General features: G+C 65.4%; 50 protein-coding genes and 1 pseudogene (2 of these 51 running past the window's edge). 26 read left to right on the top strand and 25 right to left on the bottom strand.

Annotated elements, in window-relative coordinates:
* The 3 genes from ACUCV0_RS02025 to xylB all read left to right on the top strand — a co-directional run.
* On the top strand, positions 1–273 hold the final stretch of the coding sequence (locus ACUCV0_RS02025; RefSeq protein ID WP_482211879.1) for an ABC transporter ATP-binding protein. Its footprint begins 825 nt before the window's first position; the window shows 273 of its 1,098 coding nt (coding positions 826–1,098); its start codon lies beyond the left edge, outside the window; its stop codon occupies positions 271–273.
* Between the two features lie 64 nt (positions 274–337).
* Complete coding sequence (locus ACUCV0_RS02020) at positions 338–1,813, top strand: mannitol dehydrogenase family protein (RefSeq protein ID WP_482211878.1); 1,476 nt, start codon at positions 338–340, stop codon at positions 1,811–1,813.
* A gap of 22 nt (positions 1,814–1,835) precedes the next feature.
* Complete coding sequence (gene xylB, locus ACUCV0_RS02015) at positions 1,836–3,332, top strand: xylulokinase (RefSeq protein ID WP_482211877.1); 1,497 nt, start codon at positions 1,836–1,838, stop codon at positions 3,330–3,332.
* A 146-nt stretch (positions 3,333–3,478) separates the two neighbouring features.
* Here the strand turns inward: xylB and ybaK are convergent, their stop codons facing one another.
* Positions 3,479–3,949, bottom strand: coding sequence for a Cys-tRNA(Pro) deacylase (ybaK, locus tag ACUCV0_RS02010; RefSeq protein ID WP_482211876.1), 471 nt, complete (start codon positions 3,947–3,949; stop codon positions 3,479–3,481).
* On the bottom strand, positions 3,946–5,010 hold the full coding sequence (locus ACUCV0_RS02005; protein ID WP_482211875.1) for a diguanylate cyclase: 1,065 nt from the start codon (positions 5,008–5,010) through the stop codon (positions 3,946–3,948). Before ACUCV0_RS02005 ends, ybaK begins: the two co-directional genes overlap by 4 nt.
* Positions 5,011–5,233: 223 nt before the next feature.
* Between ACUCV0_RS02005 and ACUCV0_RS02000 the strand changes: the two genes are divergently transcribed.
* Positions 5,234–5,671, top strand: a complete 438-nt coding sequence (locus tag ACUCV0_RS02000) for an HPF/RaiA family ribosome-associated protein (protein WP_017638924.1) — start codon at positions 5,234–5,236, stop codon at positions 5,669–5,671.
* Between the two features lie 82 nt (positions 5,672–5,753).
* Positions 5,754–6,812 (top strand): oxidoreductase, encoded by a 1,059-nt coding sequence (locus ACUCV0_RS01995; RefSeq protein WP_482211874.1) that lies wholly within the window; start codon positions 5,754–5,756, stop codon positions 6,810–6,812.
* On the opposite strand, the gene ACUCV0_RS01990 is transcribed toward ACUCV0_RS01995, so the two are convergent.
* Both ACUCV0_RS01990 and rlmKL read right to left on the bottom strand, forming a co-directional pair.
* Entirely contained in the window at positions 6,806–7,840 is a 1,035-nt protein-coding gene (locus ACUCV0_RS01990; RefSeq protein WP_313648830.1) for an acyltransferase family protein, read from the bottom strand. The genes ACUCV0_RS01995 and ACUCV0_RS01990 overlap by 7 nt on opposite strands.
* Before the next feature lie 167 nt (positions 7,841–8,007).
* Positions 8,008–10,179, bottom strand: coding sequence for a bifunctional 23S rRNA (guanine(2069)-N(7))-methyltransferase RlmK/23S rRNA (guanine(2445)-N(2))-methyltransferase RlmL (rlmKL, locus tag ACUCV0_RS01985; protein ID WP_059314164.1), 2,172 nt, complete (start codon positions 10,177–10,179; stop codon positions 8,008–8,010).
* 318 nt (positions 10,180–10,497) lie between these two features.
* On the opposite strand from rlmKL, the gene rmf reads away from it, so the two are divergent.
* Complete coding sequence (gene rmf / locus ACUCV0_RS01980; protein WP_007159291.1) at positions 10,498–10,713, top strand: ribosome modulation factor; 216 nt, start codon at positions 10,498–10,500, stop codon at positions 10,711–10,713.
* A 120-nt stretch (positions 10,714–10,833) separates the two neighbouring features.
* On the opposite strand, the gene ACUCV0_RS01975 is transcribed toward rmf, so the two are convergent.
* Positions 10,834–11,853 carry a quinone-dependent dihydroorotate dehydrogenase gene (locus tag ACUCV0_RS01975; RefSeq protein ID WP_482211873.1) on the bottom strand — a complete coding sequence of 340 codons (1,020 nt, stop codon included), beginning with the start codon at positions 11,851–11,853 and terminating at the stop codon, positions 10,834–10,836.
* Between the two features lie 184 nt (positions 11,854–12,037).
* Here ACUCV0_RS01975 and ACUCV0_RS01970 point away from each other — a divergent pair, with 184 nt between their 5' ends.
* On the top strand, positions 12,038–12,913 hold the full coding sequence (locus ACUCV0_RS01970) for a DUF6685 family protein (RefSeq protein WP_271654303.1): 876 nt from the start codon (positions 12,038–12,040) through the stop codon (positions 12,911–12,913).
* A gap of 7 nt (positions 12,914–12,920) precedes the next feature.
* On the opposite strand, the gene ACUCV0_RS01965 is transcribed toward ACUCV0_RS01970, so the two are convergent.
* The 4 genes from ACUCV0_RS01965 to ACUCV0_RS01950 all read right to left on the bottom strand — a co-directional run bounded on the left by ACUCV0_RS01965 (position 12,921) and on the right by ACUCV0_RS01950 (position 18,751).
* Positions 12,921–13,490 carry a biliverdin-producing heme oxygenase gene (locus tag ACUCV0_RS01965; protein ID WP_482211872.1) on the bottom strand — a complete coding sequence of 190 codons (570 nt, stop codon included), beginning with the start codon at positions 13,488–13,490 and terminating at the stop codon, positions 12,921–12,923.
* A 27-nt stretch (positions 13,491–13,517) separates the two neighbouring features.
* Positions 13,518–15,929 (bottom strand): response regulator, encoded by a 2,412-nt coding sequence (locus ACUCV0_RS01960; protein ID WP_059314160.1) that lies wholly within the window; start codon positions 15,927–15,929, stop codon positions 13,518–13,520.
* Positions 15,930–16,031: 102 nt separating this feature from the next.
* On the bottom strand, positions 16,032–16,493 hold the full coding sequence (locus ACUCV0_RS01955; RefSeq protein WP_059314159.1) for a response regulator: 462 nt from the start codon (positions 16,491–16,493) through the stop codon (positions 16,032–16,034).
* Between the two features lie 8 nt (positions 16,494–16,501).
* Complete coding sequence (locus ACUCV0_RS01950) at positions 16,502–18,751, bottom strand: ATP-binding protein (protein WP_482211871.1); 2,250 nt, start codon at positions 18,749–18,751, stop codon at positions 16,502–16,504.
* Between the two features lie 215 nt (positions 18,752–18,966).
* On the opposite strand from ACUCV0_RS01950, the gene ACUCV0_RS01945 reads away from it, so the two are divergent.
* Positions 18,967–19,992, top strand: a complete 1,026-nt coding sequence (locus ACUCV0_RS01945) for an alpha/beta fold hydrolase (protein WP_482211870.1) — start codon at positions 18,967–18,969, stop codon at positions 19,990–19,992.
* Positions 19,993–20,099: 107 nt separating this feature from the next.
* On the opposite strand, the gene ACUCV0_RS01940 is transcribed toward ACUCV0_RS01945, so the two are convergent.
* From ACUCV0_RS01940 to ACUCV0_RS01930, 3 genes are all read right to left on the bottom strand, one after another.
* The gene (locus ACUCV0_RS01940) at positions 20,100–24,947 is read right to left on the bottom strand and encodes an NAD-glutamate dehydrogenase (RefSeq protein ID WP_434776121.1); all 4,848 of its coding nucleotides are present in this window, start codon (positions 24,945–24,947) and stop codon (positions 20,100–20,102) included.
* Between the two features lie 192 nt (positions 24,948–25,139).
* Positions 25,140–25,349, bottom strand: coding sequence for a SlyX family protein (locus tag ACUCV0_RS01935; RefSeq protein ID WP_059314155.1), 210 nt, complete (start codon positions 25,347–25,349; stop codon positions 25,140–25,142).
* On the bottom strand, positions 25,346–25,762 hold the full coding sequence (locus ACUCV0_RS01930; RefSeq protein WP_323148586.1) for an HIT family protein: 417 nt from the start codon (positions 25,760–25,762) through the stop codon (positions 25,346–25,348). Before ACUCV0_RS01930 ends, ACUCV0_RS01935 begins: the two co-directional genes overlap by 4 nt.
* Positions 25,763–26,130: 368 nt before the next feature.
* Here ACUCV0_RS01930 and ACUCV0_RS01925 point away from each other — a divergent pair, with 368 nt between their 5' ends.
* Positions 26,131–27,444: an OprD family porin gene (locus ACUCV0_RS01925; protein WP_482211869.1), complete on the top strand. Its 1,314-nt coding sequence runs from the start codon at positions 26,131–26,133 to the stop codon at positions 27,442–27,444.
* A gap of 154 nt (positions 27,445–27,598) precedes the next feature.
* A complete protein-coding gene (locus ACUCV0_RS01920; RefSeq protein WP_482211868.1) occupies positions 27,599–29,305 on the top strand; it encodes a proline--tRNA ligase in 1,707 nt (568 codons plus the stop codon).
* Positions 29,306–29,321: 16 nt separating this feature from the next.
* On the opposite strand, the gene ACUCV0_RS01915 is transcribed toward ACUCV0_RS01920, so the two are convergent.
* Together ACUCV0_RS01915 and ACUCV0_RS01910 are read right to left on the bottom strand one after the other, a co-directional pair.
* Entirely contained in the window at positions 29,322–29,609 is a 288-nt protein-coding gene (locus tag ACUCV0_RS01915) for an acylphosphatase (RefSeq protein ID WP_156428994.1), read from the bottom strand.
* Positions 29,609–30,856: a YihY family inner membrane protein gene (locus ACUCV0_RS01910; protein WP_482211867.1), complete on the bottom strand. Its 1,248-nt coding sequence runs from the start codon at positions 30,854–30,856 to the stop codon at positions 29,609–29,611. Before ACUCV0_RS01910 ends, ACUCV0_RS01915 begins: the two co-directional genes overlap by 1 nt.
* Positions 30,857–30,947: 91 nt before the next feature.
* On the opposite strand from ACUCV0_RS01910, the gene arsC reads away from it, so the two are divergent.
* Both arsC and wrbA read left to right on the top strand, forming a co-directional pair.
* Positions 30,948–31,301, top strand: a complete 354-nt coding sequence (arsC, locus tag ACUCV0_RS01905; RefSeq protein ID WP_059314149.1) for an arsenate reductase (glutaredoxin) — start codon at positions 30,948–30,950, stop codon at positions 31,299–31,301.
* Positions 31,298–31,897, top strand: a complete 600-nt coding sequence (wrbA, locus tag ACUCV0_RS01900; RefSeq protein WP_017638944.1) for an NAD(P)H:quinone oxidoreductase — start codon at positions 31,298–31,300, stop codon at positions 31,895–31,897. Before arsC ends, wrbA begins: the two co-directional genes overlap by 4 nt.
* A 15-nt stretch (positions 31,898–31,912) precedes the next feature.
* On the opposite strand, the gene hda is transcribed toward wrbA, so the two are convergent.
* Together hda and ACUCV0_RS01890 are read right to left on the bottom strand one after the other, a co-directional pair.
* On the bottom strand, positions 31,913–32,617 hold the full coding sequence (gene hda / locus ACUCV0_RS01895; protein ID WP_017638945.1) for a DnaA regulatory inactivator Hda: 705 nt from the start codon (positions 32,615–32,617) through the stop codon (positions 31,913–31,915).
* Between the two features lie 97 nt (positions 32,618–32,714).
* Positions 32,715–33,803: a DUF2066 domain-containing protein gene (locus ACUCV0_RS01890; RefSeq protein ID WP_454252674.1), complete on the bottom strand. Its 1,089-nt coding sequence runs from the start codon at positions 33,801–33,803 to the stop codon at positions 32,715–32,717.
* A gap of 286 nt (positions 33,804–34,089) precedes the next feature.
* Between ACUCV0_RS01890 and purM the strand changes: the two genes are divergently transcribed.
* The 4 genes from purM to ACUCV0_RS01870 all read left to right on the top strand — a co-directional run bounded on the left by purM (position 34,090) and on the right by ACUCV0_RS01870 (position 37,190).
* Complete coding sequence (gene purM, locus ACUCV0_RS01885) at positions 34,090–35,151, top strand: phosphoribosylformylglycinamidine cyclo-ligase (protein WP_059314147.1); 1,062 nt, start codon at positions 34,090–34,092, stop codon at positions 35,149–35,151.
* The gene (purN, locus tag ACUCV0_RS01880) at positions 35,148–35,816 is read left to right on the top strand and encodes a phosphoribosylglycinamide formyltransferase (RefSeq protein WP_454252673.1); all 669 of its coding nucleotides are present in this window, start codon (positions 35,148–35,150) and stop codon (positions 35,814–35,816) included. The genes purM and purN overlap by 4 nt, the downstream gene beginning before the upstream one ends.
* A 15-nt stretch (positions 35,817–35,831) precedes the next feature.
* Positions 35,832–36,545 carry a DUF3108 domain-containing protein gene (locus ACUCV0_RS01875; RefSeq protein ID WP_059314145.1) on the top strand — a complete coding sequence of 238 codons (714 nt, stop codon included), beginning with the start codon at positions 35,832–35,834 and terminating at the stop codon, positions 36,543–36,545.
* 465 nt (positions 36,546–37,010) lie between these two features.
* On the top strand, positions 37,011–37,190 hold the full coding sequence (locus ACUCV0_RS01870) for a hypothetical protein (protein ID WP_017638952.1): 180 nt from the start codon (positions 37,011–37,013) through the stop codon (positions 37,188–37,190).
* A 320-nt stretch (positions 37,191–37,510) separates the two neighbouring features.
* Here ACUCV0_RS01870 and ACUCV0_RS01865 read toward each other — a convergent pair whose 3' ends face one another.
* The 3 genes from ACUCV0_RS01865 to ACUCV0_RS01855 are packed head-to-tail and all read right to left on the bottom strand — an operon-like array spanning position 37,511 to position 41,246.
* Positions 37,511–39,736 (bottom strand): xanthine dehydrogenase family protein molybdopterin-binding subunit, encoded by a 2,226-nt coding sequence (locus ACUCV0_RS01865; protein WP_323149625.1) that lies wholly within the window; start codon positions 39,734–39,736, stop codon positions 37,511–37,513.
* A complete protein-coding gene (locus ACUCV0_RS01860) occupies positions 39,733–40,719 on the bottom strand; it encodes an FAD binding domain-containing protein (RefSeq protein ID WP_059314143.1) in 987 nt (328 codons plus the stop codon). Before ACUCV0_RS01860 ends, ACUCV0_RS01865 begins: the two co-directional genes overlap by 4 nt.
* Entirely contained in the window at positions 40,716–41,246 is a 531-nt protein-coding gene (locus ACUCV0_RS01855; RefSeq protein WP_059314142.1) for a (2Fe-2S)-binding protein, read from the bottom strand. The genes ACUCV0_RS01860 and ACUCV0_RS01855 overlap by 4 nt, the downstream gene beginning before the upstream one ends.
* A gap of 316 nt (positions 41,247–41,562) precedes the next feature.
* On the opposite strand from ACUCV0_RS01855, the gene paoA reads away from it, so the two are divergent.
* The 3 genes from paoA to ACUCV0_RS01840 are packed head-to-tail and all read left to right on the top strand — an operon-like array spanning position 41,563 to position 45,441.
* The gene (gene paoA / locus ACUCV0_RS01850; RefSeq protein ID WP_323149626.1) at positions 41,563–42,231 is read left to right on the top strand and encodes an aldehyde dehydrogenase iron-sulfur subunit PaoA; all 669 of its coding nucleotides are present in this window, start codon (positions 41,563–41,565) and stop codon (positions 42,229–42,231) included.
* Positions 42,228–43,208, top strand: a complete 981-nt coding sequence (locus ACUCV0_RS01845; RefSeq protein WP_323149627.1) for an FAD binding domain-containing protein — start codon at positions 42,228–42,230, stop codon at positions 43,206–43,208. Before paoA ends, ACUCV0_RS01845 begins: the two co-directional genes overlap by 4 nt.
* A gap of 10 nt (positions 43,209–43,218) precedes the next feature.
* A complete protein-coding gene (locus ACUCV0_RS01840) occupies positions 43,219–45,441 on the top strand; it encodes a xanthine dehydrogenase family protein molybdopterin-binding subunit (protein WP_482211866.1) in 2,223 nt (740 codons plus the stop codon).
* An 18-nt stretch (positions 45,442–45,459) separates the two neighbouring features.
* On the opposite strand, the gene ACUCV0_RS01835 is transcribed toward ACUCV0_RS01840, so the two are convergent.
* Positions 45,460–46,356, bottom strand: a complete 897-nt coding sequence (locus ACUCV0_RS01835) for a DMT family transporter (protein ID WP_059314138.1) — start codon at positions 46,354–46,356, stop codon at positions 45,460–45,462.
* A gap of 22 nt (positions 46,357–46,378) precedes the next feature.
* Entirely contained in the window at positions 46,379–47,281 is a 903-nt protein-coding gene (locus tag ACUCV0_RS01830; RefSeq protein WP_482211865.1) for a DMT family transporter, read from the bottom strand.
* Positions 47,282–47,384: 103 nt separating this feature from the next.
* On the opposite strand from ACUCV0_RS01830, the gene ACUCV0_RS01825 reads away from it, so the two are divergent.
* The 5 genes from ACUCV0_RS01825 (at position 47,385) to ACUCV0_RS01805 (ending at position 50,377) form a co-directional block, all read left to right on the top strand.
* The gene (locus tag ACUCV0_RS01825; protein ID WP_482211864.1) at positions 47,385–48,341 is read left to right on the top strand and encodes a LysR substrate-binding domain-containing protein; all 957 of its coding nucleotides are present in this window, start codon (positions 47,385–47,387) and stop codon (positions 48,339–48,341) included.
* Positions 48,342–48,395: 54 nt separating this feature from the next.
* A complete protein-coding gene (locus tag ACUCV0_RS01820; RefSeq protein ID WP_482211863.1) occupies positions 48,396–48,776 on the top strand; it encodes a lysozyme inhibitor LprI family protein in 381 nt (126 codons plus the stop codon).
* A 70-nt stretch (positions 48,777–48,846) separates the two neighbouring features.
* Positions 48,847–49,503: a DUF2726 domain-containing protein gene (locus tag ACUCV0_RS01815; protein WP_434776102.1), complete on the top strand. Its 657-nt coding sequence runs from the start codon at positions 48,847–48,849 to the stop codon at positions 49,501–49,503.
* 15 nt (positions 49,504–49,518) lie between these two features.
* A complete protein-coding gene (locus ACUCV0_RS01810; protein ID WP_482211862.1) occupies positions 49,519–49,851 on the top strand; it encodes a hypothetical protein in 333 nt (110 codons plus the stop codon).
* Between the two features lie 52 nt (positions 49,852–49,903).
* On the top strand, positions 49,904–50,377 hold the full coding sequence (locus ACUCV0_RS01805; protein ID WP_482211861.1) for an N-acetyltransferase family protein: 474 nt from the start codon (positions 49,904–49,906) through the stop codon (positions 50,375–50,377).
* A gap of 386 nt (positions 50,378–50,763) precedes the next feature.
* Here ACUCV0_RS01805 and gntR read toward each other — a convergent pair whose 3' ends face one another.
* A complete protein-coding gene (gntR, locus tag ACUCV0_RS01800; protein WP_313649308.1) occupies positions 50,764–51,780 on the bottom strand; it encodes an HTH-type transcriptional regulator GntR in 1,017 nt (338 codons plus the stop codon).
* Between the two features lie 186 nt (positions 51,781–51,966).
* On the opposite strand from gntR, the gene ACUCV0_RS01795 reads away from it, so the two are divergent.
* The gene (locus ACUCV0_RS01795) at positions 51,967–52,500 is read left to right on the top strand and encodes a gluconokinase (protein WP_482211860.1); all 534 of its coding nucleotides are present in this window, start codon (positions 51,967–51,969) and stop codon (positions 52,498–52,500) included.
* A gap of 61 nt (positions 52,501–52,561) precedes the next feature.
* Positions 52,562–53,914: a GntP family permease gene (locus ACUCV0_RS01790; RefSeq protein WP_059314129.1), complete on the top strand. Its 1,353-nt coding sequence runs from the start codon at positions 52,562–52,564 to the stop codon at positions 53,912–53,914.
* A 177-nt stretch (positions 53,915–54,091) separates the two neighbouring features.
* Here the strand turns inward: ACUCV0_RS01790 and ACUCV0_RS01785 are convergent.
* The 3 genes and pseudogenes from ACUCV0_RS01785 to ACUCV0_RS01775 all read right to left on the bottom strand — a co-directional run.
* Positions 54,092–55,635, bottom strand: a pseudogene (locus ACUCV0_RS01785) (alkaline phosphatase D family protein).
* Between the two features lie 62 nt (positions 55,636–55,697).
* On the bottom strand, positions 55,698–56,000 hold the full coding sequence (locus ACUCV0_RS01780) for a putative quinol monooxygenase (protein WP_482211859.1): 303 nt from the start codon (positions 55,998–56,000) through the stop codon (positions 55,698–55,700).
* A gap of 89 nt (positions 56,001–56,089) precedes the next feature.
* On the bottom strand, positions 56,090–56,165 hold the final stretch of the coding sequence (locus ACUCV0_RS01775) for an RcnB family protein (RefSeq protein ID WP_059314126.1). The gene runs 329 nt beyond the window's last position; only the last 76 of its 405 coding nucleotides appear in the window; its start codon lies beyond the right edge, outside the window; the stop codon is at positions 56,090–56,092.

Raw genomic sequence — 56,165 nt, 5'->3', positions numbered from 1 at the left:
GGCAGTCCGGTGACCCTGGGCATTCGTCCGGAACACCTGCGGCTGGCCGCCGACGGCCAGCTGCCGGTGATCACCGACGTGGCCGAGCGACTGGGCAGCGACACCTATTGCCACATGGTCACCGAGGCCGAAGAGCCACTGACCGTGCGGGTACCCGGCGACTGCGCCGTGGCCTATGGCGAACGGCAGCGCCTGGCGCTGGACGTCGAGTTCTGCCACCTGTTCGACGAACAGGGCCGCGCCGTGGCGCCACTGCTGCGCCAGGCCGCCTGATCTCCCCTTCTCTCCTGGTCATGGCCGACCATGACCAGGGGCGCCTTCTGCCAGGATCCCTCTCATGAAACTCAATCGCCAGAATCTCGACCAGCTTCCCGCACACATCGCCAAGCCCGCCTACGCCGCCTGCCAGCTGCGCCAGGGCATCGTCCATATCGGTGTCGGTGGCTTCCACCGGGCGCACCAGGCCATCTACACCGAAGCCCTGCTCAACCAGGGCCGCAACCTGGACTGGAGCATCTGCGGCGTCGGGCTGCGCGCCGAAGACCGTGCCATGCGCGACGCCCTGGCCGGCCAGGACTATCTCTACACCCAGGTGGTGCTGGCCGACGAACCGGACACCGAGGTGCGCGTCGTCGGCGCCATCAGCGGCATGCTGCTGGCCGAGGAAGGGACCCAGACCCTGATCGACAAGCTGGCCCATCCCAGTACCCGCATCGTCTCCCTCACCATTACCGAGGGCGGCTACTGCATGGATGACAGCACCGGCGAATTCAACTTCAAGCTGCCGCTGATCCAGCACGACCTGCAGCATCCCGGTGATCCGCGCAGCGTCTTCGGCTTCCTGCTGGCGGCCCTGGCCAAGCGCCGCGCCGAGGGCACCGGCCCCTTCACCGTGATGTCCTGTGACAACCTTCCGCACAACGGCCAGGTCACCCGCAAGGCCCTGCTGGCCTATGCCGCGCTGGTGGACGAAGACCTGCACGGCTGGATCGCCGAGCAGGTCAGCTTCCCCAATGCCATGGTCGATCGCATCACCCCCATGACCAGTGCCGCCCATCGCGAGGCCCTGCTGGCCGAACACGGCGTCGAGGACGCCTGGCCCGTGGTCTGCGAGCCCTTCCTGCAGTGGGTGCTGGAAGACAGCTTCGTCGCCGGTCGTCCGGCCTGGGAGGACGTCGGCGTGCAGTTCACCGATGACGTCACCCCCTATGAAGAGATGAAGATCAAGTTGCTCAACGGCAGCCATCTGGCGCTGACCTACCTGGGCTTCCTCAAGGGCTATCGCTTCGTCCACGAGACCATGGCCGATCCGCTGTTCGTACGCTACATCCGCACCTACATGGACGAGGACGTGACGCCCCAGCTGGCACCGGTACCCGGCATCGACCTGGACCAGTACAAGGACACCCTGATCGAGCGCTTCTCCAACCGCGCCATCGCCGACCAGCTGGAGCGGGTCTGCTCCGATGGTTCCTCGAAGTTTCCCAAGTTCACCGTGCCGACCATCAATCGCCTGATCGAGGACGACCAAGCCATGGATCGCGCGGCGTTGGTGGTAGCTGCCTGGGCGGTCTATCTGCGCGGTGTGGACGAGACCGGCGCGACCTATCGCATCCCCGATCCACGGGCCAACTACTGCGAGGAGCTGGTGCAGGATCAGAAGAATCTCACCGAACGCCTGCTGGGCGCCGAGGAAATCTTCGGCAAGCACATCCCGAAATCCGCCGCCTTCGTTGCCGCCTTCGAACGACAGCTGTACAACTTGCGGACCCATGGGGTCAGCGCCACCCTGCAGACCCTGCTCGGCGACTAATAACGACAAGGAGCGGCCAGGCATGAAGTTTCTCGGGATCGACTGCGGCACCCAGGGCACCAAGGCGGTGATCCTGGATGTCGAGCGCGGGGTAGTACTGGGCGAAGGCAGTGCGCCTCACCCCTTGACCGAAGGCGCCAATGGCCGCCGCGAACAGAATCCGGCGGACTGGATCCGGGCACTGGTGGCCGCCACCCGCGCGGCCCTGGCTCAAGCCGGCAGCGATGGCCAGGACATTCTTGGCGTCGGTGTGTCCGGCCAGCAGCATGGTCTGGTGCTGCTCGACGACAGCGGCAAGGTGCTGCGTCCGGCCAAACTCTGGTGCGACACCGAGTCCACCCCGGAAAACGAGCGGCTGCTGGAACACCTCGGCGGCGTGGAAGGGTCCATCGAGCGCCTGGGCCTGGCCATCGCGCCGGGCTATACCGTCTCCAAGCTGCTCTGGACCCAGGAGCAGCACCCGGAGGTGTTCGACCAGATCGCCCGGGTGCTGCTGCCCCACGATTACCTGAACTTCTGGCTGACCGGTCGCGCCGTGGCGGAATACGGCGATGCCTCGGGCACCGGCTATTTCAACGTACGAACGCGCCAATACGACCTGGAACTGCTGCGCCATATCGACCCCAGCGGTCGTCTGGAACGTGCCCTGCCGGAGCTGATCGAGGCCGACCAGCCGGTCGGTCGCCTACGGCCGGAGGTCGCCAGCCAGCTGGGCATCAATTCCCAGGCGCTGGTCTCCAGTGGCGGCGGCGACAACATGATGGGCGCCCTGGGCACCGGCAACAGCCGTGCCGGCCAGATCACCCTGAGCCTGGGTACCTCGGGCACCCTCTATGGCTACTCCGACGAACCGCGTATCAGCGATCATCCGGCGGTGGCGGGCTTCTGCTCGTCCAACGGCGGCTGGCTGCCGCTGATCTGCACCATGAACCTGACCAATGCCAGCGGCCAGATCCGCGAACTGCTCGGGCTGGATCTGGCCGAATTCACTCGCCTGGTGGCGGAATCGCCCATCGGGGCCGAGGGGGTGCTGATGCTGCCCTTCCTCAATGGCGAACGGGTACCGGCGCTACCGACGGCGACCGCCAGCCTGCACGGCCTCACCGCCACCAACCTGACCCGCGCCAACCTGTGCCGGGCGGTGGTCGAGGGTGTCAGCTTCGCCCTGAGATATGGCTTCGATCTGCTACGCGACCTGGGTATGCCCGGTGACACCCTGAGACTCATCGGCGGTGGTGCCAAGAGCCCGGTGTGGCGGCAGCTGATCGCCGACCTGATGAACACCCCGGTGGTCTGCCCGGTCCACGGCGAAGCCGCGGCCCTGGGCGGCGCCCTGCAGGCCGCCTGGTGCTGGAGTCGGGAACAGGGCCGCCCGGAGTCGCTGGACAGCCTTACCGAGCGCTGCGTGCACCTGGACCCGGCCAGCCGCGCCGAACCGGATCCTGCCCGGGTCGCCGAGTACGAAGCGGCCTACCAGCGCTATCGGCAGCAGTTACGTGAGAGCTACGGGATAGCCTAGCGGACGAATGGGGTGAGAAACGCCAGGCGATTTTTCACCCCATCGAGACTCAGGGCGTAGGTTGGGCTGAGCACAGTGAAGCCCAACAAAACACAGCTGACCCTTTACATCGTTGGGCTTCGCTGCGCTCAGCACCAACCTACGTCTCAGGCCTTGCCGATCGGCACGAAGGGGGCGTCCAGCAGTCGAGCGAGGTCCGCCGGTGCCAGGGCAACTTCCAACCCGCGACGCCCTGCGCTGACATGAATGTTGGCCAATTCCGCCGCGGACTCGTCGATGAAGGTACGCAGCCGCTTCTTTTGCCCCAGCGGGCTGATCCCGCCCACCAGGTAGCCGGTGCTGCGCTGGGCCTGATCAGGCTTGGCCATCTCCAGCTTCTTCACCCCCGCGGCCTGGGCCAGGGCCTTGAGGTCCAGGGTACCGGCGACCGGCACGATGGCCACCAGCAGCTCGTGCTTTTCGCTCACGGTCAACAGGGTCTTGAATACCGTTGCCGCCGCCAGGCCGAGCTTCTCGACGGCTTCCAGACCATAGGACGCGGCCTTGGGGTCATGGTGGTAGCTCAGCACCTCGTGAGGCACCTGGCTTTTCTTGAGCAGTTCTATCGCTGGGGTCATGCCAGCACTCCTTGGGGGTCGGCCACCTCCGCCCGACCGCGACCCTGGGCCTTGGCCCGATAGAGGGCGAAGTCGGCCGCCTGCAGCCAGTGGGCCACGTCATCGTAGGCCCGGTCGAAGCCGGCGATGCCGCAGCTCATGCCGACGCGTACGTGCTGGCGCTCACCGGGGCCACCCGCCTGCATCTCCTGCAAACGCTCCTGCAGGCGGCGAATTAGATCCAAGGCTCGCTCGGGCGAGGTATCGGGCAACAGGATACCGAATTCATCGCCGCCGAAACGACCGGCGAGATCACTGGTGCGGATCGTCCGCGCCAGCAGACTGGAAAACTGACGGAGCACCTCGTCGCCCGCCTGATGGCCAAAGCGGTCGTTGACCAGCTTGAAGTTGTCCAGGTCGATCATCACCAGGCTGGCATCGGCGCCACTGCGCTTGCAGCGGGCGAATTCACGCTGCAGCAGCTGATCCCAATGCGTTCGGTTGTGCAGGCCGGTCATGCCGTCCTGCTTGCTGATCAGCTCCAGCTCCTGCTTGCGCCGCGACAGCTGCTGCGCCAGGCGAAAGCTCACCAGCCCCAGGGCCCAGGGATAGGCAATGATCATCGGCAGGCAGGCATAGATCTGCGCTGTCGAGGTCTGGATGGCGACCGGGTGGCGCAGCACGACCAGGCCGATGAGGATGCCGGCCAACTGCGCGAGCAGGCCGCGGCGCCAGAACACCAGGCCACCGGCGCCCAGCATGTTGAGGCTGGTCATGGCGAGCAGGGTCACGCTGGGCAGGAGGTTGAAGCCCATGCTCGCCACCCAGAAGCCCGCCGAGCCACAATCCAGCAACAGGTTGCTCAACTCGGCGCGATAGGGATCCTGGGCGCGGACGGCGCGCAGATAGGCCAGCGGCGACCACAGCAGCGCATTGGCCAGCAGCAGGATCCACAGGCCGACGGATACCGGCTGGGTGATCTGGACCGAGACGATGCAGCTCAGGCTGAGCAACAGGCCAACCGCCCGGGGCAGCCAAAGCCGCCGGGCGAAACTATGGCCACGCGTGAGCGCATCTGGCATTGGCGATCCCCACTGCGACGGACGATGAAAGATCGCGCATTATCAGTGGATGAGGGCAAAACGCCAGCGACCCGCGACCTGAACGTCGTTTACCGATAGCTACGACGCGCCTAGACACTGCCAGAAGGAAACATCGGGTGACACGAGCACCAGACGAACAGCCTTGAACCTCGGCCTGACCGGCCTCATCCAATGGTCAGGCCCGTCAAAAAGAGGAAGCCGCATGCAAGTTCAAGTCAACAGTGACCACAACATCGAAGGCAGCGCCGGTTTGCAGAATTGGGTGACGTCCGTGGTGGAAGATCGCCTGGATCGTTTCGACGAACTCCTGACCCGCGTCGAGGTGCACCTCAACGACGAAAACGCCGGCAAGTCCGGTGCCCAGGACAAGCGCTGCCAGATGGAAGCGCGCATCAAGGGCCATCAACCCCTCTCGGTCACCCACAAGGCCGAGTCCCTCGACCTGGCAGTGGATGGCGCAGCGGACAAGTTGCTGCGAGCCATCACCCACCTGTCTGGCAAATTGGAGAAGAAGCGCCTTTCCGGCGGCGAACTCAATGACCCCCTTGCCCTGGAGGATTCCGAAGAGTTTAAGGATTCCTTGCGGCAGGACGAATTCCTTGAACGGGAGCAACTGGCTCACGATCACGAGTTGAAGTAAGACAACCTCTGGCTTCAGCATACAACCGGGGCCGCTCATCGAGCGGCCCCGGTCTTTTTCAGCCCGGCAAAAAGGATGCTCCATGCCTTCTCCTCTTCGCGTCGCCCTGATCGGCTATGGTTTCGTCGGTCAGACCTTCCACGGCCCACTGCTGCGTTCGATCCCAGGCCTTGCGCTGGAACTGGTGGCCTCGCGGGACGCCGAGCGTGTGCACGCCGACCTGCCCGAGGTACGGGTGACGGCGGATTACCTGGCCGCCGTGCAGGATCCGGCCATCGACCTGGTGGTCATCGCCTCCCCCAACCAGACCCATGCGCCCCTCGCCAGCGCCGCTTTGGCGGCGGGCAAGCACGTGGTGGTCGACAAGCCCTTTACCGTCACCCTCGCCGAAGCGCGGCAGCTGTCCCAGGAAGCCGACCAGGCCGGGCGGTTGCTGTCGGTGTTCCAGAATCGGCGCTGGGACAGTGATTTCCTCGGATTGCAGGAGGTACTCGCCAGTGGAGCTCTGGGTGAATTGACCAGCCTGGAGTCCCGGATCGAACGCTTTCGTCCCGAGGTGCGAAACCGCTGGCGAGAGGCGGATCTGCCCGGCAGTGGCCTCTGGTTCGACCTAGGTCCCCACCTGCTGGATCAGGCACTCTGCCTGTTCGGTCTGCCGCAGCGCCTGCAGGCGAATCTGGTACAGCAACGACCCGGCGCCCTTACCGATGACTGGTTCCAGGTGCAACTGGACTACGGCGCCCGCCAAGTGACCCTGAGAGCCGGCATGCTGGCCGCCGGTGGCGTACCCCGTTTCCTTGCCCAGGGCACTGGGGGCAGCTGGATCAAGGCAGGCGCGGATCGCCAGGAAGATGCCCTCAAGGCAGGCGTTCGTCCGGGTGGACCCGAGTGGGGTCAGGATCCCGATCCAGGTTGGCTGATCGGCGCCGACGGCGTGCGCCGGGCGCTGCCCACGCCTGCCGGCGATCATCGGCGCTATTACCTGGCGCTGGTCGAGGCCCTTGCCGGGCGTGCGGCCAATCCCGTATCACCCGCTCAGGCCTGCGCCCTCATGGCCTTGCTGGAGACCGCGCAACGCTCCGCGGCGGAAGGCCGGGCCCTGGAACCCGAACTGACCGCGCCCGAACGCACCGCCTACTGACTGGCCACCCATTGTGGACGCCGTCCCGCCAGGCGCTCACCCAGCTGGCGCAGGGTGCGGGACAGGCGACGCTCGATCCACTCATAGCTGGCCCAGGCCAGCAGCAGGATCACCGGCAGGCAGACCGCCAGGGTCTGGTAGGGGTTGAAGCCCCACTGCTGGTGCAGCCAGTAGTCGCCCAGCCAGAGCACGATGACGTGTACCAGGTAGACCGAATAGGACCAATCCCCCAGCGCCTTGCACAGGCGTGAACCGGCAAACCAGGGCTCCAGGATCACGCAGGCGCCAACCAGCACCGCGCTGGGCACGCCCCAGGTGAGCAGGCGCCAGGGGTGGTCGGCCGGGAAGCTCACCAGGCAGGTGAGAGCCGCCAGTGCAGCCAGCAGCGCCAGTGGCTTGGGCCCTTGCAAGGCACCGCGCCGATAGAGCGCGGCCAGGCCCACGCCGAGCAGAAATTCGAAGATGATCGGATTGCGATAGAAGCTGCTGACGAAAGACTCACGGGCCAGCACCAGGCTGACCAGGATCACCAGCAGGCTGACCACGCCGATGCGCCAGCGCTCGGCCACGCCAAAGGACAGCGCGAAGAGCAGATAGAACAGCATCTCGAAATTGAGCGTCCAGCCTACCGGCAGGATCGGATAGTGGCCGAAACCGGCCGGATTCTCGCTTGGGATGAAGAACAACGAGAGCAGCAGTTCACGCGCGGCGACCCCGTAGATCGGCATGACGTCGCTGGCCAGGTAGAGGATCAGCGCGGTCACCGCGGTGTACAGCCAGTAGGCCGGGACGATGCGGGCGATGCGATGCCAGAGGAAGGTGCTGCGCTTGAGCGGTCGTCCTGCGGTGGACAGGTAGATCACGAAGCCGCTGAGCACGAAGAAGATGTCGACTCCGACCTGCCCACGCGTGGAAAGCAAGTGGCCGCCAAGACTGTCGGCGTGGAAATCGAAGAACACCTGCATGAAGTGATGAAAGACCACCAGCCAGGCAGCCAGGGCCCTGAGAGCCTGCAATGAAACCAGCATTGTAAAACCTGTCCCTCCTCGTCCCGCCAGGCACGACCCAGCGCCGCGCCGTCATTGTGGACGGCATGGGCTGGCCGGGCGTTCCCGGGAGAAGGCTGGATTGCGCCGGATCACAGGCTGAACGGCTCGATGCCGGGTCCGTTCAGCGACAGTTCAGCCGCTGGGCGTCACTGCAGGGTCAGACGCCAGGCCCGGTGGATCTTGGGATTGCGTGCGAAATCCGGATCCAGGGTGCTGGCGGTGATCTCCTCGACGCGATAGCGCTCGCTGAGGCTTTCGTCCAACTCGAACTTGCGGAAGTTGTTGGAGAAGTACAGCGCTCCATTGCGGCTCAGGTGGGCCATGGCCGAATCGATGAGGCCGACATGATCGCGCTGCACATCGAATACGCCTTCCAACCGCTTGGAGTTGGAGAAGGTTGGCGGGTCGACGAAGATCAGATCGTATTCGCCGCGATCGTTCTCCAGCCAGTGCAGCACATCGCCCTGCTCCAGGCGGTGGCGCTCGGAGAAACCATTGAGCGCCAGGTTGCGCCGGGCCCAGTCCAGGTAGGTCCGCGAAAGGTCGACGCTGGTGGTGCTGCGCGCCCCGCCTACCGCAGCCTGCACGGTAGCGGCGCCGGTGTAGCAGAACAGGTTGAGGAATCTCTTGCCCTGGGCTTCCTGGCGCAGGCGCAACCGCAGCGGGCGGTGATCCAGGAACAGGCCGGTGTCCAGGTAGTCGGTGAGGTTGACCAGCAGCTTGGCGCCCGCCTCCTCCACCTGCAGGAATTCACCCTGGGCGGCCTGACGCTCGTACTGCTTGGTGCCACTCTGCCGCTCGCGCCGCTTGACCACCACCAGCGACGGATCGATGTTCAAGGCCTGGGGAATGGCTGCCAGGGCATCGAGCAGCCGCGCCTGGGCCTTTTCCGGATCGATGGAGCGTGGCGGCGCGTACTCCTGCACGTGCACCCGGTCACCATAGAGATCCACGGCCACCGCGTACTCGGGCATGTCGGCATCATAAAGCCGATAGCACTGCACGCCCTGATTGCGTGCCCATTTGCCGAGCTGCTTGAGGTTCTTCTGCAGGCGGTTGGCGAACATCTGCCCGCCTTCGCTCAGCTTGGGCGGCTCCGCCGCCTGGGCCGTGGCCGAACGCTCGCCGCTGCGGCTGCCGGTCACGAACTGACGGGTCTCGACCTCGAACATCAGCAGCTTGCAGGGCAAGGCGCCGTTCCAGAAGGCGTATTGCTTGTGACTGCGGATGCCCATGCGCTTGCCCAGTTCGGGCGCACCGGTGAAGACCCCCGCGCGCCAGCCGAGGCAGGCCTGCCGCAGGCGCTCGCCGAGATTCTGGTAGAGGTACAGCAGGCTAGCCTCATCGCCCAGGCGCTCGCCATAGGGCGGGTTGCAGATCACCAGACCGGTCTGGGCCTTGTCGGGACGCGGCTCGAAGCTGGCCACCTCGCCCTGATAGACCTTGATCCAGTCGGACAGACCGGCCCGCTCGATATTGTTGCGCGCCGGCTGGATCAGCCGCGGATCGGCTTCGTAGCCACGGATCCACAGCGGCGTCTTGGCCAGGCCGGCGGCCGCACGTGCCTCGGCTTCCTGATGCAGCTGTTGCCACAGAGCGGGCACATGCCCCAGCCAGGCGGAAAAGCCCCAACGCTCGCGACGCAGGTTCGGCGCTATGTCCGCCGCCATCAGGCCGGCCTCGACCAGGAAGGTGCCCACCCCGCACATGGGGTCGGCGAGCGCTCCGCCAGCCGCCGCCAGAGCCGGCCAGCCGGCACGGATGAGGACCGCGGCCGCCAGGTTCTCCTTGAGCGGCGCCGCACCCTGCTGCAGGCGATAGCCACGCTGGTGCAGACTCTGGCCGGACAGATCCAGCGACAGGATGGCCTGACCACGCTCCAGGTGCAGATGCACCCGCAGGTCTGGCGCGAGCTTGTCGATGGTAGGACGCTGCCCGGTGCGCTCACGCAGGCGATCGACGATGGCGTCCTTGACCTTGAGCGCGCCGAAATGGGTGTTGTCGATGCCGGCGCCCTGACCGCTGAAGCCTACCGCCAGGGTGCCGGTGGGCGTCAGGTGCTCTTCCCACTCCACGCCATGCACGCCCAGGTACAGCGCCTGGGGATCTTCCACCGGGAAACGGGCCAGTACCAGCAGTACCCGGTTGGCCAGGCGCGACCAGAGGCACAGGCGATAGGCATCCGCGAGGCTCGCCTCGCCGCGCACCGCCGCGGTCTGGCTGCGGGCTTCCTGCAGGCCGAGGCCCTGGGCCTCTTCCAGCAGCAGGGTCTCGAGACCCTTGGGACAGGTGAGGATGAGTTGTTGCATCGCGGACATCGTTGAATCCATTGGCTAGCGGAAGGAAGTTGCCTGCCTTTGGTCGGATTGACCAGCAGCACGACCCCCTCCGAATAAAGTTTGACTGCGTCTCAACAAGCCGCAGTGACGGCATTGCAGCGGCGGTTTATCGCCATTTCATTTCGATTAGGTTACGGCTTATAGCTAAAAGGTCATTCCCAGCCAGCGCACCTTTGGTTAGTAATTGACCACCCGCAGCGCGAAGGTGCGGGGCGGATGCCAGGACGCCGGCTCTGGCATCCAGGCCTGCAACGGGCCATGGACAATCTGCAAGTCAACCTACGAGGGCACTACCCTATGAGAAGACTCAAGCGTGATCCAATGGAACGAGCTTTCCAGCGTGGTTATCAGCACGGCATTGTGGGCAAATCGCGGGACCTCTGCCCCTTCACCCAGGACGCCGTTCGGCAGGCCTGGCTCAATGGCTGGCGTGAAGGCCGTAGCGACCAATGGGACGGCTACGTAGGCACCGCGGGTCTTCAACGCATGAATCAACTTCAAGCCGTAGGCTAATTCGATTTCACTAGCGGAAGCCCCGGGCTTCCACAGCGTTCTGGTTGTGTTCCAGTCAGATCCTCTTCCGGGATCGGGGACCAGAGGTCCCACGGGGGCTCCCAGCGAGCCCCCTTCCCCTCAGGGGCGCGCCGCGGCGATCGCATCCACCGCTTCACGGATCAGGGCCGGCCCGCGATAGATGAAGCCGCTGTACAGCTGTACGACGCTGGCGCCCGCGGCGATCTTTTCCGCCGCATCTTCCCCCGACAGAATCCCGCCCGCCGCAATGATCGGCAAACGGCCACCCAGCTCGCCCGCCAGGACCCGTACCACATGGGTGCTCTTTTCCCGTACCGGCGCGCCTGACAGGCCACCGGCCTCGGCGGCATAGGGCAGATTCTCCACCCCTTCGCGCCCCAGGGTGGTGTTGGTGGCGATGATGGCATCCATCCCGGCATCACGAATCGCCTGGGCGGTGAGCACGATTTCCTCGTCGCTCAGGTCCGGGGCGATCTTTATCGCGATGGGCACCCGGCGGCCATGCACCACCGCCAGATCTTCCTGACGCTGTCGCAAGGCCTCCAGCAGACGCTTGAGCGCATCGCCGAATTGCAGGCTGCGCAGGCCGGGGGTGTTGGGCGAACTCACGTTCACCGTGACGTAACTGGCATGGGCATAGACTCGCTCCAGACCGATCAGGTAGTCATCCACCGCCCGCTCGACCGGGGTCACGGCGTTCTTGCCGATGTTGATCCCTAGCACACCCTTGAACCGCGCTGCCTTGACTCGCTCGATCAGCGCCTCCACACCCGCGTTGTTGAAACCCATGCGATTGATGATGGCGTTGGCCTCTTCCAGGCGGAACAGACGCGGCTTGGGATTGCCCGGCTGCGGGAGGGGCGTCACGGTACCGATCTCGAGAAAGCCGAAGCCCAGGCCGGCCAAGCCGTCGATGGCGGCGCCATTCTTGTCGAGTCCGGCGGCCAGGCCGACCGGATTGGGAAACTCCAGCCCCATGACCTGGACCGGTAGGCGGCCCGGTTGCCGGCCTAGACCGGTCAGGCCCAGACGCCCGGCAGCACCGATCAGATCCAGTGCCAGGTCGTGAGACCCCTCGGGAGACATCTTGAAAAGCAAAGGACGGAGCGCGTCGTACATGGCGGACTCACAGGTAATTCGGAAAGCGCGCATTATACAGGCTTGCCCGCTGCCATACGTCGCTGCCGCTCGGGTCGACCGGTCGGTCGTACAAAAGATCCTACCTTTCGGGAATCATTCGGCGATGGCGCGGTCTTTGCCACGCTAGAATCGGCTGCGCAGTTCCTATCCGCCCGGAGACCTCATGAGCAACGGTGCCAACCTCCTGGGCAGTCCCTGGTCTTCACTGGCCCTCCATCTGCATCCCTCGCTGGCCAGTCGCCGCATCCAGCGCTGCCTGGAGCGTTTGGCCGATGCCTTCGTCCCCTTGCCCAGTCCCGCTGACAGTCTATGGTGGGATGACGGTCATCCGCTGCATCTGCTTTTTGGCCTGCCCCGGGCGGCGCTGTCCGGTCCGACCCAGGAAATCAAGAGCAAGGCCCATACCCTCCTGAGTCAGCTGGTGGTCGCCGATACCCTGCAGCTGACCGCTCTGGACCTGCGCAAGCTGGATGGTCTCTGTCACCGGCTCAGCGACCCGACCCTGGATTCGGTAGTGCAGCTCGAAGAGCTGGCCGCCCTTCCCGCCGCGCGTGATCAGGTGCGAATCATCGGTTATCGGGATTTTCAGGCCGCGCTCTATCGAACGCTACCCAATCTGTCCACTGAGCAGCCGTTGCGCCTGCGCCAGGCCAGTTGGCGAGGCGCCCGACTGTTCCTGGAAAACGATGCGACCACCACCTTGGCCTTCGCCAGTATCGTCGCCTATGCCCGCATTCGCGGCGTCGCCGTGGACGTTCCGGCGCAGATCCAGCGCCTGCGCCTGGACCTGCCGGCCATCGAGCGCCTGCAGCAGGCGTTCGCCCTCTACGCCCTGCCCAACGCCGTCTGGAATCATCCGGATTTCATTCAGGTGCTGCTGGGCCTCAAGCTCGACTATGCCCGCCTGCCACTAACGGCACCGGGCCAGGACCTGGAATGGCTGCTGCTGCCCCAGGAGGTCGCCAACGCGCGGGTACTCGCCGAGACCCTCGACCGCCTGGGCGCGGCCGAGGTGATTGGCTACCTGAAGGCGCTCTAGCGCCGACTCAGCCAGCGGCGGTAGCGGGCGCGTGCCGCTGTCCCGCCGCCAGAAAGACCTCGAAGGCCAGTCGCTGCCCCGCCAACATCGCCGGATGCAGGGCAGCATCGCCACCGGCCGCGTCCAGTCGCTCCAGAAACGCCGGCCATGCCCCCTTAGGCGGTACATGCCCAAGATAGGCACGAGCATCACGCACCGCCGCATCGGGGCTCTCGCCCGCATGACGATCCAGCAGGCGAGACCCCAGACGCGAGCCCTCCAGGACATAGGCCACGCCCCAGCATTCACCTTCATCGAGCAGACGCTCGAGAACGACGGGCTCGGGTTGCACGGCTTCCAGACGCTGGAGGTCTTCGCCCAATACCGTCGCGCGCCGGCGTTCCGCCCAATCGGGCAACAGCTGCTGGATACCGGAGCGCTCCAGGAGCTCTTCGAGTCCGATCAGCGCCTGGGCATGGGCCTGCAGAAACGCGGTGTAGTGGGGCCGGGTCTGCAGCGCATAGCGGCCGAAGGTCGTATCGACCTGCTCGTGCAGGGCTCCGCCCTCGGCGCGCAACATTTCACGGATGGTGGACACGCAAATACCTCGTCTGGACGGCTGCTTTCAAAGCGGCGAAGGCTGGGGCTTCTCGCCGCGCAGGGCCGCCTGCAGCCGAGCTGCCAGGTCCGCCTCGCGAAAGGGCTTGGGCACGATGAAAGATTGTTCGGGATCGAGTTCGCCCAGCTCGGCGTACCCGGTGATGAAGACCACCGGCAGCTGCGGCAACCGTTTGCGCGCCTGGCGGGCCAGTTCGGCGCCGTTCATGCCGGGCATGGCGAAGTCGGCCAGCAGGAGATCGATCTGCGGATCGCGCTCCAGGGCGCTGAGGGCGGCGAAGCCATTGCTGGCCTCCACCACCTGATAGCCGAGATCGGCCAGCAGGGCTGCCGTCACGTTGCGCACCGCATGGTCGTCGTCGACCAGCAGGATGCGTCGCTCGGCGGCCTGTTCGTCACGACCCAGCGCGGGCAGCCCCACGGGCTCCAGGGCGTCTTCCGCTTCGGTGCGCGGCAGGTAGACAAGCACCGTGGTGCCGCTGCCCATCTGCGTCTCGATGCGCACGCCACCACCGGACTGCTTGGCGAAGCCGAACACCTGGGCCAGGCCCAGACCGGAACCCTTGCCCACCTCCTTGGTGGTGAAGAAGGGCTCGAAGGCCTTGGCCAGCACCTCTTCGCTCATCCCCGTGCCGGAATCCTGCACCGCCAGCAGCACGTATTCGCCGGGCTCCGGCTCTTCGGGACGCTGGGGGGCCTGACTGATGGTCTGGTTGGAGGTGCTCAGTCGCAGGGTGCCACCGACCGCCATGGCATCCCGGGCATTGATCGCCAAGTTGAGGATGATGAGTTCGATCTGGGTCGGATCGACCAGCGCATGCCAGCAATCGGCGCGCAGATGAGTCTCGATCCAGACGCTGCCACCCATGGTGCTGCGCAGCAGTTCGAGCATCCCCTCGACGGTTTCGTTGAGCTTGACCGGCTTGGGCGCCAGACGCTGGCGGCGGGAAAAGGCCAGCAGCTGGGCGGTCAGCTTGGCGCCACGCTCACCCGCTTCGCGGATGTTCTGTACCCGGCCCTGGGTCTTGTCGTTGGCAGCCAGCCGGGTCAGATCGCGCTCCAGGAAACTGGCACTGCTGAGGATCACGGTCAGCAGGTTGTTGAAATCGTGGGCCACGCCCGCGGTCAGCTGACCCACGGCTTCCAGCCGCTGCATCTGCTGCAGGGTCGCTTCCACGCGCTCACGTTCGTCGATCTGTTCGCGCAGCTGGCGGTTGGCCGCCGCCAGCTCTTCCATCGCCAGGACCTCCGAGGAGATGTCGCGGCCGGAGCAATAGGTCATGCCGGCATCCGGCACCGCGGTCCAAGAAATCCAGCGATAGCTGCCATCGCGGTGGCGGATGCGATTGACGAAGCGCTGGCTGGCGGCCCGGGTGGCCAACTGCTCGAGTTCGTTTTCGGTGATGAAGCGCTCGTCGGGATGGACCAAGGCCAGCAGCGAAGAACCAAGCAGCTCCACCCGCGACCAGCCCAGATTTTCTTCCCAGGCCGGATTGAGCGCTACCAGAATGCCGTCCGGCTGGCACACCAGCAGCAGATCGCGGGTGAGATCCCAGGTACGGTCGCGCTCGCGGGTCCGTTCCTCGACGCGCTCGCCGAGGCTGACGTTGAGGCGTTCGAGCTTTTCCGCGGCATCACGTTGCTGGGTGATGTCGAGCATCACGCCCAGGAAACGGGTGCAGACGCCGGCATCGAAGAAGGGTTGACCGCGAGTCTCGACCCAGCGCTGTGCGCCGTTGTCCAGGCGGATGCGGTACTCGCTGCGGTAGTCGTCGTCGCGCTCGTCGGCACCCGCCTGGCGGACCGTATCGAGAAAGCGTTCGAGGCCGTCAGCGCCGCACAGTCGCTCGAACACCGCCAGGTCGACCACCGTATCGGCCGGCAGGCCGAACATGGCCTTGCAGCGCTCATCCCAGATCAGGGTGCCACTGGCCGGAAGGTATTCCCACATGCCCAGGCGCGAGGCATCCATGGCCAGCCGCGACCTGACCTCGAGACTGTGCAGGGCTTCTTCGGCACGCCGCCGCTCGCGACGCTCGTGCACCACCAGCAGCGCCCGCTCGACCGCCTTGGCCAGCAACTCCATGCTCTGCTTGAGCACATAGTCGTTGGCGCCCAGGCGCATCATCTCCACCGCATGGACTTCACCGAAGATGCCCGAGACGAAGATGAAGGGGGTTTCCGGGGCCAACGCCCGTGCCACGCGCAAGGCCTCGGCCCCAGAGAAGCCCGGCAGGATGATATCGGACAGGATGATGTCGTAGGTCTGCTGGCTCAGGGCCAGGGTAAGACCGGTACGCTCATAGACGATTTTGGATTGCAGCTCGAATCCATGTCTTTCCAGCTCGATCAGGATCAGCTCGGCGTCGAGCTTGCTGTCTTCTACCAGCAGGATCTTGATCTGTTTCGAGAGAGGCATAAACGGACGTCGGCCTTGGATCTGTTCACTCAGGGGACCCGGGGCGCGCATCTCTGCCGGTCGCGGATTACTGGATACAGAGGGACTGATTCTGCTCACTCGCTAGCGGCCAGTCCGCCGTGTCACCCGTCGCGATCCCGGCGGCGGCTCATTGAGCACGGCCCAGAATACGCCGAGATCACTGATCGCGGCGACGAAATCACGAAACTCGACCGGCTTGACCACGTAAGCGTTCACTCCCAGCTCGTAGGCTTTCTCGAGATCAGGCTCTTCCCGTGACGAAGTCAACATAACGACAGGGATGCTGCACAGTTCGGGAGTACCCCGCACCACCTCGAGGACTTCGAGGCCATCGACCTTGGGCAGCTTGAGATCCAGCAACATCACCGCGGGATTGCCGGTCTCGCGATCGGCATAGGGCTCGCGCCTGAGCAGATAGCTGACCGCTTCGGCGCCGTCACGCAGGACCACGACATCGTTGGCCAGCTGACTGCGCTCCAGAGCCACCAGGGTGAGTTCCAGATCGTGCGGATTGTCTTCGACCAGCACAATGGGTTTGAGCATGAAGAGAACTACCTTTTGTGTACCGGTGAAGGGCGTTGTTTGGGCAGAGCGAAATAGAAGGTAGCGCCCTCGCCTATGGCACCTTCTGCCCAGACGCGACCGTCATGGCGCTCGATGATGCGTCTGACGCTGGCCAGACCGATACCGACCCCTTCGAATTCATCGGCGTGGTGCAAACGCTGGAAGACCCCGAACAGTTTGCCCACGTAATCCATGTTGAAGCCGACGCCATTGTCCCGGACGAAGATGATGTCTTCGGAATCGCTCGGCAGGGTGCCGATCTCGATCACCGCAGGCTCTTCATAACGGCTGTACTTGATGGCGTTGGCCAGGAGATTGCGCAAGGCGAGATGAACGAAGGCGGCGTCGGCGATGACCACGGGAAGCGGACCGACACGCCATTCGACCTCCCGCTCCTCGTAGTCCGGCGCCATCTCTTCGCGGATGGCCTCCACCAGCGCGGTGAGGTTGACGTCGGAGTAGCGGATCGCCGCTCGTCCCATCTGCGAGAAGCTCAGCAGATTGTCGACCAGGCTGCCGGCGAAGCGCGCCGAGGACCCGATGTTTTCCAGGAATCGGCGCCCGCGATCCGACAGCTTGCCACCTTCGATGTCGCCCAGCAGCTCGGCATAGCCGGCGATATGCCGCAACGGTGCGCGCAGGTCGTGAGACACGCTGTAGGAGAAGGCGGCCAATTCCTTGTTACTGCGCTGCAGTTCTTCGGCCAGTTCGGCCATTTCCTCGGCCTTGCGCAGCACGATGCCGCGGACCGCGTTGCGCAGCTCGATGGCGCTTTCCAGCTCCAGCGCGGACCAGGGTAGCGACAGCCCCCGTACCGTTTCCTGCCAGAGCACGAAACTTTGCCGCGGCGACAATCGTCCGTCGCTGCCTTCCTGCTTGGTCGGCCGCCCTGCCCAGTTGACTACCTGAACCAGCTCGCTGCGGAACCAGATCAGATAGTGGGAATGCAGCTCGGAAATGGGCACGGCCAACACCCCAGCGGCATGCTGGGCGAGCTGCGGCAGCTCGGCGATGTCCTTGGCGACGTTATCGGTGATGTAGTGGTCCTTGACGTTGACCGACAGCCATTCGACCAGGCCGTCCACCACCTCGCGCGGCGGAGTCTGGCCGATCAGTTCGGTGCCTTCGGAAGAGACGATGGCGGCGCCCTGCGCCCGCGCGAAGTCCAGATAGACCTGCGGCAACTCCAGCAGACCCTGGCAGACGCTGTCGCGGTCGGCCATGGTCGAGAGCATCTGTACCATGGACTGGCGCAGCGCAAGGCGGCGATCGGATTGCGCGTGGGTCTCGGCCGCATCGATCTGCAACGACAGCACGCGACCGAACAGCTCGCAGGCCGTGCGCGTCTGGAAGGAGACGCGCTGCGGCTGGCGGTCGTGGCAGAGCACCAGGCCCCAGAGACGGCCGCCAACCACGATGGAAATGGACATGGACGCCAGGGTGCCCATGTTCCTCATGTACTGCAGGTGCACCGGCGAGACGCTGCGCAGTTGCGCGAAGCTGAGATCGAGCGGCTGCCCAGTGACAGGGTTGGTCTGTGGTTGCAGGGGCGACGGCTCATAGTTGGCGTTGCCGATCACCCGAATGCGATTTTCCAGATACAGCCGACGCGCCTGGGCGGGAATGTCCGAAGCAGGAAACCTCAGCCCCAGATAGCTGGGTACGCCCGGGTCGAGTTCCTCTGCCAGCACCTGGCCATGACCGTCTTCGTCGAAGCGATAGATCATGGTGTGATCGAAACCGGAAATGCGCTTGGCCTCGCGCACCGCCAGGGTCGCGATGGCCTCGACGGTTTCGGCCTGATGCAGCTGTTCGATGAATACCCGCACCATGGGATAGAGGGTATTGAGACCGAGCCGGCTGTCCACCGGCGCTTCGAACTCGACGATCAGCACGCCACCGAAGCGATGCATGAACAGAGCGAACGTCTGCTGCTGCGGGCCCAGGGTCACGTCGCCCTGGTAGATGGGATTCTGCTCTTCCTGCGTAAGTGCGCCGAGCATGGCGGGCAGGTCCCGTTCCGGCAGCAGTTCGCCCAGGGTTCGGCCAAGCACCTCTTCCACGGCCAGGCCAAGGTATTCGCGGACATTGGCACTGGCCTGCACGATGCGCAGATCCGGTTCTTCTACAGCGAACAGGAAGCCATGTTCCTGAATGCTGCCGGGAATCTGGATCGGCTCGTTGGCGCAGTCGGCCAGAGCATCGGGCTGGGTCTTGGAAGATGACTCGAGCGCCAAACCGGGAACCTCACGTGATCGGAAGAAAGCGCAGGGAGAGAGGTGCGCAGAAACGTGGACAAGGGTCTCTCAGACTATCAGACCCTAAGCTTGACGCGAAGCGAAACGGCATGGACGGTAGGTATCGACATGAATTGCGACAGCCGTTGCCCGGCGCTCCGGAATCTTCCCTGCAGCTTGCCAGTCGGAGCAGGTTTGACCCTCCGGATCGCCTTATGTCCCTGCGTCTTGCCCTTCCCTTGGCCACCCTATTCCTCAGTTCGCCTGCCCTGGCCGACACCGTCTATGGAGAACGTCTCGAAGGCTTCGACTACGACTTCCCGGTACGGACCTTTGCCTTCGACTCCCAGCGGCAGCATCTCGAGATGGCTTACCTGGATGTCGCGCCAAGCGGAAAATCCAAAGGACGGACCCTGGTGCTCTTGCACGGCAAGAACTTTTGCGCCGGCACCTGGGCAGACAGCATCCGGATATTGAGCGCTGCCGGCTATCGGGTCGTGGCGCCGGATCAGATCGGCTTCTGCAAGTCCAGCAAGCCGGCCCACTACCAGTACAGCTTCCAGCAGCTGGCGGCCAACACCCGGGCCCTGCTCGACCATCTGGGCATCGCCCAGGCGACCCTGATCGGGCATTCGACAGGTGGCATGCTGGCGACCCGCTACGCCCTCCTCTACCCCCAGGCCACCGAGCAACTGGCCCTGGTCAATCCGATCGGACTGGAAGACTGGAAGGCCCTGGGCGTGCCCTATCGTAGCGTCGACCAATGGTACGCCCGGGAGCTCAACACCTCGGCCGACGCCATCCGCGACTACGAACGGGCCACCTATTACGCCGGTCAGTGGTCGCCCCGTTACGAGCGCTGGGTAACCATGCTGGCTGGGCTTAATGACGGCCCGGGCAAGGAGAGGGTCGCGTGGAATTCGGCGCTGATCTACGACATGATCTACAGCCAGCCGGTGGTCTATGAATTCGGGCAGCTGCGCATGCCGACCCTGCTGTTGATAGGCCAGCGCGATACCACCGCCATAGGCAAGGATGCGGCCCCGGCCGAGATCAAGGCGCGACTGGGTCACTATCCCGAATTGGGCAAGGCAGCGGCCAAGCGCATTCCCCAGGCGACGCTGGTGGAATTCGACGATCTGGGTCATGCGCCCCAGATGCAGGCGCCAGAACGCTTCCACCAGGCGCTACTGCAAGGCCTGGATGCCCTGAGGACGCCGAGCGACCCGGCCAGTCACTGATCGGCCCCCAGACAGCAAAAAAGGCGGCGCACCCGGGGGTACGCCGCCTTTTCATTGCCCTCTGGACTCAGGGTGTCCTTGAGCCTCGCTCAAGGACACCCTGCACCTCAGACGCTGCTGCTGGCCAGATCCGCCAGTTCACGACTGGCGACGCTGTACATCGCGTAGTCCTGTCCGGTGGCATTACGCAGATCCACCAGCAGCCCGCGCCAGCGCTCCACCGCTGCCCGGTGCCGCTCCAGCCACAGCGAGAGCCGTGCCTCCGGATCACTGGGCGCCTCGCTCAAGTTGAGCATGCCGATAGTGATGGTGCGTTGCTGGAGATCCACCTCGTCGCGGAACGCCTCGCGCGCCAAGGCCTGCCAGGCATTGGCCACCGGCAGCTGGTTGAGCTGCTGCTGATACCAGGCCAGATCCAGCACATCGCCCGCAGCGAACCAGGTGGCCGCCACTTCCAGGGGATCCTGGGCAGTGACCTCCGCGGCCTGGATGACCGGCAGCAGCGTATAGATGTGATTGGTCCCGGCCACGACCCGTGCCAGCAATTCGGGAACGCCCGCCTCGGTATAGGCGCGGAAGCGTTCCTCCCAGTCCTGGCGCGGCTCGCCTTGCAGCAGTTCGTCGAGGCGTACGCCCAGTGCGGCGATACGCGGTCCGAAGAAGGCCGCCACGGCCCCGGCATCCAGGCCACTGCGATGGCTGCGCAGGAACCAGCGGGTGGCCCGGCGCCCCAGGCGCATCAGCTCGCTCATCAGGCGCAGCTGCAGTTCGGCCGGCACCTGATGATCCAGGGCTTCCACCTGACGCCACCAGTGCGGCAGATGCAGCACGTCGCGCATCACCACATAGGCCCGGGCGACATCGGCCGCGCTCATGCCGGTGGATTCGCACAGGCGCTGCACGAAGGTGATGCCCATGTGGTTGATCAGGTCGTTGGCGATCTGGTTGGCAACGATCTCGCGCTTGAGGCGATGGCGCGCCATCGCCTCGGGGAATTGCTCGGTCAGGCGTTGCGGGAAGGCCCCCTGCATGTCCCGGGCAAGGTAGTCGTCGTCCGGCATCGAAGAGGCCAGCAACTGCTCCTTGAGGTCGATCTTGCTGTAGGAGATCAGTACCGACAGCTCGGAACGGGTCAGCCCCTGCCCCTTGGCGGCGCGCTCGGCCAGCACTTCGTCACTGGGCAGGAATTCGAGGGTGCGATCCAGCTTGCCACGCCCCTCGAGATCCACGATCAGCCGCTGGTATTCGGCTAGGTGGGTCCGCGCCCGGTATTCGGCGAGGGACAGGGCACCGGTCTGCATGTAGTTGTTGGCAACCACCAGCTCGCCGACCTCGTCGGTCATCTCGCCCATCAGGGTGTTACGCTGCTTGACCGTCATGTCGCCAGCGGAAACCACATCGCCCAGCAGGATCTTGATATTGACCTCGTGGTCGGAGCAGTCCACGCCACCGGCGTTGTCGATGAAGTCGGTGTTGCAGGCGCCGCCGTGCAGGCCGAATTCCACCCGCGCCAGCTGGCTCATGCCCAGGTTGCCACCCTCGCCGATCACCTTGGCGCGCAGGTCGCAACCGTCCACGCGCAGGCCATCGTTGGCCTTGTCGCCGATATCGGCATGGGTTTCGAAGCTGGCCTTGACGTAGGTGCCGATGCCGCCGTTCCAGATCAGATCGACCGGGGCCTTGAGCAGGGCATTGATCAGCTCGTTGGGCGTCAGGTGATCGGCCCGCAGATCGAAGCGCGCCTTCATTTCGGGGCTGATGGCGATGCGCTTGGCACTGCGCGGGAAGATCCCGCCGCCCTGGGAGATCAGGCTGGCATCGTAGTCGGTCCAGCTCGACCGTGGCAGGTTGAACAGCCGCTCGCGCTCGACATAGCTGCGTTCGGCGTCCGGATTGGGATCGATGAAGATGTGCAGGTGGTTGAAGGCCGCCACCAGCTCCAGGCTGCGCGAACGCAAGAGACCGTTGCCGAAGACATCGCCGGCCATGTCGCCGATGCCCACCACGGTGACCGGATCGGTCTGGACGTCGATGCCGCGTTCACGGAAGTGGCGCTGCACGCTGACCCAGGCGCCCCGGGAGGTGATGCCCATCTTCTTGTGGTCGTAACCCGCCGAGCCGCCGGAGGCGAAGGCGTCGTCGAGCCAGAAACCGTAGTCCTGGGCGATGCCGTTGGCGATATCGGAGAAGGTCGCGGTGCCCTTGTCGGCCGCCACCACCAGATAGGGGTCGTCGCCGTCGTAGCGCACCACCGCGGCAGGCGGAACCACCTCGCCATCCTTGAGGTTGTCGGTGATGTCCAGCAGCCCGCTGATGAAAATGCGGTAGCAGGCGATGGCCTCGGCCTGGATGTCGTCACGGGAGCCACCGGTGGGCAGTCGCCGCGGCACGAAGCCGCCCTTGGCACCCACGGGCACGATCACCGAGTTCTTGACCTGCTGCGCCTTGACCAGGCCCAGCACCTCGGTGCGGTAGTCCTCCTCACGATCCGACCAGCGCAGGCCGCCACGAGCGACGTTGCCGAAGCGGAGGTGCACGCCTTCCACACGCGGGCTGTAGACGAAGATCTCGTAGCGCGGCACCGGGCGCGGCAGCTCGGGAATGGCCTTGGGATCGAGCTTGAAGCTGAAGTAGGCCTTGGGCTTGCCGGCGGCATCAGTCTGGAAGACGTTGGTGCGCAAGGTCGCCTTGATCAGGTCCAGGTAGCGCCGCAGGATGCGGTCCTCGTTGAGCACCGCGACGTCGTCCAGGGCGCTGAGGATGGCCTGCTCCAGGCGCTGCTGCTTGTCGTCCAGGTCTTCGCTGGTCATGCGCCGCGCCAGGTAGAACTTCATGCGGAACAGCCGCACCAGTTCCCGGGCGATGTCGACATGGGCGTTGAGGGTGGCGGCGATATAACCGATGTCGAAGCCGATGCGGATCTGCTTGAGATAGCGCGCATAGGCCCGCAGCACCGCGACATCACGCCAGGGCAGCCCGGCGGTCAGTACCAGCCGGTTGAAGCTGTCGTTTTCCGCCTGGCCGTCCACCACCTGGACGAAGGCGTCCTGGAAGGTGTCGTTGAGTTGCTGCAGGTCCAGCTCCAGGCCGGCCACGGTGGTGAAGGCGAAATCATGGATCCAGTAGCGGCGCCCATTGCGATGACGCAGCTCGTAGGGGAATTCACCCAGTACCCGCAAACCGAGGTTTTCCAGGATCGGCAGGACGTCCGACAGCGCCAGGGGCGTATCGGCGTGATAGAGCTTGCAGTGCAGGATGTTGTCGCCGGTCTGGGTCAGCGGCTGGTAGAAGCCCATGGCCAGACGACGCTCGTCATTCAGGGCCAACAGGTGACGCATGTCCACCACGGCAAGGTGCGGTGCGAAGCGCTCGCGGTAACCGGCCGGGAAACCCAGCGGATAGTCGGCCAGGATGGAGGTGCCCTGGGCCTCGCCGAAGCTGTCCACCATCAGGCTGGCGAAGTCGTCCTTCCAGCTGCGGCAGGCCTGCACCATCTCCTGCTCCAGGCGCGCCGGATCGACGTCCTGCGGCTGCAGCGGATCGACGCGAAGGATGAACTGCACCCGCGCCAGCACGGACTCGGAGAAGAAGGTCCAGAACTCGCAATCGGTGCCATGCAGGCGATCCATGAGGATCTGCTGCATGCGCTGGCGGACTTCGGTGGAGTAGATGTCGCGTGGCACATAGGCCAGGCAATAGAAAAACTGACCATAGGGATCGCGGCGCAGGAAGACGCGGACCTTGCTGCGCTCCTGGATCTGCACGATGGCCATGGCGGTGCTGAAGAGATCGTCTACCGGGGTCTGGAACAGATCGTCCCGTGGCAACCCTTCGAGGACCTGCGCCAGCTCCTTGCCCAAGTGGGCGCTGCTGTCGAAATCGGCACGCCGCCGCACCTCGTCGACCTTGCGGCGGATGTAGGGGATCTCGCGCACGCTGTCGTTGTAGACGCTGGAGGTATAGAGCCCCATGAAACGATGCTCGCGCACCACCCGGCCATTGGTGTCCACTTCACGCAGGGAGACGAAATCCGGATAGGCCGGACGGTGCACGCGACTTGGATCGGCGGCCTTGGCGAAGGACAGCAGCACCGGCTCGCGCAGATAGCGCAGCGGATCGCCGGAAAGGCTGATCTCGGCGGTTTCCGGTCGGCCGCGCAGACGCCGCGACAGTCCCAGCAGGGAGTCAGGCACATAGTGTTGTACCGCGGTATCACCATCGCCCTCGACGGTGAATTCCTCGTAGCCAAGAAAGGTGAATCTGTCGTTGCGCAGCCAGTCCAGGAAGGCCTTGACCTCGGCTAGCTCGCCGTCGTCCACCCCGGCCGGACGCTGATCCAGCCAGCCCAGCAGGTCGGCGACCTTGGCCTTCATGGCAGCGAAGTCACCGACCGTCAGCCGCACCTCGCCGAGGATTTCCTGTAGCGCGGCTTCCAGGGTGCGCAACTCGGTGGCTGCCGCGCAGCGATCGATCTCGAGGAACATCAGTGCCTCGCGGCTTACCCCTTCGCCCTGCTGTCCCTTGGGCAGCAGTTCGATCAGGCGGCCCTGGGCATCCCGGCGCACGCTGAGGACGCTGTTCTGCAGGGTATGGACGCTGTAACCCTGGCGATTGAGTTCCATGCGCACCGAGTCCACCAGGAACGGCGAATCGACATGCAGCACCTCGACCACGGTATGGCTCGATTGCCAGCCGTGTCGCTCGTAATCCGGGTTGAAGACCTGAACCCGCGGTTCGGCGGGATCGAAGACATCCAGCAGCCGCCAGGCAGAGAGCACGCAGCCGACCAGATCGGACAGCCGGCGTTGAGTGAGTTCTTCCAGCGGGACGATGCCGAAGAACTGGGCGGTAAAGCGCTCCAGTTGCTCAAGGGTTTCCCCTTCGACATGGGCCGCGAGGGCATTTTTGAGTTGTTGTTGGAAATCCGCTTGGCTGGCAGCGGTGAAAAACGCCATAACCGTACTCCGTCCTGAAGGTGCTGTGGGCTTCGCTCCGCAGAGGACAGGCCTCTCCCGGAGCGAGTTCCACAAGGGACGAGGCCGGACTGCACCAAAAAAGTGCAAAGATGCAGTGCCGCTAGAGTAGCCGGCAAAGACAGTCGCGCACGTACGTCAGGGCGACAACAAGATTCAGCTGCGGAACGGATCTCAATAGTGGGGCGGCGGCGCCTCGTCCGGCATCCCCCCGCCACCGCCGCTTTGCAACTCGGCCTGGCGCTCGGCCAGCAGGCGGATCTGCGCCGCACAGCGATCCAGGGCGCGTTGCTGCTCGACGATGATGTCATTGAGGGTCTGGATGGTGTCGTCCTGAAACGCCTGGCGCATTTCCAGATCGGCGATACGTTCTTCGAGGGTCATGCCTGTACCTCCTGCTCCAACTGCGCCCGCCAGCGGGCAACGACCGCCTGTCCGGCTTCTTCGCTGTAGGGCTCGCGAGGCGAATGCCCCCAAACCGGGCCAGGCCAGGCGGGATCACCTTCCCGCCGCAGTAGGATATGCAGATGAAGTTGCCGGACAATGTTACCCAGGGCACCAATGTTCAATTTGCAATCCGGCTGCGCCTCACGCAACACCCCAGCGACAAGTGTCACTTCTCGCCACAGTTGCGCCTGGTCCAGCGGTGACAGATCGAGCACCTCGGTAACACTTTCACGTCGCGGTACCAGAACCAGCCAGTCATAGCGTTGATCGTTCAGCAACAGCACCTGGCAAAGCGTCAAGGACGCCACCTCCAGGGTGTCGCCGGCCAACCGTGAGTCGATTTGGAACATCTCATCTCCTGCTAACACCGGTCAGCACTAAAAGTGTGCATGACCTCGGGTAAGTGAAACCTTTGGTGTCACAAAGGTGCAATCAGCGCTCTGGAAACTGCCCAGGGCCCAGGGAATGGGCCCGCGAAAGACAGGCGGGCACTGGAATTTAAGATTTGTGCATGCTTTTTGCTATCACGATCCGGGTACGACGATCAGAGGGGAACTCTTAAAGAGATTTCTTAAGAGTCTTGGCTAATCCGCTCATCACACACAAAATTTTGATGAAACCTATCGCCTCTCCAAGAGAGGTGCTATATGTGCCGCTATTAGAACAAACAGCCACGGCTGACACGATGGCTGACTTTCAACCCAAAGGAGCATTTCTGATGCAAGCGATGAAGTGGAGCATTCTCGCCCTGGCAGTAGCCGCAGGGACCACTCAACTGGCTTTCGCCGACCAGCAGTCCGAGTCCAAGGGCTTTGTCGAAGACAGCAAGCTGACCCTGTTGAACCGCAACTACTACTTCAACCGGGACCTCAAGAACGGCGCCAACGATCGTAGAGACTGGAGCCATGGCTTCCTGCTGAACTACGCATCGGGCTTCACCCAAGGCACCGTGGGTGTCGGTGTGGACGCCTTTGGCTACCTGGGTCTGAAACTGGACGGCGGCCGCGGCCACGTTGGTTCCGGCAACCTGCAGATCGACAGCGACGGTCGCAACAAGGACGAGTACTCCACCGCTGGCGCCGCGGTCAAGCTGCGCATCTCCAACACCGTCCTGAAGTACGGCAACGTGCAGCCCACTTCCCCGGTCTTCGCCGTGGGTGGCAGCCGCCTGTTCCCGCAGACCGCCACCGGCTTCATGCTGACCAGCGAAGAAATCGACAACCTGTTCCTTGAAGCTGGCCACATCACCGCTGCGCGTGACCGCACCAACACCTACCATGACGGAAATCTGGGTTCGACGTATGCCTCCGGCTTCACGTCCAGCTCAGCTGATTACGTGGGCGGCAAATACAAGATCAACGATCAGCTGAATGCGTCGCTGTATTACGGCCGCATGGAAGATCTGTGGAACCAGTACTACGCCAACGTCAACTTTGTGCAGCCGCTGAGTGCCAACCAGGCGCTGACCTTCGATTTCAACTACTACTACACCAAGGATGCCGGCAGCGCCAAGCTGGGCGACTTCAGTAACAACGCCTACTCGCTGGCCGCCGCCTACAGCGTCGACGCCCACACCTTCACCCTGGCCTACCAAGGCGTGAGCAGCGATGCGCCATTCGACTACGTCGGCGTAGGTGGCAGAAATGGCAATACCGGTAATGGCGGCGACAGTATCTTCCTGGCCAACTCCATCCAGTACTCCGACTTCAACGCCTCTGGCGAGAAGTCCTGGCAGGCTCGCTACGACCTGAACATGGCCACCCTGGGCGTACCCGGCCTGAGCTTCATGGCCCGTTACATCTACGGCCATGATATCGACGCACCCAAGGGCGGCACCGCCTACGCTGGCCTGTATCAGGATGGCGACAAAGAGCGCGAGACCAACGTCGAAGCCAAATACGTCCTGCAAAGCGGCCCGGCCAAGGACCTGTCCTTCCGTGTCCGTCAAGCCTGGCACCGTGGCGACGCCAGCACCGGCGGCACCGTCAACGAGTTCCGCCTGATCACCGAGTACCCGCTGAACATCCTCTGATAGAGGCCAGCGCTTCTCGCACGATCCAGCAGCCCGGCCTTCGCCGGGCTGTTCTTTTCCGGCTTCTGGTCGGCTCTGCCCGCGTCCCTGTACGCCCTGCCCCACCCCACCGTACAATGCCGGTCCCGTCTCGATGCCGACAGACCGCCTAGCCATGCGTACCAGTCAGTTCCTGCTGTCCACCCTCAAAGAAACCCCTTCCGATGCCGTGGTGATCAGCCACCAGCTGCTGCTGCGCGCCGGCATGATCCGCAAGCTGGCCTCCGGTCTCTATACCTGGCTGCCGCTGGGCCTGCGCGTGCTGCGCAAGGTGGAGGCCGTGGTGCGCGAGGAAATGAACGCCACCGGCGCCCTGGAGGTGCTGATGCCGGCGATCCAGCCCGCCGAGCTGTGGCAGGAATCCGGTCGCTGGGAGCAGTACGGCCCCGAACTGCTGCGCCTGAAGGATCGCCATCAGCGTGATTTCTGCGTGGGCCCAACCCACGAGGAAGTCATTACTGACCTGATGCGCAACGAGCTGAACAGCTACAAGCAGCTGCCAATCAATCTCTATCAGATCCAGACCAAGTTCCGTGACGAGATTCGTCCGCGCTTCGGCCTGATGCGTGGTCGCGAGTTCGTGATGAAGGATGCCTACTCCTTCCACCTGAACCAGGCGTCGCTGCAGCAAACCTATGACGCCATGTACCAGGCGTACTGCAATGTCTTCAGCCGCCTGGGCCTGAATTTCCGCCCGGTGCAGGCCGACAACGGCTCCATCGGTGGCAGTGGTTCCCACGAATTCCATGTGCTGGCCGGCTCTGGTGAAGACGACATCGCCTTCAGCGACAGCTCCGACTACGCCGCCAACATCGAGAAGGCCGAGGCCCTGCCGCGGGAAACCGCGCGCGGCGCCGCCACCGAGGAGCTGCGTCTGGTAGACACCCCCGACACCAAGACCATCGCCGATCTGGTGGAGAAATTCGGTCTGGCCATCGAGAAGACCGTGAAGACCCTGGTGGTTCGCGGCGCCGAAGAAGGCAAGCTGGTCGCCCTGGTGGTGCGTGGCGATCACGAACTCAATGAAATCAAGGCAGCCAACCTGCCGGAGGTCGCCAGCCCCCTGGTGTTCGCCACCGAACCCGAGATCCGTGCCGCCATTGGCGCCAGTCCCGGCTCCCTGGGCCCGATGAATCTGTCGATTCCCTGCATCATCGATCGCTCGGTCGCCCTGATGAGCGACTTCGGCATCGGCGCCAACCAGGAAGACAAGCACTACTTCGGCGTCAACTGGGAGCGCGATCTGCCGCTGCCCCAGGTCGCCGACCTGCGCAACGTGGTGGCCGGCGATCCGAGCCCGGACGGCCAGGGCACCCTGGTGATCAAGCGTGGCATCGAAGTGGGCCACATCTTCCAGCTGGGCACCAAGTACAGCGAGGCCATGAAGTTGTCGGTACTGGGCGAAGAAGGCAAACCCGCCGTCCTGGCCATGGGCTGCTACGGTATTGGCGTGTCCCGCGTGGTCGCCGCCGCCATCGAGCAGAACCACGACGAGCGTGGCATCCGCTGGCCGGCCGCGCTGGCGCCCTTCCAGATCGCCCTGGTGCCGATGAAGTACGAGAACGCCGCGGTGAAGGAAGCGACCGATCGCCTCTATGCCGAACTGAAGGCCGCTGGCTTCGATGTGCTGCTGGACGACCGTGACAAGAAGACCAGCCCCGGTGTGAAGTTCGCCGACATGGAGCTGATCGGCATTCCCCATCGCCTGGTGGTCGGTGAGCGCGGCCTCAATGAAGGTCTGGTCGAATACAAGGGCCGTACCGACAGCGACAGCCAGAACATCGCCCTGGCCGAGATCGTCGACTTCCTCAAGGCCCGCTGAGGACTACCGCTTCAGGTCAGGCGTCCGTGCGCCTGACCTGGAAGTCGGTGAAGCCTTCACAGGCCACCTCCTCCAGCACCACCTCGGTCACCCGGGCCGCTGCCGGCCCCTGCCAGAGCCAGCGTTCCAGCTGGGCCAGTGCCTCGACCGAACCCTCCAGGTGGCACTCCACCCGGCCATCCGCCAGATTTCGCACCCAGCCGGTGACGCCCAGGCGCTGCGCCTCCTGCCGCGTGCTCTCGCGGTAGTAGACGCCCTGTACGCGGCCACTGATCAGGCCGTGACGCGCCGCTCCGTCTCTCATCATTGGGCGCCCCTTTCTTCCAGCACCGGCGCGACCTTGAGCCAGTGGGCCACGCTGCCGGCGAGCAGTTCATGACGCTGTGCCTGCAGCCGCGCGAAGGCTTCCCGCAGCTGCGGATACCAGTCACCGGGAAAACGTTCGGCGGGCGGCCAGCAGTCCGGTGCGGGAGGCGCCCAGGGCGCGCGATCCAGCAGGTCCAGTAGCGCATAGCCATGCAGATCGCGGCAGAGCACCCAGTGGCCGCTGTCGTTCTGGCAGACCAGACGCTCCTGTTGCAGGAACGCCAGCACTGCGTGCCATTCGTGCTCCGGCAGCTTCCAGCCGGCCTGGTGCAACCGCCCCAGGTGCAGACTGGAACCGCTTTGCTGCCGCTCCAGAAAGGCCCGCAGTACGGCGAGCAGGATGAAGAACGCCGGCAGCGGCGCGCGCCGCCAATGATGGGTGGTGGACAGGCTGCACACCACCTCCGCCCCCAGCAACACGATCAGCCAGCAGACATAGATCCAGACCAGGAACAGCGGCACCGTGGCGAAGGCACCATAGATCAGCTGGTAGCCGGGGAAATAGAAGACATAGAGACCGAACAGGCTCTTGGCCGCCTCGAACAGCACCCCGGTCAGGGCACCGCCGATCAGCGCGTGGCGTAGGGGTACCCGGGTATTGGGCACGGCCGCGTACATCAGGGTGAAGGCGGCAATGCTGAACAGCAGTGGCGTAACCTTGAGCAGCACCTGGGCGCCGGACATCCCGTAGGAGCCAAAGACCAGGGCCACCGAGGCCAGATAGGTGCTCATGGCGAAGCCGGCGCCCAGCAGCAGGGGGCCCAGGCTGAGCACCGCCCAGTAGAGCAGGAAGCTGGAGACCCCGCGCCGGGGGATACGTACGCGCCAAATGTCGTTGAAGGTCTTTTCCACCGTCACCAGCATGAAGAAGGACGTCACCGCCAGCAGGGCCACGCCCAGCCAGGTCAGGTGCCGCGCCTGCTCGATGAAGTTGCGCAGGTATTCTTCCAGGGTCGCCCCGGTGGAGGGCACGAAATTGCGGAAGATGAAGGCCTGGATCTGGACTTCGGTGCCCTGGAAGGCCGGAATCGCCGAGAGCATGGCGAAGGTCACGGTCATCACCGGGACCACGGCGAACAGCGTGGTGTAGGTCAGAGCCGCGGCATTGTTGGGCGCGCGGTCTTCGATGAAGCGGTCGGCGAGGTAGCGAACGAAGGACAGCAGTTCACGCAAGCGGGCCGGCATTGGCGGTTCCTCGAAAGGCACGGTCAAGGGCTGGCGCGGCAGTCCTCGCCAACCCGCTACAATGGGCATCTTACCTTCTATGGATCAGCCCATGAGTGAAATCGTCCTCTATCACAATCCGCGCTGCTCGAAATCGCGCGCAGCGCTGGACCTCCTGCAAAGCCGCGAGCTAGCCGTATCCGTGGTGCCCTACCTGGAGACGCCGCCGGACGCCGCCGAGTTACGCGGACTGCTTGCCAAGCTGGGCCTGAGCGCGCGCCAGCTGCTACGGACCGGCGAGGATGCCTATCGCGAGCTGAACCTCGCCGACCCGGCGCTGGACGACGACGCCCTGGTCGCCGCCATGGCCGCCCACCCCAAGCTGATCGAAAGACCCATCGCCATACGCGGCGACCGCGCCGTCGTCGGTCGTCCCCCCGAGCGTGTCCTGGAGATCCTGCAATGACCCCCGAAGCCTATGTTCTGGTGCTCTACTACAGCCGGCATGGCGCCACTGCCGAGATGGCGCGACAGGTCGCTCGCGGGGTGGAAATGGGTGGCATGGCCGCACGCCTGCGTACCGTGCCGGCGGTGTCCGCCGAGTGCGCCGCCGTCGCCCCGGCGGTACCCGAGCAGGGCGCGGTCTACGCGACCCTCGATGATCTGCGCGACTGCGCGGCGCTCGCCCTGGGCAGCCCGACGCGCTACGGCAACATGGCCGCCGCCATGAAGTACTTCCTGGATGGCACCAACAGCCTCTGGCTGACCGGCGCCCTGGTGGACAAGCCTGCGGGGGTCTTCACTTCCACGGCCAGCCTGCATGGCGGCCAGGAGAGCACCCTGCTGTCCATGGCCCTGCCGCTGCTGCACCATGGCATGCTCATCACCGGCCTGCCCTACAGCGAGAGTGCCCTGCTGGAAACCAAGGGCGGCGGCACGCCCTACGGTCCAAGCCATTTCGCCGGTGCCGATGGCAAGCGCGCGCTGGACGAGCAGGAAACGGCGCTGTGCCGGGCCCTGGGCAAGCGCCTGGCGACCCTGGCGGGACGCCTGCAAAAGTAGCGGTAGCCGGCACGGCTACCAGCCCATGATTTCCTTGACGAAGGGAATGGTGAGCTTGCGCCGCGCCTGCAGCGAGGCCTGATCCAGACGTTCGAGCATGTCGAACAGGGCGTCCATGCTGCGGGTGTTGCGCGAGAGGATGAAGCGGCCGACCTCGTCGGTCAGGTGCAGGCCGCGACGAGAGGCGCGCAGCTGCAAGGCGCGCAGCTTGTCTTCGTCGGACAGGGGTCGCAGCTGGAAGACCAGTGCCAGGGTCAGACGTGACTTGAGATCGGCCAGCTGTACCGGCAGTTGCCGCGGCGATGCGGTACTGGAGATGAGCAGGCGTTTGCCGGCATCGCGCAGACGGTTGAACAGATGGAAGAGCGCCTCTTCCCAGCGCCGTTGACCGGCCAGTGCATCGAGATCGTCGAGGCAGACCAGCTCGCACTGTTCGAGGTTGTCGAACAACTCCACGCCATAGTCGGCCAGTTCACCCATGGGCAGGTAGATGGCCCGCTCGCCCAGCTCTTCCAGGCGGTGACAGGCCGCCTGCATCAGATGACTGCGGCCGGCACCCGCGCCGCCCCATAGATAGATCAGACTTTCCGTCCAGCCGGCATCGGCGTCGCAGAGACGCTCGACATAGCCGAGCGCCGCAGCATTGGCGCCAGGGTAGTAATTGACGAAGGTGGCGTCGTCACGCAGACGAATACCCAGGGGCAGCTGTAAAGGCATCATGCCAGCTCGAACGGCTCTTGGCAGTTTCGCGAGGGCGCCAAGTCTAACCAAATCCTGGCCCCCTCGCAGCAGCCGCTTCAGTGTTGGCCGTCTACCCTCACGGCCAACGGAAATACAGGGTGGTACGCGCCGGTTGGGCGGACGGGGCTGGCTGGGCTGCCGGAGCGGTCGGCGTGACGGTGGCGTCCACCGGAGCACCCGGCGTCGCCGGTGCGGGGGACGCGGGGGCGGCCGGCGCGGAAGTCGGCTGCAGACCGGCCAGGCCAAGCTGTGCCTGGAGCTGGTCGGGATTGCCCGTCAAGTCATAGGTCAGCTGGGTACCCTCGACTTTCACCAGGCGGCTCGACAGGGGCTCCAGGACCTTCTGCAGCTGGGCATAGCGCTCGAAGTTGGAGTTGTCGGCGACCAGGGTCAGCGGCTGGGTGGTGCCAGGGCGGGAGACGAACTTCTTCGACAGGCGCCCGGCGACGTCCTGCAGGACGGCTGCGGCCAGGGCGTCCTGGTCGGCTGCCTGGCTGCTGCCCTGCTCGGCAGCGCCGTTGTTCCACAGGCGCCACTGGGCCTGCCAGCCATTACCCTGGGGCTTGGCATGTACCGCCAGCAGTGCATTGGCGCCATAGCGCTCGGAGGCCTGGCGCAAGGCGGTCGGATCGTTGGCGTCGATGTTGGCGGCGGTGCCAGCCAGCTGTTCGTTGAGATCGGCCAGCGGCAGGCGAATCGGCAGGCCGGCGCGCTGGGCACCGCGCTGCACACCGGTGCTGGCGGGTTGGCCGTCACCCAGCAGGGTCGCCCCGCTGTCGGCGTCGTTGAGCCACCAGATCATCACCACCGGACGATTGGCGCCCCACACCGACAGACCCGCCTGGCCCAGGGCGCGCTCGGTGGCGGCCGGGTCAAAGTTGGCCACCAGCACCTCCGGCGGACCGGCGTCATAGCTGTACTGGCTGATCAGGGATTCGGGCGCCGCCAGGGCACTGGCCAGACCCGGGGTCTGGCCAGCTTGGGGATTACCGGTCAGGCGTCCGGCCAGCACCTGCAGGGCGCGCTTGAGGGCGGCATTGCGCTCGTCCGGTTGTTGCGAGGCCACCGGCTCGCGGACCTGGTAGAGGTTGTCCACCACCTCGGCGCGGGCGAGCGGACTCAGGACCAGCAGCGAAGCGAGCAACGGAAGGACGAGACGGCGCATGGCGATTCCATAGAAAGGGCAAGGGGCATACCTTAAAAGCCGCCTGACCCGCGGGCAAGGGTGCGGGAACCCAGGCTGCGAAGAAGCCCGCAGCAGGCCGGCACCGAGCCGGCGAATTCGCAGGCGGTCAGGCTCAGACCACAGGGGGCTGGCCGGGTGCCATCGCCGCCCGGACCGGAGGCCGCGGCGGGCCGCGTGCTTTGGCACGGCTTCTGGTAAAATCGCCCGCCTCATTGCCGGCTGGCGCCAGCCGGCTCGTTTCGCCATTAGCCAAAGGCCAGGATTCATGAGCAAACAACCCCAGCTGAGCTACAAGGACGCCGGTGTAGACATCGACGCCGGTGAGGCTCTGGTAGAACGCATCAAGGGCGTCGCCAAGCGCACCGCCCGCCCGGAAGTCATGGGCGGCCTGGGGGGCTTTGGTGCCCTGTGCGAGATCCCGGCAGGCTATCGCCAGCCGGTACTGGTCTCCGGCACCGACGGCGTCGGCACCAAGCTGCGTCTGGCCATGAACCTGGCCAAGCACGACAGCATCGGCATCGACCTGGTGGCCATGTGCGTCAACGACCTGGTGGTCTGCGGTGCCGAACCGCTGTTCTTCCTCGACTACTACGCCACCGGCAAACTCAATGTCGACGTCGCCGCCCAGGTGGTGACCGGCATCGGCACCGGTTGCGAACAGGCTGGCTGCTCCCTCGTGGGTGGCGAGACCGCCGAGATGCCCGGCATGTACGAAGGCGAAGACTACGACCTGGCCGGCTTCTGCGTTGGCGTGGTGGAAAAGTCCGAGATCATCGACGGTTCCAAGGTCGCCACCGGCGACGCCCTGATCGCCCTGCCCTCCTCCGGCCCGCACTCCAACGGCTATTCGCTGATCCGCAAGATCATCGAGGTAGCCGGCGCCGACATCGAGAACATCCAGCTCGACGGCCAGCCGCTGACCGAACTGCTGATGGCGCCCACCCGCATCTATGTGAAGCCGCTGCTCAAGCTGATCAAGGAGACCGGTGCGGTCAAGGCCATGGCCCACATCACCGGCGGCGGTCTGCTGGACAACATCCCGCGCGTGCTGCCCGAGGGTGCCCAGGCGGTGGTGGACGTGGCCAGCTGGCAGCGTCCGGCGGTGTTCGACTGGCTGCAGCAGCAGGGCAACGTCGATGAGACCGAGATGCACCGTGTACTGAACTGCGGTGTCGGCATGGTCATCTGCGTGGCCCAGGATCAGGTAGAAGGCGCCCTGCAGGTGCTGCGTGCCGAGGGCGAGCAGCCCTGGGTGATCGGCCGTATCGAGCAGGCCGCCGAGGGCGCCGACCAGGTCGTACTGAACAATCTGAAACAGCACGGATGAGCCCTGCCGACTGCGCCGTGGTGGTGCTCATCTCCGGCCACGGCAGCAACCTGCAAGCTCTGATCGACGCCGCGACGCCGCCCGTGCGGATCGCGGCGGTGATCGCCAACCGCGCCGAGGCCTATGGCCTGGAGCGGGCTCGTCAGGCGGGGATCGCCACCCAGGTGATCGACCACCGCGAGCATGGCGATCGCGATAGCTTCGATGCGGCCCTGGCGGCCGCCATCGACGCCCAGGGCGCCGACTTGGTGGTCCTGGCCGGCTTCATGCGCATCCTCACGCCGACCTTCGTGCGGCGCTACCAGGGCCGCCTGCTCAATATCCATCCCTCGCTGCTGCCGCAGTACAAGGGGCTGCATACCCATCAACGGGCCCTCGACGCTGGAGATGCCTGGCATGGCTGCAGCGTGCACTTCGTCACCGAAGAACTGGATGGCGGTCCCGTCGTCCTGCAGTCACGGGTGCCGGTCCTGGCGGAAGATACGGCGGAGAGCCTGGCGACACGGGTACACGCCGCCGAGCACCTCCTTTATCCTGTGGCGGTGCGGTTGTTCGCCGAACGTCGTCTGCGGCTAGGTACCCTGGGTGCCGAGCTCGATGGCCAGGCGCTGCCGCCTACCGGGGCCACGCTGCCGTCGATGACGGTGGCGGCCTCCCTTTCCTGATCCAAGGAGAAACTGATGCGACGTCTGTTGTTCCTATTGGCCACCCTCTGCAGTGCCTCGGCCTTCGCCTTCGACCTGCAGCCCTTCACGGCCAGCTACACCGCCGACTGGAAGCAGATGCCGGTCAGCGGCTCCGCCGAACGCTCGCTGGAGAAAGAAGCCGATGGCCGCTGGGAGCTGAAGTTCGAAGCCTCCATGCTGGTCGCCGGCCTCAATGAGTCCAGCACCTTCCGCCGCGAGGGCGAAGCCTTCCTGCCTGATACCTACCAGTACAAGCGCAGCGGATTGGGCAAGAGCCGCGAGAGCGAACTGACCTTCGACTGGGCCGCCAAGAAGGTTACCGGCAAGGACAAGGACGATCCGGTCAGCCTGACCCTGGATCGTGGTCTGCTGGACAAGTCGACCTACCAGCTCAAGCTGCAGCAGGACGTCGCCGACGGCAAGAAGAGCATGAGCTACCAGATCGTCGACGGTGACAGCATCGACACCTATGACTTCCGCGTCATCGGTCCGGAGCGCATCCGCACCCCTCTGGGTCTGTTCGATGCCATCAAGGTGGAGCGCGTGCGTGATCCCACCAAGAGCAGCCGCAAGACCGAACTGTGGTTCGCCAAGGATTGGGACTACCTGCTGGTGCGTCTCTACCAGCAGGAGAGCGACGGCAAGGAATACCAGACCAGCCTCAAGGAAGGCTCGGTCAACGGACGCACGGTGAAAGGCGCCAACTGATCCTGGTCGCAATGATGACGCCCTCTTCGGAGGGCGTTTTCTTTTGTGGCGCGCTGGTGGGTGCGATAGTGCCTTACGTGCTGGGCGTGCGAACAGCTTGAGGGAGTTGCCCTTCCCCCTCAGATGACCTACGGGCTTTCGATAAGCTTCTATCGCGGCCATGGGCCACTCCTACAAAGCCGACGAGTCAGTAGGAGCGGCCCATGGTCGCGATCAAAAAGACGGCAGCGGCCGTGTGCAAGGGGCAGCCGTAGGAAGGATTGCGAGGTCTATAGCTTCAGGTCGATACACCATCGGCATGAGCGAATGCAGATGGTGTCCGTGCGCCAGACAGCCTCGGACGCGACAGATTGTCGCAGAAGTTGTAACGACTTGTTGCCGAGATACGCCTTGGTCCTGAAGCGAAACGCTCTAGTATGGGCTTCAAGCCCTGCCGTAGTGCGGGCTCGACCAAGGAGATACAACATGACCATTACCGTAACCGAACGTGACGAAGACCATATGTCCCGCGAAGCCCGTGGCCTGGGCATGCATCTGTGGGACGTGAAACAGGAAGGGGAATTGGTCGGTGTCTACCAGAGCGAAGCGGATGCCCTGGAGTACAAAGAGCAAATCGAACATGACGGCGCGTCGCACGCCGAGTGATCGAATAGCGGTTTACTGACTGCCTGAAAAAGGCCCGTCTCTTGGAGGCGGGCCTTTTTCGTTGCCGGAGCTTGGGTGTTGGGCTTCGCTGCGCTCAGCGCCAACCTACGGTAGCCTCCGTAGGTTGGGTTGAGACGGTCCCATCGTCGAAGCGCAACAGCATGGACACAGCACGACCTGTTGGGCTTCGCTGCGCTCAGCGCCAACCTACGGCAGCCTCCGTAGGTTGGGTTGAGACGGCTCCACCGTCGAAGCCCAACGCAGCGGACTCGACCGCAAAGCGTTGGGCTTCGTCATGCTCCACCCCTCTACAGCCGAGCCTAGTGCAGCAGCTCGTCGGCGAAGACCTTGTCCAGGGTGATCGGCAGATCCCGTACCCGCTTGCCGGTGGCGTGGAAGATGGCGTTGGCGATGGCCGGCGCTACGCCGACGATGCCGATCTCGCCGATGCCCTTGGCGCCCAGCGGATTGACGATCTCGTCGTGTTCCTCGACGAAGATCACGTCCAGCTGATGAACATCGGCCTGCACCGGGAAGTGGTACTCGGCGAGGCTGTGATTCATCCAGCGGCCTTCGGTGGTGTCCATCATCCCCTCTTCCTGCAGGCCCATGCCAATGCCCCAGACGATGCCACCGGCTACTTGGTTCTCGCCGGTCTTGAGGTTGAGGATACGGCCTGCGGCTACGGCCGTGACCACGCGGCTGACCTGAACGCTGCCGAAGTCCTCGTCCACCTTGACCTCGACGAACACCGCCGAGTGGGTACCGGTGGCGTAGTTGTCGCGCTCTTCTGCCGGCTCGGCGCTGGCCAGGGTCTCCATGGACGCCGAACCGGACGCCTTGAGGATGGCGGTGAAGTCGACGCGCTGGGCCGGATCGGTCTTGAGACTGATGCCGCCGTCGGCGAATACCACCTGCTCCAGTTCGGCCTTGGCCAGCGGCGAGTCGTCCATCTCCTTGGCCGCATCCAGCAGTTGCTGACGCAGCTGGTCGCAGGCCAGTTTCACGGCGGTGCCCACCGAAGACACGGTAAAGGAACCGCCTTCGAGGGGTGCCTTGGGCAGAGTGGAATCACCGAGTTTGAAGGTCACCTTGTCCAGCGGCAGCCCGAGGTTTTCGGCGGCGATCTGGGTCATCACCGTATAGGTACCGGTGCCGATATCGGCCGTGGCACTGGCCACTACCAGGCTGCCGTCGATGTTCATCACCGCCTTGGCCGTGGCCGGTTGCTGCATGGCCTCCCAGACCCCGGTCGCCATGCCCCAGCCAACCAGTTTATTGCCATCGCGCATGGAACGTGGCGCCATGCTGCGCTGCTCCCAGCCGAAACGCTCGGCGGCCTGGCGATAGCATTCCAGCAGTTCCTTGCTGGAGTAGGGTTTGTCCTTGGCCGGATCGACATCGGTGAAGTTGCGAATACGCAGCTCCAGCGGATCGATGTCGGCGGCATAGGCCAGTTCGTCCATGGCACTTTCCAGCGCATAGACGCCCAGTACGGCGCCCGGTGCGCGCATGTCCAGCGGAGTGTAGACGTCCAGCGCAGCCAGCTGGTAGGCCAGCTTGACGTTGGGGCAGGCATAGAGCGACGCCGACCAGACCAGCACCATCTCGGTGAAGTCTTCGAAGCGCGAGGTGATGCCCAGGGCGCTGTGGTCGATGGCCTGCAGCTTGCCGTCGCTGTCGCAGGCCAGCTTGACCTGCTGATAGGTCTCGGGGCGATAGCCGAAGGTGAACATCTGCTGGCGCGTCAGGGTGACCCGTACCGAGCGCTTGAGCTGCAAGGCGGCCATGGTCGCCAGGACCAGCTGGTACTGCGGACGCAGGCCGGAGCCGAAGGCGCCGCCGACGAAGGGCGAGATGACCTTCACGTCGCCTTCGCCCAGACCGAAGATGCTGCTGACGAACTGGGCGCTGTTCTGCACGCCCTGGGTCTTGTCGTGCACCGTCAGCTTGCCGTCCTTGTGGTAGATGACCGTCGAGGCGTGCATCTCCATGGGGTTATGGAATTCCGCCGCGGAGTGGTATTCGGCTTCGATACGAGTGGGCGCCGCGGCCCAGGCTGCCGGGGCGTTACCACGATTTTCCGGCAGTTCCATGGGCGCTTCGTGGGCCTGATCGCGGGCCTGGGCCAGGTCGGTGGCGTGCTCCTCTTCGCTGTATTGGGCACGGATCAGCGAGGCGGCGTGGCGCGCGGCCTCGAAGGTGTCAGCCACTACCAACGCGATGGGCTGGCCACTGTAGAGGATGCGGTCGTTGTACAGCGGCCGAAAGGGCTTGCCATCGGCCGCGTCCATGTCGGTGTAGCTTTCGTCATAGCTGGCCATCTTGGGTCGATTGAGGTGGCTGAGCACCTCGACGACACCCGGCTGGGCCAGGGCTTCGCTGACATCCAGATCGAGCAAACGCCCCTTGGTGATGGTGGCGTTGACCACGAAGCCAAAGGCCAGATCCGGCACGCTGAATTCGCCGGCATAGAGGGCCTTACCGGTGACCTTGAGCGGACCATCGACGCGGGGAACGGCTTTTTGCAGATGGACGACGGTCATTGCAGGGTACCTCCGGCGGCTTCGGTAAGGGCGCGGACGATGGCGCGCCGGGCCAGTTCGATCTTGAAGCTGTTGTGGGCGAAGCCTTCGGCGCCTTGCAGCAGGCGATCGGCCAGTTGACCGAAGGCTGCCTTGTCCGCGACCTGGCCAACCAGAGCCTGCTCGGCCTCCGGCAGGCGCCAGGGCTTATGGGCCACGCCACCCAGGGCGACACGCACCTGCTTGATGCGCTCGCCGTCCAGTTCCAGGGCTGCCGCCACCGAGACCAGGGCGAAGGCATAGGAGGCGCGGTCGCGAATCTTCAGGTAGGCGCTGTGGGCAGCCAGGCTTTCCGCCGGCAGGGTCACGGCGGTGATGAGTTCGTCGGCCTCAAGGTTGGTGTCGCGCTCCGGGGTGTCGCCGGGCAGGCGGTGGAAATCGGCGAAGTCGATGACGCGATCACCCTGGGGCCCGCTTACCTCGACCTTGGCCTGTAGGGCGGCCAGGGCCACGCACATGTCCGAGGGGTGAGTGGCGATGCACTGCTCGCTGTGGCCCAGGATGGCATGGATGCGATTCTGCCCCTCGCGGGCGCCGCAGCCGGAGCCCGGCTCGCGCTTGTTGCAGGGCGTGCCTACGTCATAGAAGTAGTAGCAGCGGGTGCGCTGCAAGAGGTTGCCACCGGTGGAGGCCATGTTGCGCAGCTGCGGTGAGGCGCCGGCGAGGATGGCCTTGGCCAGCAGTGGGTAACGACGCTGCACCTCGGGGTGGTAGGCCACCTCGGCATTCTTGACCAGGGCGCCGATGCGCAGGCCACCTTCGGGGGTTGCCTCGACCTCACGCAAGGGCAGGCCGTTGACGTCGATCAGCTGCGTGGGACGCTCGACGTTTTCCTTCATCAGGTCCAGCAGGTTGGTACCCCCGGCGATGAAATGGGTCTGGGGCCCATGCTGGCGGATGGCGTCGGGCACGGCGTTGGGCTTGGCATAACCGAAGCGGTTCATTCGCGGCCCTCCCCTTGCTGGCAGGCCGGGCGCGCTCGTTCGATGGCGGCGCGGATGTTGCGATAGGCGCCGCAACGGCAGAGGTTACCGCTCATCTGCTCGGCTACCTCGGCCTCACTCTGGGCATGGCCTTCCTTGAGCATGCCGATGGCCGAACAGATCTGGCCAGGGGTGCAATAGCCACATTGGAAGGCGTCTTCGGCGACGAAGGCCTCCTGCATGGGGTGCAGCTGGTCGCCCTGGGCCAAGCCTTCGATGGTGGTGACCTCGGCGCCATCCTGCATGACCGCCAGGGCCAGGCAGCTATTGATGCGGGTACCGTTGACCAGCACCGTGCAGGCGCCGCATTGGCCGTGATCGCAGCCCTTCTTGGTGCCGGTCAGGTCGAGGTGATCGCGCAGGAGATCGAGCAGGGTGGTCCAGGGCTCGACGGCCAGCTGCAACTGCTTGCCGTTGAGGGTCAGGGCGATGGTATGGGACTCGGGTTCGGCCAGGGGCTGAACCTGGCGCGCGGGGGTGGCGTTCATGGCGGACCTCACGGTTAAAGCCGCGGGGTGCAGGTGCCCCCGTGGTCGGAATAGGTGGTGGCAGCGAAAGGCCACCTCAGGTAAGGGACCGACGCCGACCAGAAGCGGTTCAGCACCCCTGCCCAGTGGTATTCAACGTCACGTTGAGGTCTGCTCAGCGAAGCGGTCCGAGGCGCCAGCCAGAGCCCTTTTCCGCCGCCTGGACACATCCGGTATGGCGACCTTGTCCGATGGTGCGCCAGCGCCCTGAACCCCCTTGGCGGCACGGTAGTCATCAGAACTCCCGTGATATGCCCCCAATGATGAGAATCCAACCATGGCTTCCGACTCCGATGCTCGCTGGCGCCTGTCGCGGCGCCAGTTCCTCGGCACCTCCGCGGTGCTGGTGGCGACCAGCGCCATTCCCGGCTACACCTTTGCCCAGGCCAGCGGTGGCGCGCCCCTGACACCCCAGGCCATCGCCGCCCGCCTGCCGCAGCTGCTGCCGCTGACGCTGCAGATCAATGGCGAGGCGCGCCGGCTCAAGGTCGACAGCCGCACCACCCTGCTCGATGCCCTGCGCGAGAACCTGCACCTCACCGGCACCAAGAAAGGCTGCGATCATGGCCAGTGCGGCGCCTGCACGGTGCTGGTGAACGGTCAGCGCATCAACAGCTGCCTGAGCCTGGCCGCCATGCATGAAGGCGACGCCATCACCACCATCGAGGGCCTGGGCAATGCCGAGCGCCTGCATCCCATGCAAGCCGCCTTCCTGGCCAAGGACGGCTTCCAGTGCGGCTATTGCACGCCTGGGCAGATCTGCTCGGCGGTGGCCTTGCTCGACGAGGTCAAGGCCGGCATGCCCAGCCATGTCTCGGCGCGCCTCGATGGCCCCATGCGGCTGAGCGAGGAAGAGATCCGCGAGCGCATGAGTGGCAACCTCTGTCGCTGCAGCGCCTATCCCAACATCGTCGCGGCCATCCAGATGGCGGGGGGCCAGGCATGAGAGTCTTCGACTATCGGCGTGTCCAGAATGAGGCCGACGCCAGCCGCCAGGGCGTCCAGGCAGGCAGTCGCTTCATCGCTGGCGGCACCAACCTGCTGGATCTGATGAAGCTGGAGATCGAGACGCCCAGCCAGGTGCTGGACATCAATCGCCTGGCGCTGGATCAGATCCGCGCCACCGAGGACGGCGGCCTGCGCATCGGTACCCTGGTGCGCAATTCCACCCTGGCTGCCGATGCGCGGGTACGGGAGCGCTATCCGGTGCTGTCGCGCGCCCTGCTGGCCGGCGCCTCGGCGCAGCTGCGCAACAAGGCCACCACTGGCGGCAATCTGCTGCAGCGCACTCGTTGCTCCTATTTCTACAACACTGCGATGCCCTGCAATAAACGCCAGCCCGGCAGTGGCTGTGCGGCCCTGGGCGGCTTCAATCGGATGAACGCGGTGCTCGGCGCCAGCGACCAGTGCATCGCCGTGCACCCCTCCGACATGGCGGTGGCCATGCGCGTGCTGGACGCCACGGTGGAAACCCGCGAAGCCAATGGCCGCACCCGCCGCATCCCCCTCGCCGACTTCCATCGCCTGCCCGGTGACACCCCGCAGATCGAAACGGTGCTGCAACCCGGCGAACTCATCACCGCCGTGACCCTGCCACCGCCACCGCCCGGTATCCAGGTGTATCGCAAGGTGCGCGACCGTGCCTCCTATGCCTTCGCCCTGGTGTCCATGGCGGCCATCGTCGAGTTCGACGGCGCGCGCATCCGCAGCGGTCGCGCCGCCTTCGGCGGTCTGGCGCACAAACCCTGGCGCGTGGCGGCGGCCGATCAGGCCTTTGCCGGCCAGGCGGCGAACGGTGACCTGGCCGGGGTGGGCGATGCCCTGCTCGCCGGCGCCCGTGGCTATGGCCACAACGACTTCAAACTCGAGCTGACCCGTCGCGTCCTGCGCGCTGGCGTGGCCGATGCCCGTCAACAGGCCTGAGGACAGCAGCATGGAAATGAACGAACCCGTTGGCCGCAACCTGATCGATGAGAATCGCGGCGGCCTGATCGGCAAGCCCATCGATCGCGTCGACGGCATGCTCAAGGTCACCGGCCAGGCGCCCTACAGCTTCGAGTTTCGCAATGATCGCGTGGCCTATGGCTTCATCGTCGGGGCTACCATCGCCAAGGGCCGCATCGCTCGACTGGACACCTCCGCCGCCGAAAGCGCGCCGGGCGTGCTCAACGTCCTGACCTACCGCAACGCCCCGCGCCAAGCGGCTCGCGAGCCAGACAACAACAGCCGCTTCAGCCGGCCCAAGCCCTACCTGGACAGCGATCAGGTGCGTTACTTCGGCGAACCGGTGGCCTTCGTGGTGGCCGAGACCTTCGAGGAGGCACGCCTGGCGGCGGCCCTGGTGGAGATCGACTACGCCGCCGAACCGGGCGCCTTCGATCTGGCCGCCAACCTCGGCCAGGCGGTGAAGCCACCGGATGGCGACCAGCCCACCGACACCGCCTCGGGCGATGTCGACGCCGCCTTCGCCCGGGCACCGGTCAAGCTCGACGAGCGCTATACCACGCCCTACCACATCCATGCGCAGATGGAGCCCCACGCCAGCCTCGCCCAGTGGGACGGCGACCGGGTGACCATCTACTGCTCCACCCAGTTCGTCGAGCAGGCGCAAAGTTGCGTGGCCAATACCTTGCAACTGCCCAAGGAGAACGTCCGCATCGTGGCGCGCTACATCGGCGGCGGTTTCGGCGGCAAGCTGCCGATCTATGCCGATGCCCTGATCGGCGCTATGGCCGCCCGGGCTATCGGCCGACCGGTCAAGGTCACCCTCACCCGCCAGCAGATGTTCCAGATCACCGACCACCGTTCGGCCACCGTGCAACGGATCCGCCTGGGCGCCGACCGCGATGGCCGCCTTCTGGCCATGGCCCACGAGGGCTGGTCCCACTCGGCCCGCGGCCTCACCTACTACGAACCCACAGGTCTTTCCTCGCGCACCCTCTATGCCGGCGACGATCGCCTGGTGGCGCACCGCATGGTCGAACTGGACCTGCCCGAATCCGGCTCCTGCCGCGCGCCCGGCGAAGCCGTGGGCATGCTCGCCAGCGAAAGCGCCATGGACGAATTGGCCACGATGCTCGATCTCGATCCCATCGAATTGCGCCTGCGCAACGAGCCCAGCCAGGACCCGGAAAAGCACATCCCCTTCTCTGCCCGCAAGCTGGTGGACTGCATGCAGGACGGCGCCCGCAGCTTCGGCTGGAACAAGCGCAGTGCCAAGCCCGGCCAGATGCGCGACGGCGACTGGCTGATCGGGATGGGCATGGCCGCGGCCAGTCGCGCCAACATGCTCAGGCCCTCCCAGGCCGGCGTGCGGCTGGAAGCCGATGGCACGGCCACGGTCAAGACCTCCATGACCGACATCGGCACCGGGACCTACACCATCCTGGCGCAGATCGCCGGCGAGTCGCTCGGGCTGCCGGTGGAGCGGGTCAAGGTCCTGCTGGGAGACAGCGACGACCCTGCGGGTGCGGGCTCCGGTGGCTCCTTTGGCGCGGCCAGTTCCGGCTCCTCGGTGTATGTCGCCTGTGAGAACCTGCGCCTGAAGGCCGCAGAGGCCGCCGGGCTGGATCTGGCCAGTGCCCGCTTCGTCGGCGGGCGGCTGATTGCCGACAATGGCAGTCGCGACCTTGCCGAGCTGGCCCGGGAACACGATCTCCAGGCCATCGGCGAGATCAAGCCGGGGCAGACCCTCAAGGACTATTCCCAGCAGGCCTACGGCGCCTTCTTCGCTGAAGTCGGAGTACACGCCATCACCGGCGAGATCCGTCTACGGCGCATGCTCGGGGTGTTCGCCGCCGGCCGCATCCTCAACGAGAAGACCGCCCACTCGCAGATGTTGGGCGGCATGATCTGGGGCGTTGGCAGCGCGCTGCACGAAGAGGGGGTGATCGATACCCGCCATGGCCACTTCGTCAACCATGACCTGGCCGACTACCACTATCCCTGTCACCTGGACATCCCCGCCATCGAGGCCCACTTCCTGCCGGAGCTGGACGCCAAGGCCAATCCGCTGAAGATCAAGGGCGTGGGTGAGCTGGGCATCTGCGGTGCCGGCGCATCCCTTGCCAATGCCGTCTACAACGCCTGCGGGGTGCGCATCCGCGACTATCCGCTGACGGTGGACAAGGTGCTGGCCGGACTCAAGACGGCCTAGTGGCAGGCGGCGCGTTCTTCAGCGCGCCGCCTTCGCCCCCGAACGCGTCGCCAGGAGCACTCCGCCGATGGCGATCACCATGGCGACCCAGGCCAGCGGCGGCAGGGTTTCGCCGAGCAGCAGCCAGGCGGTCAGGGCCGCGCCTGGTGGGACGCAGAAGAACAGGGCGCTGACCCGTGCCGCCTCGCCAGCGCGGATCATCCACACCAGCAGGCTGATGGCCAGCAACGAATTGGCCAGCACCAGATAGGCCAGGGCGCCGATGAAGGCGGGCGCCCAGTGCACCGGAGTGTGCTCGAACAGCAGCGCCAAAGGTGCGCAACACACCAGACCGACGCTGTACTGCACCAGGTTATTGGTGACCGGATGCTGGGCGACACCCAGGCGTTTCTCGTAGAGCACCGCGCTGGTCATGCCCAGCAAGGCGCCTACCGCCAGGCAGATGCCGGAAAGGGTTTCCACGGCGACGCTGGCCCGCGCCAGGATCACCCCGATCGCGCCCAGCAGGCCCAGGGCGAGGCCCAGCCACTGCAGCGGCGCCACCCGCTCGCCCACCAGCAAGGGCGCGCCCAAGGCGACCAGGATCGGCTGCAGCGACGCCACCATGGCGACCACGTTGGCCGAGGCGCCCATCACCAGGGCACCGTAGCTCATGCCGAAATAGACCCCCTGGATCAGGAAGCCCACCACCGCCAGATTCGCCCACTCCCGGCGCGTGCGCGGCAAGGGCGGACGCAGGATCAGAAAGGCGACCAACAGCACGCTGAACGCCAACCCATAACGCATCGCCAGGAGGGTGAAGGGCGGTGCATAGGCCAGGCCCACCTTGGAGACGGCGAAACCGGCGGACCACAGGGCCAGGAACACCAGCGGGATGAGGCGCAACAGCCAGGGGTGGGTGGAGGTAGCAGGCATCGGATTCTCGGGACCAGGCGAGTCAGCGGGGGGCCGTTCGCGAGCGGGAAGGATAGCTGACGATCAGCAGACCGCAGAGCACCAGGGCCGCACCGACGAGAAAACCTGCCCCGAGTGTCTCGCCCAGCAGCCAGACCCCCATCAGCACGCCGAACAGGGGCGTCAGCAGGGTCAGCACCCCCAGCGGGGCAGCGCGATAGCGACTGAGCAGCACGAACCAGCCCAGCAGACTGATGCCGGCGACGATGAACACCTGGAACGCCAGACTTGACCAGGCCACGGAGTCGAGCCCCGCCAGGTTCAGCCGCTTGCCCAGTGGCAGGGCCAGCGCCAGCAGCACGACTCCAGTCACCCCAAGCTGATAGAACAGGGTGCGCAAGGGCGGCGCCTCGGCCAGAGCGCTGCGGCGGATCAGCACCGTGGTAGCTCCCCAGCAGGCGCCACCGACCAGGCCGATCAGATCGCCTTGCCAGCTCGCCCCACCGCTCGGCTGGCCGATCAGGAAGGCGCAGACCACGCCGATACCCGCCAGGACGACGCCCAACCACTGACGCAACGACAGTCGCTCGCCCGGTACCAGCCAGTGCAGGCCACAGGCGGCGAACAGCGGCGCCGTGTAGATGAACACCACCATGTGCGCGGCGCTGGTGTAGTTCAGGCCCACCGCCATGCACAGAAACTCCATGGCGAACAACGAACCGGCGAGCAGGCCGGGAACCAGGGTCTGGTCCCGGCCCAGACAGCGGATGCCGCGCCAGCGTGCCAGGCCATAGAGCAACCCGGCCGCCAGCAGCGAGCGCCAGCCGATCTGCAGCAACGGGTCGACCTGTTCGGCGATGGCCTTGATCGCCGTCTGTTGCAGGCCCCAAACCAGGCAAAGCACCAGCATCACCAGCACGGCGGGGAGATCGAGCTCCTTGCGCATGAGCGTCGCTCCACGAATAAGTGAGCCTGAATGGTGAAGGCGGCTGAACAGGTCGGACAAACGATGTTTAATGGGCGTCAGGCTCAGGAAAACTAAGGCTGTCATGACCATCGCCCTCCCCCTCAATGCCCTGCGTGCCTTCGCGGCGGCTGCCCGGCATGAGCATTTCGCCAGGGCGGCAGCCGAGCTGCATGTCACCGCCGGGGCCATCAGTCGGCAGATCCGCCTCCTGGAGGACGAACTGGGGCAGACCCTATTCGAACGCCTGCCCCAGGGGGTACGACTCACCGAGCCGGGTCGGAACCTGGCCGCGGAGATCGCACCCCACCTCGACGGCCTGACACGCGCCGTCGCCCGGGCACGGGTCAAGAGCAGCGTTCTGACCGTCAGTGCGCCACCCACCTTCGGCCAGGAATGGCTGCTGCCGCGCCTGGAAGACTTCCAGCGCCGGCATCCGGATATCGAGGTCTTCCTCGATGCTTCGTCCGCTATCGTGCCGCTGGGCACCGAGGGAGGTGCCCAGGCGGCGATCCGCTATGGCCGTGGCGACTGGCAGGATGGCGAGATCCGCCTGCTGCTGCGCGAGTGGATCTTTCCGGTCTGCAGTCCCGCGCTGATCCCAGCGCCCCTGACGGAGCCCGCCGCGCTACTGGACTATCCCCTGCTGCACGCCGAATGGCCCGGTGGTTGGCGGTCGGGTCGCCCTAGCAGCCGCTTCAACGCCTGGCAGGACTGGTTCACCAGCCAGGCCGTCAGCCTTGGCGGCAATCTGCGCGGACCACGCTATTCGCTCAGCGGCATGGCCCTGCAACAGGCGGCCGCCGGCAAGGGCGTGGCGCTCGGCGGCTGTGTGCTGGCCCAGCGACTGCTGGCCAGTGGCGCCCTGGTGCGGCCGCTGCCGGACCGATTCAATCAGCTGTCGCCCCAGGCCTACTTCCTGGTACTGCCCCGGGGTACGGTGGACGCGCCGGTGCAGCGCTGGGTGACCTGGCTGCTGGAGCAGATCCGCGCCTTCCGTGACATCCAGGGCGAGCAGCCGGAAACCAACGGCGCCTGGTGAGCGGCTCGCGCTTGCGGCAGTCTAGGGGGACTGCCTCCTGGATAACTGTCCTTCATGCCTGTCTCCCGCCTGCTCTTGCTCCTGCTCGCACTCTCGCTTACCCGCGTGGCGCTCGCCGCCGAACCCACGCCCGTCGCCTGCGATCGTCAGGGGAACGAGGCCCAGTTGGCCGCCTGCGCAGCCGACGACCTGGCGGCGGCCGAGGCCCGTCTGGCTGACGTCTATGGTCGGCGGCTGGCAGCCACCTCTCCCACGCAACGACCTGCCTTCGAACGCCTGCAGCAGCTCTGGCAGGCCGACCGGGCACCCCGCTGCACGACCGCCACCCGCGGTTTCAGCGGCCCCATGCAGCAGCTGCAGTATCTGAGCTGTCTGAAGTCCGTGACCCTGCTGCGCCTGGACGATCTGCAACGGCAACTACCGCGACGCGACTGACGTTTCGTCGCCGCCGCTGCTGTCCGGCGCCAGGACTCACTATCATGGCGCCCCGCTGTTGGAGTTCGAGATGTACGAGCGTTATCTGCCCCTGCTGGTCCTGGCCGGACTGCTGCTGCTCGGGGCATCCTGGTGGTGGCAGCGTCAGCGCCAGGCGGCCTTTCCCTATCGCCAGGTCGAAGCCCTTTTCACCCCCGCCGAAAAGGCCTTTCTCGCCGTGCTCGACGAAGCCGTGGGCGATGACTACCGGGTGTTCGGCAAGGTCCGCATCGCCGATGTGGTCCAGACCCTGCCGCTGCGCGACCGGCGCCGCTACCTGGTCGCGCAGAACCGCATCAACTGCAAGCACTTCGACTTCGCCATCTGCCGCCGCGACGACCTCGCCGTACACGCCGTGGTCGAGCTCAATGACCGTTCGCACCTGCAGCGCCACCGCCAGCAGCGTGACCGCTTCGTCCGCGCGGTATGCGAGGCCGCCCAGTTGCGCCTGGTGGAGATTCCGGCGGCGGCGCGCTATTCGGCCAGTGCCGTGCGCGATGCCGTCTTCGGGGGCCGTCGCCCACGCGCCCGGGCGGCCGCCCCGAGCCAGGCGCTGGCGCCGGAATGCCCCGAATGCCAGGCGCCCATGGTTCGCCGCCGCGCCCGCAGCGGTCGCCACCAGGGCCGGGAATTCTGGGCCTGCTCGAACTATCCGGACTGCCGCGCCCTGCTCGACATCGACGACTGACCAGAGACCCTGCCCATGAGCTACCCCACCACCCCGGACGGACGCTACTTCGTGGTCAGGGGACGACTCTGGCGCTGTACCAATCCCAGCCTGCCGGCTGAACGCCGTGAGACGCTGACCCACCAGCTGATGGATGCCCGCCGCCAGGTGGGTACCGCCAAGCGCCAGGGCGACGACGCGGCCCTGCGTCAGGCCCGTGCGGCGGTGGACGAGGCCAAGCGGGCCCTGGGGGAACGCGGCCCGGTCTGGTGGACCGATGGCGCTCCCGATTACAACCGCCGGATGGCGAAAAACACGCCTTATGCCGACTGGTATCAGCAGCTGCCGGCCGAGCCGGATGTTTCCTGACCCGGTCCGTACGGCTAAGGTGAACAGCTGACTCTTTCTGCGAGCATCGCTCTTGCGTATTCGTCCTGCCTTCGTTACCGACCTGGCCGCCATCTGCACCCTGGCCGAACAACTCGCCGAGCAGCATCACCAGCAGGCCCCGGCGACCTTTGCCCGGCCCTCCGGTGGTTGGCGCGACCAGGATTACTGGGCCGCCCAGCTGGAGCCCGAGGATGGCGTCCTGTTCGTCGCCGAGGCAGAGGACACCCTGGTGGGTTTCGTCACCGCACGGCTGTCCGATACCGGTTCGATTTCCTTTCTGCAGCCCCTCATCCTCTGCCGCATCGGCACTCTGGTGGTCGCCACCAGCCACCAGCGCCAGGGTGTGGGGGCGCGGCTGCTGGAAGCCGTGGAAGCCTGGGCCCGGGACAACGGCGTCGACGAACTGCGCCTGGAAGTCATGGAGTTCAACCTTGACGCCCAGGCCTTCTATGCCCGGCAGGACTTCCAGGGCCAGTCCCGGATACTGGCCAAGTCGTTGCGGTAGGAGTCGGCGCCAGCGCATCGCGGCCATGGGCCGCTCCTACGGTCAAGGCAAGGCGGTAGGAGCGTGAGTGGCCAGGCCCCGTAGGTTGGCGCTGAGCGCAGCGAAGCCCAACATGGCCGGATCGAGACTCTGCCGTTGGGCTTCGACGATGGAGCCGTCTCAACCCAACCTACGTCGCGTGGCCAACACGGGTACCGTAGGTTGGCGCTGAGCGTAGCGAAGCCCAACATGGCCGGATCGAGACTCTGCCATTGGGCTTCGACAATGGAGCCGTCTCAACCCAACCTACGTCGCGCGGCCAACACGGGTACCGTAGGTTGGCGCTGAGCGCAGCGAAGCCCGACATTAGCGGATCTAAGCCCCGCTATGAGCCTTCGACGCGGGCCCTACACACTCTCCCGGCTCACCAGCTCGAATCCCAGGTCCACGCAGGTCGGTTGACTGCGACCATCGAGCAGTCCCAGCAACAGGGTCGCGGCCTGGCGCCCTACCGCGGCGCGCGGAGTCTGGATGGAGGACAGCCGGGGCACCGTGTGCGCCGAGCCGGGCAGGTCGTTGAAGCCCAGCACCGAGATCCGCTCGGGAATGGCGATGCCCAGACGCTGCGCCTCGAACAGGGCGCCCTGGGCCAGGTCGTCATTGCAGAAGAACAGGCCGTCGACATCCGGTCGCTGCGCCAGCAGGTCACGGAATTGCCGGGCGCCCAACCCCACGGACGACGGCTGCGGATCCAATACGTCCAGGCCCGGGTCGTAGCACCCCGCTTCGCGCAGCACCTCGCGAAAACCTTCGCCCCGCGCCAGGGCCCGGGGATCGAGCTGCGCGGCCACGTAGCCCAGGCGCTTACGCCCCGCCGCCAGCAGATGCCGCGCGGCCGCCGCACCGGCCGCGTGCTGGGAGAAGCCGACGCTGGGTGTCGCGCCGGCCGGATCCAGCTCCATCATGTGTACCCGTGGCACCCCACTGGCCGCCAGCAACTGGCGGGCGGCGTCGGTGCGGTCGAAGCCGGTCAGCAGCAAGCCCCTGGGCTGATAGGCCAGGTAGTTGCGGATCAGCTTTTCCTCTTCCGCGGGATCGTAGTGATAGTTGCCGATCAGCACCTCCAGGCCGCGCGGATGCAGGACCTCGTGAATGGCCTCCAGCGGTTCGATGAACAGGTGGTTGGACAGCGACGGCACCAGCACCACCACCGAATGCCCCTGGGCCGAGGCCAGGGCACGGGCGGCCGGATTGGTGACATAACCAAGGCGCGCGGCCGCCTCCTGCACGCGGGTGACCAGCTCGGGCGCCACGGTGGCGACCCCGCGCAAGACACGGGAAGCGGTGATGGGAGAAACGCCGGCCTGCAGCGCCACCTCGGTGAGGGTGGGCCGACCGGAACTACGAGAACCCGTTCGATTCATTGTTGTGGTTTCAGGCTTGTCAGAGACGGAGAACGCGCCTAAGGTAGCGCTGTCTCAGCAGACACTACAAGCCTGATGTGCCCTGCCGGAGCACGTCGGCATTCGGCCCAACAAGATCGACAAGAACTGGAAGCCGCTACCTTTTTCATTTTTCGGGGTAGCGCTGTCTCCAGACCGGAGGTGACGATGAACACTCCCATTCCCGCGCTGGTGGTCATGGGCGTCGCAGGCTGCGGCAAGAGCAGCGTCGGCGCGGCCATCGCCGAGCAGGACGAGGGCCGCCTGATCGAAGGCGACGCCTTTCACCCACCGGCCAACATCGCCAAGATGAGCGCTGGCATCCCTCTCGACGACAACGATCGCGCCGGCTGGCTGACTCGCCTGGGCGAAGAACTGGCCGCCGCCGTGGCCGCGGGCGAACGTCCCGTGCTCACCTGCTCCGCACTCAAGCGCCGCTATCGCGACCAGCTGCGCCAGGCGGTACCCGGCCTGGGTTTCGTCTTCCTCGAACTGACCCGCGAGACCGCCACGCAGCGCGTCGCCAATCGCCCGGGACACTTCATGCCCGCCAGCCTGATCGACAGCCAGTTCGCCGCCCTGGAAGCACCCCACGGTGAACCGGCTACGCTGGTAGTGGATGCACGCGACACCCTGCCCGCCATCGGTACCCAGGTATCGGCCTGGTGGAACACCTCGACTCGCCTGGCCCAGCCGGCCTGACGAGACAGCGCTACCCACTTCAACCACCCCCAACGCCCACAACAACAATAGGAGAGGTGCCATGTTCGGCATGGACCACAACAGCTTCCTTCTGCTCGACGCCCTGGTCACCATCATTGGCCTGGTGCTCCTGATCACCAAGTTCAAGGTCCATCCCTTCATCGCCCTGACCATCGCCTCGGGCTTTCTCGGGCTGACCTCCGGCATGCCGGTGGAAAAGGTCATGAAATCCTTCCAGGACGGCTTCGGCGGCGTGCTCGGCTTCGTTGGCATCCTGCTCGGCCTGGGCACCATGCTCGGCAAGCTGATGGCCGACTCCGGCGGCGCCGACCAGATCGCCCAGACGCTGATCCGCGCCTTCGGCATCAAGCGCGTGCACTGGGCGATGATGTTCGCCGCCTTCCTGGTGGGCATCCCGCTGTTCTTCGAGATCGGCTTCGTGCTGCTGGCGCCCCTGGTGTTCATCGTCGCCCGCCGCACCGGGCTGTCGCTGGTCAAGCTGGGCATCCCGCTGCTGGCCGGTCTCTCCGCCGTGCACGGCCTGGTGCCGCCGCACCCGGGTCCGCTGCTGGCGGTCGGGGTGTTCGGCGCCGACATCGGCAAGACCATCTTCTACGGCCTGCTGGTCGGCCTGCCCACCGCCATGATCGCCGGTCCCATCTTCGGTGCCTGGATCTCCAAGCGCATCCCTGGCTCGGCCAATCCCGAGCTGGTCGCCCAGATCGCCCAGGAGACCGACAACCGTAACCTGCCGGGCTTCGGCATCACCGTCTTCACCGTGCTGCTGCCGGTGATCCTGATGCTGCTCAAGGCCTTCGCCGACATCTTCTTCGCTGCCGACAACCACTTCCGCGTCTGGATGGACTTCATCGGCCACCCCATCACCGCCCTGCTCGCCGCCCTGCTGCTGAGCTTCTACAGCTTCGGCACCGCCTGCGGCTTCTCCCGCGAGAAGATCGTCAAGCTGCTGGACCAGAGTCTGGCCCCGGTGGCGGCCATCGTGCTGATCGTTGGCGCGGGTGGTGGCTTCAAGCAGATGCTGGTGGCCAGCGGCGTCGGTGAAGTGATCGGCAACCTGGCGGTGCAAACCCAGATCTCGCCCATCCTGCTGACCTGGCTGGTGGCGGCGGTGATCCGCGTGGCCACCGGCTCCGCCACCGTGGCGACCATCACTGGCGCCGGCATCGTCGCCCCCGTGGTGGCCCTGATCCCCGGCGTGAACAAGGAACTGCTGGTGCTGGCCGCTGGCGCCGGTTCGGTGATCCTCTCCCACGTCAACGACGCCGGCTTCTGGCTGGTGAAGCAGTACTTCAACATGACCGTGGCCGAGACCTTCAAGACCTGGTCGATGATGGAGACCATCCTCTCGGTGGTGGCCCTGGCCTTCATCATGCTGCTGTCGCTGTTCGTCTGAGCCCGCAGAGCCTGTTCCAAGGCTAGCGAGCTAGAGCCAAGCAAGGCCTAGGCGGCCCCGCGAAAATAGCTGAGGAAGCGGACCGGGCTCGCGCGCGAGTTTACGTAGGGTAAATGAGCATTCCGAAGCCATTTTCAACGCAGATTGGCCGACGCGCAGCAGCTTTGGAGCAGGCTCTCAGGCAGGGACGGCCCCTGGCCGCCCCGCTTCCACCACGAAACTCGCCCGGGTGCTGCGCTCGGCATCCGGACGGGTTCGGTCACTGATGGTGCGCAGGTCCACCTGCAACCGTTCCCGCGTCAGCTCCAGGGCCAGATAGCCGCGCTGTCGACTGTCGAAGAAGCGCACCTGGGGATTCTCCGGCAACAATGCCTGGAAGCGCCGGTAATCCGGTCCATCCGAGGTGATGGAGGTGCCGACAAATTCGCTGGCCACCACCGGGCTCCGCTCGTTCTCCGGCTCGCGGTGCAGGTCCGTCACCCAGAACGAATGGATGTCGCCGCCCAGGGTCACCGGATTGGCCAGGCGACTGTCGGCCATGGCCGCTCGCGGGTGGCCGGATAACCGTCCCAGCCATCGGTCCAGCGCGCCGGATCGCCGTCTGGAAAACGCTGGCGCAGGGGTGTCATCAGCAGATCCTGGGCGATCAGGTTCCAGCGGGTGGCGTTATGGCGAAAGCCATCCAGCAGCCAGCCTTCCTGTGCCTGACCCAGCATGCTGCGCGCGGCATCGCGCAAGCCGGGGCAGTTCGGTGCCACCAGATGGCCGCCCCGGGTCTGGAGCGTTGCACAGGCTGGCTCGCTACGGTACTGGCGACCATCGAGCAGATGGATCTCGGCCAGGTCGCCGAAGCGCCAACGGTCATAGAGACGCAGCGCCGCCCCCTGGGTCCGCCAGGCCCGTAGCGGGGCATGCTCGCGGAAGGCCTGGTAGGCCGCCTGGCGCCGCACGGCAAAGGCCGCCTGGCTCACCCTGGGGTCGGCCGACCAGGGCCCGGAATAGTCGTTCTGCACCTCGTGGTCGTCCCAGGTCATCAGACAGGTGACGTTGGCGTGCAGGTATTGCAGGTCAGGATCGGTACGATACAGGGCGTGGCGCCGTCGGTAGCCGGCCAGGTCCCGGGCTTCCGGCAGGCCGTGCCGGCGCACCGCCGGAAGCTGCGGCGACACGTTGGACTCATAGAAATAGTCGCCAAGAAACAGCGCCAGATCCGGCTGTTCGTCGGCCATGTGCCGATAGGCGCTGAAAAAGCCCTTCTCGTAGTGGGAACAGGATGCGGCCACCAGTTTCAGGCGTTGCAGCGCGCTCGCGGACGGCGGCAGCGTGGTGGCTCGCCCTGGACGGCTCTGATGCCCCAGCGCGGTGAAGCGGTACCAGTAGGGGCGCCTCGGCGCCAGGCCGTTCAGGGTGATCGGCAGGCTGAAGGCGGTTTGCGGCAGCGCCGTGGCCGTACCCCGTTGCACCACCTGGCGCAATCCTGGGTCCAGGGCTATCTCCCACTGAACCTCGACCGGGCCGCGCAGACCTCCCAGGCCATCTGCGGCCAGCGGATCGGGTGCGAGCCGGGTCCAGATGACAAAACCCTCGGGGGTCGGATCGCCACTGGCGACGCCCAAGGTAAAGGGATCCGGCTGCGGCTCACGGGCACTGCAACCGGCAAACCAGGGAGCGCTCAGGCCCAAACCCAGCAGGCCGAGCGCTTGACGTCGTGAAGTGTTCATCCGGGCCTCCGCGAAAAGAGGCCAGGGTGGCTCAGGCAGGTGACAACCCGATGTCGTCCGCCTTAGGCCAGCGGCAATTCTTCGAGGATCATGACCTGGGGCGGTTCACTGAGCAGACCGTCGAGATCGGCGAGCAGTTGCTTGAAGTGTGCGGTCTCTTCATGCTCGGCCAGGGCTTCACGGCTGGCCCAGCGTTCGATGAAGACATAACGCCCTTCATGGCTCGGATCGCGATGCGGCGTATAGAAGTGGCAGGCGGCTTCGGCGCGGGAAGGAGCGACGATGGCACGCAGGGCCTTTTCGACAGCCGCGGCCTGATCGGGCTTGGCCTGCAAGATGGCGACGACGCGGATTTCACTGGTCATGCAACAAACTCCGGAAAGGGTGCTTCAGCATGCCGCCTGGACACCCTGGATACCATCGGAGCCGATGGCTCGGCCCCGGTCAAGGTAGATCACTGCTTGGCTTTGACGATCTTGTCGATCACGGCATTGCTGCGCTTGATCATCACATAGTCGGAACCGATCTTG

This window comes from Pseudomonas sp. VMV1 (assembly GCF_056790235.1).
Note: the sequence above shows the minus strand (reverse complement) of the source record. Positions and strands in the feature narration are given on the sequence as shown.

Excerpts from the sequence above, each read along its gene's own strand:
- wrbA (WP_017638944.1), top strand. The coding sequence starts at position 31,298 with ATGACCCCCGAAGCCTATGTTCTGGTGCTCTACTACAGCCGGCATGGC.
- ACUCV0_RS01920 (WP_482211868.1), top strand. The coding sequence starts at position 27,599 with ATGCGTACCAGTCAGTTCCTGCTGTCCACCCTCAAAGAAACCCCTTCC.
- ACUCV0_RS01970 (WP_271654303.1), top strand. The coding sequence starts at position 12,038 with ATGAGCAACGGTGCCAACCTCCTGGGCAGTCCCTGGTCTTCACTGGCC.
- ACUCV0_RS01945 (WP_482211870.1), top strand. The coding sequence starts at position 18,967 with ATGTCCCTGCGTCTTGCCCTTCCCTTGGCCACCCTATTCCTCAGTTCG.
- purM (WP_059314147.1), top strand. The coding sequence starts at position 34,090 with ATGAGCAAACAACCCCAGCTGAGCTACAAGGACGCCGGTGTAGACATC.
- ACUCV0_RS01875 (WP_059314145.1), top strand. The coding sequence starts at position 35,832 with ATGCGACGTCTGTTGTTCCTATTGGCCACCCTCTGCAGTGCCTCGGCC.
- ACUCV0_RS01820 (WP_482211863.1), top strand. The coding sequence starts at position 48,396 with ATGCCTGTCTCCCGCCTGCTCTTGCTCCTGCTCGCACTCTCGCTTACC.
- ACUCV0_RS01845 (WP_323149627.1), top strand. The coding sequence starts at position 42,228 with ATGAGAGTCTTCGACTATCGGCGTGTCCAGAATGAGGCCGACGCCAGC.
- ACUCV0_RS01960 (WP_059314160.1), bottom strand. The coding sequence starts at position 15,929 with ATGCCTCTCTCGAAACAGATCAAGATCCTGCTGGTAGAAGACAGCAAG.
- ACUCV0_RS01925 (WP_482211869.1), top strand. The coding sequence starts at position 26,131 with ATGCAAGCGATGAAGTGGAGCATTCTCGCCCTGGCAGTAGCCGCAGGG.
- ACUCV0_RS02020 (WP_482211878.1), top strand. The coding sequence starts at position 338 with ATGAAACTCAATCGCCAGAATCTCGACCAGCTTCCCGCACACATCGCC.
- ACUCV0_RS01990 (WP_313648830.1), bottom strand. The coding sequence starts at position 7,840 with ATGCTGGTTTCATTGCAGGCTCTCAGGGCCCTGGCTGCCTGGCTGGTG.
- gntR (WP_313649308.1), bottom strand. The coding sequence starts at position 51,780 with ATGAATCGAACGGGTTCTCGTAGTTCCGGTCGGCCCACCCTCACCGAG.
- ACUCV0_RS01830 (WP_482211865.1), bottom strand. The coding sequence starts at position 47,281 with ATGCGCAAGGAGCTCGATCTCCCCGCCGTGCTGGTGATGCTGGTGCTT.
- ACUCV0_RS02005 (WP_482211875.1), bottom strand. The coding sequence starts at position 5,010 with ATGCCAGATGCGCTCACGCGTGGCCATAGTTTCGCCCGGCGGCTTTGG.
- paoA (WP_323149626.1), top strand. The coding sequence starts at position 41,563 with ATGGCTTCCGACTCCGATGCTCGCTGGCGCCTGTCGCGGCGCCAGTTC.
- ACUCV0_RS01915 (WP_156428994.1), bottom strand. The coding sequence starts at position 29,609 with ATGAGAGACGGAGCGGCGCGTCACGGCCTGATCAGTGGCCGCGTACAG.
- ACUCV0_RS02000 (WP_017638924.1), top strand. The coding sequence starts at position 5,234 with ATGCAAGTTCAAGTCAACAGTGACCACAACATCGAAGGCAGCGCCGGT.
- ACUCV0_RS01790 (WP_059314129.1), top strand. The coding sequence starts at position 52,562 with ATGTTCGGCATGGACCACAACAGCTTCCTTCTGCTCGACGCCCTGGTC.
- ACUCV0_RS01930 (WP_323148586.1), bottom strand. The coding sequence starts at position 25,762 with ATGTTCCAAATCGACTCACGGTTGGCCGGCGACACCCTGGAGGTGGCG.
- ACUCV0_RS01795 (WP_482211860.1), top strand. The coding sequence starts at position 51,967 with ATGAACACTCCCATTCCCGCGCTGGTGGTCATGGGCGTCGCAGGCTGC.
- ACUCV0_RS01780 (WP_482211859.1), bottom strand. The coding sequence starts at position 56,000 with ATGACCAGTGAAATCCGCGTCGTCGCCATCTTGCAGGCCAAGCCCGAT.
- ACUCV0_RS01890 (WP_454252674.1), bottom strand. The coding sequence starts at position 33,803 with ATGCGCCGTCTCGTCCTTCCGTTGCTCGCTTCGCTGCTGGTCCTGAGT.
- rlmKL (WP_059314164.1), bottom strand. The coding sequence starts at position 10,179 with ATGTCCGCGATGCAACAACTCATCCTCACCTGTCCCAAGGGTCTCGAG.
- purN (WP_454252673.1), top strand. The coding sequence starts at position 35,148 with ATGAGCCCTGCCGACTGCGCCGTGGTGGTGCTCATCTCCGGCCACGGC.
- ACUCV0_RS01870 (WP_017638952.1), top strand. The coding sequence starts at position 37,011 with ATGACCATTACCGTAACCGAACGTGACGAAGACCATATGTCCCGCGAA.
- ACUCV0_RS01910 (WP_482211867.1), bottom strand. The coding sequence starts at position 30,856 with ATGCCGGCCCGCTTGCGTGAACTGCTGTCCTTCGTTCGCTACCTCGCC.
- ACUCV0_RS01865 (WP_323149625.1), bottom strand. The coding sequence starts at position 39,736 with ATGACCGTCGTCCATCTGCAAAAAGCCGTTCCCCGCGTCGATGGTCCG.
- ACUCV0_RS01840 (WP_482211866.1), top strand. The coding sequence starts at position 43,219 with ATGGAAATGAACGAACCCGTTGGCCGCAACCTGATCGATGAGAATCGC.
- ACUCV0_RS01955 (WP_059314159.1), bottom strand. The coding sequence starts at position 16,493 with ATGCTCAAACCCATTGTGCTGGTCGAAGACAATCCGCACGATCTGGAA.
- ybaK (WP_482211876.1), bottom strand. The coding sequence starts at position 3,949 with ATGACCCCAGCGATAGAACTGCTCAAGAAAAGCCAGGTGCCTCACGAG.
- ACUCV0_RS01995 (WP_482211874.1), top strand. The coding sequence starts at position 5,754 with ATGCCTTCTCCTCTTCGCGTCGCCCTGATCGGCTATGGTTTCGTCGGT.
- ACUCV0_RS01940 (WP_434776121.1), bottom strand. The coding sequence starts at position 24,947 with ATGGCGTTTTTCACCGCTGCCAGCCAAGCGGATTTCCAACAACAACTC.
- hda (WP_017638945.1), bottom strand. The coding sequence starts at position 32,617 with ATGATGCCTTTACAGCTGCCCCTGGGTATTCGTCTGCGTGACGACGCC.
- ACUCV0_RS01835 (WP_059314138.1), bottom strand. The coding sequence starts at position 46,356 with ATGCCTGCTACCTCCACCCACCCCTGGCTGTTGCGCCTCATCCCGCTG.
- ACUCV0_RS01810 (WP_482211862.1), top strand. The coding sequence starts at position 49,519 with ATGAGCTACCCCACCACCCCGGACGGACGCTACTTCGTGGTCAGGGGA.
- ACUCV0_RS01935 (WP_059314155.1), bottom strand. The coding sequence starts at position 25,349 with ATGACCCTCGAAGAACGTATCGCCGATCTGGAAATGCGCCAGGCGTTT.
- xylB (WP_482211877.1), top strand. The coding sequence starts at position 1,836 with ATGAAGTTTCTCGGGATCGACTGCGGCACCCAGGGCACCAAGGCGGTG.
- rmf (WP_007159291.1), top strand. The coding sequence starts at position 10,498 with ATGAGAAGACTCAAGCGTGATCCAATGGAACGAGCTTTCCAGCGTGGT.
- ACUCV0_RS01860 (WP_059314143.1), bottom strand. The coding sequence starts at position 40,719 with ATGAACCGCTTCGGTTATGCCAAGCCCAACGCCGTGCCCGACGCCATC.
- ACUCV0_RS01855 (WP_059314142.1), bottom strand. The coding sequence starts at position 41,246 with ATGAACGCCACCCCCGCGCGCCAGGTTCAGCCCCTGGCCGAACCCGAG.
- ACUCV0_RS01825 (WP_482211864.1), top strand. The coding sequence starts at position 47,385 with ATGACCATCGCCCTCCCCCTCAATGCCCTGCGTGCCTTCGCGGCGGCT.
- ACUCV0_RS01975 (WP_482211873.1), bottom strand. The coding sequence starts at position 11,853 with ATGTACGACGCGCTCCGTCCTTTGCTTTTCAAGATGTCTCCCGAGGGG.
- ACUCV0_RS01815 (WP_434776102.1), top strand. The coding sequence starts at position 48,847 with ATGTACGAGCGTTATCTGCCCCTGCTGGTCCTGGCCGGACTGCTGCTG.
- arsC (WP_059314149.1), top strand. The coding sequence starts at position 30,948 with ATGAGTGAAATCGTCCTCTATCACAATCCGCGCTGCTCGAAATCGCGC.